The following is a 57,671-nucleotide window of genomic DNA, read 5'->3' as shown; positions in this document are numbered from 1 at the left end:
ACGGTAGATGATCCTGCACTCACAGCGCCGACCGTTATTGCTATAAATACCAATAACGGTATCAATCTGCCCTTAAATGGCGTGATTGATCTGCAATTTAGTGAACCCCTTGATCCTGCGACAGTGAGCAGTTCTACTTTTGTGCTGTACGATACCAGCAATGCCTATGCGCAAGTGCCTGTTACTGTATCAGCATTGAAAGGTAATTTGGTGGTTAGAATGACACCAAACAGTTTGTTGCAGGCCGGTCATGTATATAACTACGGCATACTTAGCGGTGTAAAAGATGCCAGCGAAGTGGCTGCAACTTATAATAATGGTACTATTTGGGGCTTTACCGCAGCGCAAACCGCTGATGGCATTACGCCACAAGTGTTGGCGTTGAGTCCGACTGATGGCTTGACAAATGTGGGTATCAATAGTCGGGTTGATATGCGTTTCAACGAAGCTATCGATCCTATTAGTATGTTGCCTGAGAATGCCGATATACCTTTGGCTCAGGTAACTAGTGGTAACGATGCACGTACTTACTCGCTAAGCTTTAGTAATGGTAATACTCAGGTAAGTTATTTGCCGAATGAGCCGTGGCCAGCCAATAGTGCAGTGACTCTAACCGTTGCCAATGCACAGGATTATGCGGGACAAACTGTGCAAAGTCTCAGTCATACATTCCATACCATGAATGGACCGGACTTTAGTCAGCCATCGGTGAGTAAATGGAGTTTTACTGCCAATGCCAGCAATGTGCCAGTCAATACCACATTCCAGGTGCAAACCAGTAAGCCGATTGATCCGGTGACAGTTTCAGCGGGTACTTTCTATTTACATGATAATGCCACTAACCAAAATGTGCCTGCCAGTGTCACTGTTAGTGGCGATAACCGCACTTTAACGCTAGTACCCACTCAGTCGTTGGCTGCAAGTCGTCAATATTATTTACAACTTTATGGAATCTATGATTTGAGCGGCAATAGCATAGGTTCCCCGTATCAGTATTTCACTACTGGGGCAGCTAGCGATACCACCGCTCCACAAATAACGGCTTATAACTTCAGTCAAGGTCAAAGTGGGGTTCCTACTAACATTCAGTTACAGGTACAGTTTAGTAAAGCACTTAATGGTCTAAGTTTATCCGGTGTGCGTGTGTTGCAAAATGGAATTGTAGTGCCAACAACTTCGCAATTGAGTGCGGATCGTACCTTGTTGAGTGTGTCGTTAACGACACCGTTGCAAGCTAATACCGGCTATACCTTGCAGGTTGCAGGTGTGCAGGATACTGTTGGCAATGTATTGGCTAGCACAGCTAGCCGCAGCTTTACCACCGGTGGTGGAGCCACAATTGCATACGATAATCTAGTGTCCTATAGTCCGTTAAATAATAGTAGTGGCGTGTCATTAAACTCGTCAATTGTGATGACGTTCAATAATCTTTTAAATCCTTTGTCTATCAATGGTGGCGGAGTTTGGTTAAGAGATAACAGTAATTATCAATTGATACCGGTAACTAACAGTTTTAGTGCCGATGGTAAAACGCTAACGTTAACACCCGTAAGTGCATTAACGGCTAATCGGAATTATGAAGTGATTGTTAATAACTATAATTATGCCTACTTATTTACCGATTTGGCCGGAAATCAGGCTGTTAATACCTATTGGAATTTTACCACTGGGGCAAACTAGTTATAAGCCATGTGCTAGAAATCTATACGTAGCATCGGTTAAGTTCTTACGTGGAAAGTAAAGGGGTAGGCTGGGCATGCTATGCTAACGCCTATTTACGTGTACCGAAATGCTGATGCAGGGCATTTAACTGAAGCTAATCTGGAACTTTTTGCCCGGTTTAACATCAACGTTAAAAGGGGTGTGATCACTTTATAAGCTGTTAGTGATGTTGCTTTCGCAACTAGCAATACAACGGAACTTAAAGTGTTAATAATTTAAGGAGAATGACTACTATGTCTAAAATACAAATTGTGTTAATCCCTATCGCACTAGGAATGTTAATAACTGCCTGTTCAGATCAGAAAAGTCCTGAAAATAAACAGAATCAGAGTAATGCCAGCCAAGTTCCAGCAACTCAGACAGCAAAAGTCATTGCTCCGGCTAATAATGCCACTGTTTCGGAAAGCCTAATACAGGAAAATCGTACTCCCAGTCGTAATGAGATGAAAGTGCTGACTGAACAGGCAAAAGATGATGAAGATAAAATTCAAAATGTGATTGAGCAGGTTAACGAAAATTTGTCTGATCGGGAATCTCGCAAACAGGCTGAAGCAAAGTTAAAATCAATATTGCCCGAATACAAAGAGAAAATGCTACTTATTGCTAAAGCTAAATTAAAAGAAGAACAAAAACAGTAATACTAATAATCAATGACTTAACTGAGGGGCGTTTGGCATTCTCTGTTGGCGATTATGCTGCCAGCAGGAGAGGTATCAATCAAGATAGATGCGCTACACTTTGTGCAGCGCATCGTATAGAACATTGATTTTATAATTATCAAACTCAGGTTGAATAGTTTATAAGTTATCTGGCGTCATTTTCCAAAGCCGCAATACGTTCTTCCAAGGGCGGGTGACTCATAAACAGACGGCGAGTTGAGCCGCCGCTAATGCCAAATGCGGCCAGTTGGCCTGGAAGCTCTTCCGGTGTTTGTGCGCGTTGTAGCGCTCTTAAGGCAGAAATCATTTTTTGACGACCTGCAAGTTGCGCACCGCCGTGATCAGCACGGAACTCACGGTAACGTGAGAACCACATCACCAGCATAGAAGCCAGAATAGACAGCACGATTTGAGCAACTAACTGAGTGATATAATAAGCGGGTCCATAGCCGCGTTCAGTTTTGAAAACGAGTCTGTCAACCAGATAACCGATAATAGTGGCGAAAAAATACACAAAGGTGTTAATTACACCCTGCATCAGAGACATGGTGACCATATCGCCATTTGCAACGTGGCTAATTTCGTGTCCAAGCACGGCTTCAACCTCGTCAGCACTCATATTATGCAGTAAGCCGGTACTGACGGCCACCAGCGCATTATTACGATTGGCGCCCGTGGCAAACGCATTCGGTTCGGGGGTATCAAACACGCCCACTTCAGGCATGCCAATACCTGCTTTTCTGGCAAGATTGGCAACCACCTCTACTAACCATTGTTCGGTCTGATTTTGCGGGTGTTCAATGACTTGTACTCCCATTGCATTTTTAGCAGACCATTTCGACATAAACAAAGAAATGATGGATCCAGTCATACCAATGACAGCTGACATGACCAATAGTGAATTTAAATCGAGATTAATGCCTTGTGCATCCAAGCTACCTTTTAGACCAAAAACACTAAAAATAATGCTAATGGCAATCATAATGGCCACGTTAGTGGCCAAAAATAGTAATATTCTTAACATAATAAATACCTGTGCTTAATAGAGTTTATGTGTACCCAATGCATTAATTGGGGAGGGAGAGCTTAAAATCAAGTGATTAGAGTGCTAATATGTAGTTAAGTTTAAGTCGGGATACTAAAAAATGAAAGTCGCCAGATTTCTTATACTGTCTATACTAATTGTAACTACTTTACAGAGTTGGGCGGCCAAACCAGAGCAGTTGGCAATGCTCAAACAATTACAATTACCTGCGGGCTTTAAAATATCCATTTTTGCCGATCATTTACCTACAGCGCGCAGTTTGGCTCTGGGGGATAATGGTATTGTTTATGTCGGTAGTCGAGATGGTAATGTCTGGGCATTACAGGATAACGACGGTGATGGTTTAGCTGAACAGCAGTATATACTGGCCAAAGATTTATATATGCCAAATGGTGTTGCCTATAAAGAAGGTAGCTTGTATGTGGCCGAAGTACATAGAATTATCCGATTTGACGCTATTGGTGCGCATTTAAGTCAGCCACCGCAACCAGTGGTCGTGTTTAATAAGTTTCCTACTGATAAACGGCATGGGTGGAAGTATTTACGCTTCGGACCTGATGGTAAGTTATATACGGCAATCGGCATGCCTTGTAATATCTGTAAACCGGAAAATGAGCTATTTGGTACGCTAGTTAGACTCAATGCCGATGGCAGTGAATTTGAGATTTTGGCAAAAGGTATACGTAATTCAGTCGGTTTCACCTGGGAACCCACCAGCGGGCAATTATATTTCAACGATAATGGTCGTGATTATTTAGGTGACAATCTACCCCCAGAAGAATTGAATCTGTGGAGCCAGCCTGGTCAACATTTTGGTTTTCCGTATTGTCATGCCGGTATAGTTAGCGATCCTGAATTTGGTGGCGAAAAAAAATGTGCTGAATTTAGTGGGCCAGTTTGGACCTATAAAGCGCATATCGCTCCCTTAGGGATGCATTTTTATACGGGTACACAGTTTCCGGCTAAATACCGGCAACAATTACTGGTTGCTCAACATGGTTCATGGAATCGAACTGAACCACAGGGTTACCAAATTGCCATGATCAATTTTAAAAACGGTAAACCACAGGCTGAGCAAGTATTTATTAATGGTTGGCTAACAACGAGTGGCGAAGTTCTAGGTAGACCTGTCGACATTTTACAAACTCAAGAGGGGAGTTTATTAATCAGCGATGACAAATTGGGTGTTATTTATAAAGTTGAGTATAAACCGTGACTAAAGAGTTTAAAATAATAGCCCAAGAGCGTATTTACCATGGTTTTTTCAGTTTAGACCGCTATACTATAACTCATACCCTGTTTAAAGGAGGGTGGAGTGAACCCGTTAACCGTGAATTATTCCGGCGTAATAACTGTGTCGCTGTGCTTCTTTATGATCCACAGCGTGATGAGGTAGTGTTGCTGGAACAGTTTAGGGTGGGTGCCATTGGGCATCCGCAACGTGCTTGGCTGCTGGAAATTGTGGCGGGTGCGATAGAAGAAGGAGAAGAAGCTCCACAAGTAGCATACAGGGAAGCGTTTGAAGAAGCGGGTTGTGAAATCAGTGAATTACAGGAAATTATGCAATTCTATACCACACCTGGAGGGTGTTCAGAACGTATAACGCTTTATTACGGACGTGTGGATAGCAGTAAACTAGGTGGCGTGCATGGTTTACAGTGTGAAGGCGAAGATATTTTGGTGAGTGTCGTAAAAGCCGAAACAGCATTCCAAATGCTGGAAAATGGACAGATCGATTCTGCAATACCGATTCTGGCTATACAATGGCTTTATATTCATCGTAACCGTATTCGTCAGTCCTCTCCGTAGTGTTAATAAGTATAGTTAGTTTGTAGTTGTTTAAATTTTGGCTAAAATTGAAATTATAAATAATTACTTAAATCAAAAAAACTTGTTAGGATAATAAAAGAAATTTGTTATCCTGCTAGTTGTTAGTGGAAAATAATATAAAAACGGTAATCTGTGGCTAATATCCTGATTTTTTCAAATAATCCCCGTGTTTCTGCACATTGGACACATGCCTTGATTGCAAAGAATACTGTCAATATGTTGACTAATATTCGCGCGGAATTTACAGCTGACATTGTACTTATTGATGCTAAAAAGCTGGATGAAGATGATAAGTTGTTAGACATTTTTATCAGACAAGAAAGTCACTTTCTTATTGTGGGAGTTAATTGGTCGGAACAGCGGCAGATAGAAGCAATGGTGAAAGGGGCATCGGGTTACTGTGAAGCTTTCGAATCTGCTGAAATTGTTAATAGAGCTGTTGAATGTATTTTGGCTGGTGATATATGGATACAGCGCTGTTTGGTACCTAAAATTATTTCTGCGTTGACACAAACACGTCGCTCACATGGGGCGGTAGCCAAAACGGTCAATGTAGAAGAGCTCATGAAAATGTTTCTGTCTTTATCAACCAGAGAGATTGAAGTTGCAAATCTGATACAAATTGGTGAATGCAATAAGAATATCGCTTTGGCATTAGATATCTCAGAACGCACCGTTAAAGCGCATCTGTCATCCATTTTTAGAAAGCTAGAAGTCGTAGATCGCTTGCAATTAGCTATCTTTTTAAAAGAAATAGAGCAGTATCGACATCAGGCAAAAATGACTTAGTTGTCAAAATAATAATAGTTTTGCTAGTTGGTGTATTTTTTTCTTGCCAAAGCTGCTATAAAAGTGTTACAAATAACCTGCACAAATTTTTTGTGTTTTTCAACCTATTTATGGTTTTAACTGGCAAACTTTAATTTATTATTTGCCCGTTTCGTGTTTATTACATTGGATTCATTAGATTACTTGGGAAGCAGATAAAAGCGAGTCGTTTGTCTGCGTTAATAATGTGATTTTTTAAATTTATGAAAGGAGTCTAGTGTGAAAACAAGAGATAAAGTGTTTAAACTTATTGTGTTTATTACGGCTTTTTGTGGTGTTTCTGTTGCGTATGCTGAGCAAAAATCAGTATCGGAAGCTAGTAATTTGTCTCACTTAAGTACACGTAGTTCATCTGTATCCCATTCATCAAAACCACAGAAAGAAAAAGGTCAGTTTAAACCTCAACAAATTGAAAAGCAAACTGATGCCATAGCCTTTATTAATCAAAGTCCAGTTGCTACTGCAATATTGCCAGTTAAAAGTCAACTAACAATGTTTAATACTTTGGTCGATGGTTTTTCGTTTTCTACTGTTAAGCAAGTACAGTTTAGTTTTTTTAGGGATATTAATTTTAAATCGGTATTACCTGTATTTGTTTGGCTTTTTTTATCGGCTTTGCTAGTCGGGTTACATGCTAAGAAAGGTAAATCGTTAACCTTATCTGCTTAGCAAAAACCTGTAAGGTGTGCAGTTATTTTTGTTATCTTCGCTTTCCCTCATAGGTTAGGTGAGGGAAAGCTTCTGATAGAAGATTAAAAATCAGTTAGCAAATCGAATGGTTATCAATCAGAGATTATCGCTTCCTCATCAGTCAGTTTTTTGGGTGTGGTTGACAGCATACCGTAAAGCCCCAGTTTATGCCGTAGCACATTTCGGCTGATATCCAGTAATTTGGCTGTTTGTACTTGATTCTCTTCGCAAAAATCAAATGCCGTGCGGATAACTGTTTCTTCGATTATCTCGAATAATTTAGGTGGTGCTTGTTCGCAAAGCCGTTGTAAAGCACTTTCTAAAGAGGTAGTTGATACTGCAGGATTTGACTCCAGAGTTCTAACTCCAGATAGCTTAAAATCTTCTGGACGTAATCGATTGCCGGGGCAAACTAACAGCGCACGATGTATCGCATTTTCAAGTTCGCGGATATTGCCGGGCCAATCGTAATTTAACAAAGCCAGCTCTGTGGCGGGTGATAGTTTTATTTCGCCATAGCCTAGACGATCACCATAGATTTTTAAAAAATGTTGCGTTAAGGGTAATATGTCGCCAGGTCTATCACGTAATGGCGACAGATGCAGGGTTGCTACATTGAAGCGGTAATAGAGATCGGCACGAAAATGCGAAGCAGCGACAGCCTCTTCCAGATTGACATTGGTGGCTGCGATAATTCTCACATCCACAGGTACTGGTTGTCGAGAGCCGACTTTTACCACTTCCCGTTCCTGCAAAACCCGTAATAATTTGGCCTGTAAACCCAAGGGTAAATCACCCACCTCATCGAGAAACAGGCTGCCTTTGTTTGCTGTTTCAAACCAACCGTCTTTAGTTGATTGGGCCCCCGTAAATGCGCCTTTTTCATGTCCAAATAATTCGCTTTCAATTAAGTTTTCGCTTAATGCCGCACAATTTAAAGCGCCAAAAGTTTTTTGACTGCGTTTGCTCAGTGCATGTACATGTCTGGCTACTAATTCTTTACCAGTACCCGTTTCACCGATAATCAATACTGTAGCATCACTTGGCGCAATCCGCTCAATCTGATCTAGCAGACGTCTTGAGACGGGATCTTCAAAGACTAGAGCTGTGGCACGTACGGAATGTGATAATGAACGTGATTGCAGTTCGTCAAAGGCTAATAATGTCATGGTGTTCCTTGTTTTGCTGTATCTAGCGGTGTTGCTACCGAAAAAAATATAAATTTCGGTCATTGGTAAAAATTTTAGTTTAGTCCTTTGGTGTTTACCGGCTTAACGTCAAGGCAAAAAAAAACCAGTAGCCCTAATTAAAAGGCATACTGGCTTCCGGTGATCCGGTCAGCTTTTGCTTATTGATTCCAGGCCATGGTATCTGAATAAGCGTCAGATGGCTAAAGCTATGTACGGCGCAAATTTTTCAGGTAAATAGCTACACTCGAAAAAAACCCGCTGTTATAAAAACAACAGCACAATTGATGCCATGTTCCAATTGTAGCGATTTCAGACTGTTGGTCAACAAGTTCGTATAAAATTGTTGATATACCAGCAGATACTGCTGATCGACTGTTGAAATATCAACAGTTGTCAGTATGGTTTATTTGTCATTTATTTGTCATTTTTCTGTCGTATGCTCTGATGCCAGTGTCAGGCCAAACAGGATCAACATGAGTTATACAGCCAGTATAAAAGGTAAAAGCTTCACTTTTCGCGATTTACGCCAGTTAATGGCTAAGGCATCACCACGCCGCTCAGCAGATGAATTGGCCGGTTTGGCCGCTGAATCAGAGTTGGAGCGGGCAGTAGCACAACTGATATTGGCTGACGTACCCTTGCAACAGTTTATTGAGCAACCTTTATTGGCACCAGAGGTGGATGAAGTCTCGCGACTGATATTAGAGCAACAGGATGCTGTCGCTTTTTCACCTGTACACAGTTTTAGTGTAGGTGAGTTTCGCGATTGGCTGTTAACGGACAACAGTGATTTATCTGCTATTAGTCCTGGATTAACACCAGAAATGGTCGCCGCAGTATGCAAGATAATGCGTAATCAGGATTTGATAGCCGTGGCAAAACGCTGCCGAGTGGTAAGTCGTTTTCGCTCGACAATTGGCTTACCGGGTCGGTTGTCCAGTCGTTTGCAGCCTAATCATCCCACGGATGATCCGCGCGGAATTGCTGCCAGTATTTTAGATGGTTTGTTATATGGAAGTGGTGATGCTGTGATTGGTATTAACCCTGCCACAGATAATCTGGATAATGTGTATCATTTGCTCAAGTTGCTGGATGACATCATTCATCAGCATCAAATACCTACACAAGCTTGTGTACTTGCACATGTGACTACCTCTATGCAGTTAATGCAACGTGGCGCACCCATTGATCTGGTGTTTCAATCTATAGCCGGAACTCAAGCCGCTAATCGTAGTTTTGGTATTGACTTAAATATATTAAGAGAAGCCAAAGCAATGGCAACTTCTTTAGGACGTAATCCCCATACTGAGCAACTCATGTATTTTGAAACCGGGCAGGGAAGTGCTTTATCTGCAAATGCACATCATGGTATGGATGCACAAACTTGCGAAGCCAGAGCTTACGCTGTGGCGCGTGAATTTTCGCCATTTCTGGTGAATAGTGTGGTTGGTTTTATTGGGCCGGAATATCTTTATGATGGCAAGCAGATTATCCGTGCGGGTCTCGAAGATCATTTTTGTGGAAAATTGCTAGGTTTGCCTATGGGGTGTGATATCTGTTATACCAATCATGCCGAGGCAGACCAGCATGATATGGATAATTTGTTAACTTTGTTAGGTGTGGCGGGTTGTCATTTTATAATGGGCATTCCGGGTGCTGATGATGTGATGCTGGCGTACCAGAGTACTTCATTTCATGATTGTCTCTATTTGCGACAGGTGCTGGGGCTTAAGCCCGCGCCTGAGTTTGAGGATTGGCTGGATAAGATGGGTATTTTTAATGGACAGAACAGCTTAGCTGAAACGCGGTTTAAAACACCTTTGCTCAATAATTTTACTATCGGTAATAAATGATGCATGATCCCTGGTTTAATTTACGTGATTTTACACAGGCCAGAATTGCACAAGGCCGGGTGGGGAGTGGTATACCAAGCCAAGCCTTGCTGGATTTTCAAATAGCCCATGCGGCTGCAAGAGATGCGGTACATCAAGCTTGGGATATGGATGATTTTGCCAGGCAGGTAAAAAGCCTGAATTTACATCCGTTGTGTTTAAGAACATCTGTCAATAATAGGGTAGAATATTTACAACGACCTGATAAAGGACGCTGTTTGCATGCGGAGAGTCGCCAAGTGTTGTTAGCTTCTGCTCACCCTGAAGTGGATGTATTGTTAATTTTTAGTAATGGTTTATCCTCTACAGCTATACACAGCCACGGCTTTGCTTTATTAAAGGCTATCTATACGGTATTTCAAGAAAGCGCTTTCAGTTTGGGGCCTATTTGTTTATTGCCAGATGCCAGAGTCGCTGTAGCAGATGAAATCGGAGCGCTACTTAATGCGCGTCTAACTATTATGATTATTGGCGAGCGTCCCGGTTTAAGTGCGGCAGATAGTTTGGGTGCTTATCTAACTTTAAAGCCTAGGGTGGGAAATACCGATGCCGAGCGGAATTGTTTATCCAATATCCGTCCGCCAGAAGGTTTAAGTTACACTCTAGCGGCTAGTAAATTATGCTATCTGGCAAATGCTGCATTGCAATGTGGCTATTCAGGCGTCGCTCTAAAAGATGGTATGCACATACCCATTATGCATTCATTCACGTTAGAATAAAAACAGTATTGGGTAAAACTGATACTTTTAGGCCATTACCTGTAAGAATTTTCTGTGTAAAAAGAGAAAGAGCTGGACAGTTAATCGTGATGAATCCGTATAAACTATAGTGTTTTGTGCTGTAATTTACCTAATAAGGTTGATTAAATGATATTGTAAGCTTCCACTAAAAAAATTATAAACTTACAGTCTATACAGGAAAAATGATGAAATTATTTTTAAAGCTTGGTTCTATCCTATTGTGTAGCTTGGTGGCAAACACCGCGTTTGCATATGGTAGTACTTCCAGTTCTGCACATTGTGATCGCCCACTATTCACAGCTTTTCAACCCGCACCCAATAAATATACGCAATCTTTCAATGAGTTTTCTATTATTGCTTCAGCAAACACTACGCCAAGTTCAGTCGTGGTACATGTAAGTGTTGGTGAGAATAAGTTTGAATTTACGGCAAAAGATTTGACAATAGTGCCATTAAAGAATGGACATTTGGAAATTAAAGGTAAAATGAATCGGCCGGTAGAAAATGGCTTTGCCCGTATCAGTGTTACGGCACATAGCAAACCCGGATGTGAAAGAACCGATGGAGTGTTGATAAGAATATACTAGTAAGCTTAAGCATAGGGTTAGCGTATGTGTTTATGCTCAACGCAAACGAATTATAGGGTACTACCGTTTACACTGCGCCGATCAAGGTAGGGTTTTAAAGTCTTTATTCTTTTTTTCAGATAAATATTGATGAACAAATACGATTTTGACCAAATACATGAACGAAGAGGTACCGATAGTTTAAAGTGGCAAGCTTATGGAAGCGGGGTATTGCCATTATGGGTTGCCGATATGGATTTTCAAGCACCCCCTGAGGTTTTACGTGCCTTACATGCTCGAATCAACCATGGGGTATTTGGCTATGGTGGTGTAAAGGCAGAGCTAGCTAAAACCATCTGCAACCGTCTTTGGCAGAATTACCGCTGGGAAGTCACCCCAGATCAGCTGGTATTTCTGCCAGGTTTAGTTAGCGGGCTTAATGTTGTTGCAAAAGCAGTTTGCACGCCCAATAGTGGTGTTTTAGTGCAAACACCCGTTTATCCACCTTTTTTAAGCGCCGCAGCCAATCAGGGTTTAAAACTGGATATAGCGGAGTTAGATGTGATAGCCAGCGGGCCCATATTGCATTACCGGATCGACTTCAATGCATTAGTGAGTGCTATTCAACCGCATACGCGCTTGTTTATGCTGTGTAATCCGCATAATCCTGTAGGCCGCAGTTATGATCGCGATGAACTGCAGCGAATTGCCGAAATTTGTTTGCGACACGATCTGGTTATCTGTTCGGATGAAATACATTGTGAACTTCAACTGGATGATACTGAACATATTCCGATAGCCAGCCTGTCTCCTGAACTGGCTGAATGTTGTATTACACTCATGGCACCCAGCAAAACCTTTAATATTGCCGGCCTCTATTCCGGCTTTGCCATTATTCAAAATCCCAGTTTACGTAAGCAAGTTCACGCGGTTATGGCTGGACTGGTTCCAGAGATAAATTTATTGGGTTTGACAGCGGCTTTAGCCGCCTATAACGAATGTGAGCAATGGCGTACTGAATTGTTGGCTTATTTAAAAGGTAACCGAGATTTTGTTGTGTCTTATATCGCAGAACATTTGCCAATGTTGCGTACAACTATTCCAGAAAGTACATATTTAGCTTGGATCGATTGCCAGGAAGCGGGTTTTACCGGCAATCCACATACTTTTTTTGTTCAACAGGCGGGTGTAGCGCTGAACGATGGAGAGCCATTCGGTCCCGGAGGAAGTGGTTTTGTACGACTCAATTTTGGTTGTCCGCGTAGTACCTTGACACAAGCGCTGGAACAGATGCGCACCGCGTTAAAGTAAAACGCCATAACAACTGAAGCAACATTGAAAACCCAGGTTTTCAGATGGCACATTGGCTGACTTAATCGTCCTCCATCAGGCAAGTTACATGACTCGCTACACACTCAGCCAAAGCGTTCAGATCATATCCCCCTTCTAGCACGGAAATAACCCGTCCCTGACAACAGTCATTGGCTATTGCTATCAGCTGTTGAGTTAGCCACTGAAAATCGGTTTTGTCGAGATGTAAATTAGCTAGTGGGTCTGCATAATGGGCGTCGAATCCGGCCGAGATTAACAGTAGTTGCGGATTAAAGTGTTTTAAGGCTGGCAAAATATGCTGTAAATATCGCTGTCTGAATTCGCTACCCGTTGTACCTGCAGGCAAGGGTACATTAAGAATATTTCCCATTCCTGATTCAGAAGCCGCCCCAGTGCCCGGATAATGTGGCCACTCATGGCTGGAGTGTTGGCGCTAGTTGAAAATTGATCATTTATAGAGTGTTGTGCTAATCGAAAATTGACCAGGCAATTCACGTATCCTGCTGATGTTTTAGGCAGGAGCAAAACGAGAGTGCATTACATGTCAATGTTCGCAAAAGTTCGACGGTTGTTTCATCGCGACCACCTGTCCATCAGTGAAATTCAGCGGCTGACCAGTCTGTCGCGGAACACCATTAAGGCATGGCTTAAAGAAAGCAACCCAGATGACTACAAGTATCCCAAACGATCCCGAGTTAATAGCAAGCTGACAGCTTATATTCCCGCATTGTTGCTGGCATTAAACGTTGATGCCCAACGCGCTAAACGGGATCGTCGTACCGGATTGATGTTGTTTCAAATGATCAAAAAAGAAGGTTATACCGGCAGTTATTCCCTTCTTACCGCTTATATCCGCCATTGGCAAAACGATTCGATCACCGCAGGTAAATCCGCTTATGTGCCGCTCAAATTCGAGCTAGGCGAAGCGTTTCAATTTGATTGGAGCGAAGAATGGCAGATAATCGGCGGTATCCATCGTAAAATTCAAGTGGCGCATACCAAGCTGTGCGCCAGTCGCGCGTTTTTTTTGTCTGCCTATCCCACGCAAACCCAGGAAATGCTCTACGACGCGCATACCCGAGCCTTCATTGCACTGGGTGGCATACCCAAGCGCGGTATTTACGATAATATGAAAACGGCGGTCGACAAAGTCATCAAAAAAAGTAATGGTCGCATCATCAATTCACGTTTTTACGCCATGACGGCACATTATTTGTTTGAACCGGACTTCTGTAATGTGGCTTCCGGCTGGGAAAAAGGCATTATCGAGAAGAATGTCCAGGATGCCAGGCGTCGAGTTTGGATAGAGGCCAAAACACAGTGCTTTAGTAGCTTTGAAGAGCTGAATACCTGGCTTGATCTGAAATGCCGCGCCCTCTGGACCGAAATTGAACATCCCCATTATGCGGGTATTACGGTAGCCGATGCGCTCGAGCAAGAGCAAATTTATCTTATGCCCATGCCAACACCTTTCGATGGCTACATCGAGATCTTGGCTCGGGTATCGAGTACCTGTCTGGTCACCGTGGAGCGCAACCAATACTCAGTACCCTGTCATCTCGCTAATCGCAAAGCCACCATTCATCTTTATGCCGATAAGGTCGACATCTGTACCGAAAGTGACGTCGTTGCTCGCCATACGCGTCTGTTGGCTCGTGATCAAGTCAGCTATGATTGGCAGCACTATATTCCGCTGATTGAAAAAAACCGGGGGCATTGCGTAACGGTGCGCCTTTTGAAGATATGCCGTTGCTGTTTGCGCAACTGCGAACAGCGTTACGCCACCGGGAACGGCAACAAGGTGATCGGATTATGGCTAAAGTGCTAGCCGCTGTTCCGGTTCATGGCTTAGAAACCGTATTGAGTGCTGTTAAACAATTATTAGATGCAGGGGTGACGAGTCTCGAACAGGTGGTTAACGTCCTGTCCCGACTGAATGATTTACCTATTCCAGCACAGGTGGAAACAAGTTTAAAGCTGACTGAAGAGCCACTGGCTGACACGGCTCGATATGACAGCCTAAGTGATCAAGAGGTGACTCATGTCTGACATCATTAGCCAACTTAAAGCCCTAAAATTGTATGGCATGGCGGCATGTTACGCCGAATTACAAACGCAAAACTTAGCAGGCACGGTTGAATTGATCCATTCGACACAATGGCTGCTCGACCAATTGTTACAGGCAGAATCAATTGATAGGGGCATCCGCACCATCCGCTATCAGATGAGTTCAGCCAAATTTCCGATCCACCGGGATTTGCTAGGCTTTGATTTCAGCCAATCTAAAGTAGACCCGTCACTGATCCAGACACTGGCAACCTTGACATTTACCGATGCTGCACAGAATCTGGTATTAGTGGGTGGCACTGGAACCGGAAAATCCCATTTGGCCACAGCACTGGGCGTTTGCGGTATCCAGCAGCACAGCAAACGGGTGCGCTTTTTCTCCACCGTTGAGTTAGTTAACACACTGGAGCAGGAAAAAGCAGCTGGTAAACAAGGACGACTGGCGCTGATGCTCATGCAGGTGGACTTGGTCATCTTGGACGAGCTGGGTTATTTGCCCTTTTCACAGGCGGGTGGTGCACTCCTGTTCCATCTGCTTTCCAAACTTTATGAACGTACCAGCGTCATCATTACAACCAATTTGACTTTCTCAGAATGGAGTAGCGTGTTTATTGACGCCAAACTGACAACAGCACTGCTGGATCGCCTCACGCATCATTGCCATATCATTGAAACCGGCAATGAATCCTTTCGGTTTAAGGAAAGTAGCGCTATAGCAAAAGAACGGATTAAATCCAGGGAATTGTCCAAACGGTCATTGCCAATAGCAGAATCAATAGCGGCAAACACGGATGACTAGTATGAAATCATCAGTATTCGAAAATAACACATTTAAAAAAAGGGGGCAAAACTCACTCAGTCTGGTCGACTAATTCGGCGCAGTATAGTAATCTGCCTAACATAATCCCTGGTCAATTTTCGATTAGCACGGGTGGTCAATTTTCAATTAGCGCCAACAGGCTGGAGGCATAAAATAGGTGTGGATTATCAATAAACGCGGCTTGGGTACCATTGCCATGATGTACGTCAAAATCAACTATCGCAACTCTGTCTAGTTTATAGTGGTTTAAGGCATAAGCTGCAGCAATCGCAATATTATTAAACAGACAAAAACCCATAGCTTGTTGTGGTTCTGCATGATGCCCTGGGGGGCGCACTGCGCAAAAAGCCCGCTTTGCTTTACTCTGGCAAATGTGATCAACCGCAGCACAGACCGCGCTCACCGCTAACAATGCAGCCTGTTTTGAACCGGTGGAAACTAGGGTATCAGCATCTAAACTGGCGAAACCTTGTTCAGGGATACTATTTAGCACCTTGTCTATCATGGCTGGTGTGTGTATCAAACGCAACTTATTAATAATATCAGCATCCATCTGCGGTTGTATCCGTATTAATGCCGCAAATTCGGGTTTAGATAAAGCCTGTTCAATGACTTTAAGTCGGTTGGCACTCTCAGGATGATGAGGGCCAGTATTGTGTTCAAGAAATGCAGGGTGGTAATAATATAAAGTTTTCATGAGGGGGCATTTAAGTTAACCAGGTAAAAAAATTGAGAGTTGGTTTGCATTTATTTTGGCATTGAGAACATTAAATGTGGGCATTCTCACAAATAAAGTGCATTAAAAGGCTATTAACCCAATAAAGTGATTATGTTCACATTAAAAGCGGATTTTTTTTTGTATTCTAAACCCGTAGTAAAAAATAAGTTAATTTATCAATATCAATTTATTTTTTGCAAAAAAATTTTAACGATGATTGAGAAATGAGATAACCGATATGAAAAAATCCAATAATTTATATAGAGATATTATCACCGGCGTATTTTTTACCGTGGGGCTATTTGGATTTCTGTCCGGTGCGTTTGTTTGGTCAACCTTGTTATTTGGCGCTGCTTCAGTCTCCAGTAACCTGGATTTACTTCCCGTTAGTCAACAAAGTGCTTAAGGAGTTAAAAAATGAATAATTCAAAAGTATTGTATAGAGATATAGCGACTGGAACGTTTTTTTTAGTCGGAATATTTAGTTTTATGTCGGGTGCATTTGTGTTATCAACCTTATTGTTTGGTATGGCATTTCTATCCAGTAATATCAGTTTTTTAGCGGTTACAAAGTAAAGAATTAACCTTAAAAAGTTCAACGGGTTAGTTTTTATTCTTTACTTGATGTTAATTTAGATAATTAAAATATGAAGTTAGTCATTAATGTTTTGGTATTATTCCAAGTTTAAGTTGTAATTACTATTCTTGGAATAATTACCAAAGTTACGCTACATCAAACTTCTGCACGAGTAGATACTATGTGCTATAGAATAAGCCTTATTGTGTTTTAATTAATGAGGTGGATAATTGTTTACGACGAATAACCCAGCCTAAGAATGGCAAACCTAATAACATCATTGCCCACTCACCAGCTTCTGGAACAGAACTAACTAGATTTGCGTGGCCTGAAACGGAATTAAATGTACCAATGGTACCGTTTGAATCGGTGAATGTACCTTGAAACGAACCATCAGAATTAATAGCAACAATCTCTTTAGCCCAATAAGTTGAATTGTTGTATTTGATTAAATCACTAAAACTATTGCCATTTACCGTACCTGTAATATTCCAAGTTACCGATGGATCAGGAACGTAGAAGCCATTACCGCTAAAATCACCAGTCTGAAGATTTTCTGAAACTATGTTCCAATCATGAACATAAATCGTTCCGTTTGCAAAAGTATTAGTTTGATAAACACCTACTAAATCCCAAATGTTATTGGCGGAAACATTAAAAGAAATTAAAGTCAAAATTATAGTCGTTAATGAAAAAGTGCGTAAACTCATAAATAAAACCTCTTTTGTTTATAAAATAATCGTCAGATGCGAATTAAGATTGTTTACGACGAACGAACCAACCCACTAAAGGCAAACCCAATAACATCATTATCCATTCTTCGGCTTCTGGCACAGCGGTAATTGACCAACTATTATTTGGTAAATTACCGGAGCCACCATCATATACATATTTTGCACCGATAATTGAACCTTGGGAAGCACCAACAAAATTAGTGGGATTGTAAGCAGTACAACTACCTTGATTTGAATCTACGCAAATAGTAAGAGGCGTAGTTTCACTATAGAAATAACCACCACCTACCGTAGATATGGGGGGCGTAGTGTTTGATGTGTTCACAAAATAGAAATTGTTTTGTAAGTCGTTGAATGAAGCTACAGCCCCAGTAAAAAAAAGACCAAAACTTGAGCCATTATAACTCCAAGCAAATCCGGCCTGCGCACCACTAATCAAAGTATTTCCATCCAAAGAAACACTTATATCTGTCAGATTTGTAATTAAGTTTCCGTTAGGTGTACCCTTAAAAGATCCCGTTACAATATCACCTGAATTGAATTTGTAACTGAAATCATACAGTGTATCGGCTTGCGCAATTACATTTGACGACAAAAACAAAGTGGCAGATAAAAAGGCCCGTAAATTCATAGCTTATCCTCTTTAATGATTGATTAAAAATCCACTTAAATTGATGGATGAAAACTTGATCTCTTCATACTTTTAGGTCATAGGGCGTAATACATTGAATTTAAGGGAGGCAAGACAGTAATCGTGTATTATACAAACCCCAAAAACTTCTGTGACTACTCTAAATTCTATCTTCAGCTTTTATTGCGGAACCGACTCTAACAGAAAAGAATAGTTTACACAAATATCTTAATGTTTAAAATTTGTTATAAGTCTTCTTGAAATAGTATTTATAACCAGGGAGTGTGTACACTATAGCTCTTACACCCAATAGAATACGCCTTATCGAATTATTACGCCCTACGGCTCTGTCCAAAAAATTTTAACCATCTCTAACACCTTGATAATCATGATATAATAAATCATGAAAACCACTTTACTTCAAATGACCCTCCTCATGCTTTGCGGCGCAGTGTGGCGGATAGTGTCACCTAACAAACTAACTGCAGAGCAAACTCGCCATGTTTTGACTAGCGTTGTTTATTATTTCCTTCTACCCGCTATGGTGTTGCAAGTATTATGGTGTGCGGATATCGGCTGGTCTTCGTTACAGTTCAGTTTTCTGGGGTGTGCCAGTATCTTGTTGTGTATAGGCTTAAGTTGGGTCTGTGCACGTTTGTTGCGTATTAGTCCAGCCAAAAGCGGGGCTTTAATTTTGGCGGCTGCATACCCCAATGTAACCTATCTGGGCTTGCCGGTATTGGAACAAACCCTGGGAGCTTGGTCGCGCTCAGTGGTTATACAACTGGATTTGTTTGCAGCGGCACCACTGGTGTTTACTGTCGGTATTATGTTGGCACGCCATTTTGGCGAGGCTGAGGCAGAACACAAGCCTAAATTCTTTTTGGCGTTTTTAAATGCACCGCCGTTTTGGGCAGCTTTTTTGGCTGTGCTGCTAAATATCAATCATATCCCCATTCCTGACTGGCTGGATGGCTTATTAGAAAAATGTGCAGCCGCTGTTGCACCGTTAATGATTTTCTCGTTGGGTTTGGCCTTAAGCTGGCGTAGCTTGCGTTGGCGTAATTTGCCGTATATGTTGCCGGTTGTTGTGATTAAATTAGCTTTTATGCCCTGGGCGGCTATGACTATGTTGATGTTTATGGGCATGACTGAGCAAAATAAAGCCGCCGCGGTGTTAGATTTAGCCATGCCCAGTATGGTGTTGGGTATAGTGTTGTGCGACCGTTACAAATTAGACAGCTCCCTGTATGCCAGCGCAGTAATGGTCACCACAGGGTTGAGTTTACTGACTTTACCTTTCTGGCATCAAATGATTTTATGACAGTGATTGCCGAAATTTTTTCGCAAGGCGAAGAAGTGGTGTGCGGTCAAATTGCCGACACCAATGCCGCATGGCTGTCTCAACAACTAACCGATTTGGGTTTTAGCGTAGCCCGGCACACTGCGGTTGGTGATAATCTAAGCGCCTTGATTGCACTAGTACAAGAGATTGCCGTACGTGCTGATTGTTGCATCTGCACGGGGGGCTTAGGGCCAACCAGTGATGATTTAACCAGCGAAGCTGTCGGTCTGGCTACTGGGCTGGCGCTAGAATTAGATGCAGAAGCCTTAGCAGATATTGAGTCCTACTATCAACAACGCCAGCGTAGCATGCCTGCGGCAAATCGTAAACAAGCTTATTTGCCAGTCGGCGCGCAACGCATCAACAACCCCATCGGTACCGCACCGGGTTTTGTTATCCACTATCAACGCTGTTGTTTTGTATTTTTACCGGGAGTACCCCGCGAAATGCAGGCGATGTTTAATCGCACTATCCAGCCGCAGCTACAGCAATTATTTAACTTACAAACTGCCAGTCTGGTGACATTGCACAGCATTGGCATTGGTGAATCAGTCATTCAGCAATGTTTGCAATCCCTGGTCTTGCCAGAGCAGGTTCAGCTAGGTTATCGGGTAACAGTAGATGACGTGCAAACTAAACTTAAATTTCCACCGCAATTTGCAGAGTCTGCCAAACATGCTTGTGTTGCGCAAGCCGCCGCATTGATGGGTGACTATGTATACGCTATTGATGGCATTGGCACTGCACAAGGCGATTTATTAAGCGTAATCAATCAGCTACTAGTCGCAAAAAACTACAGCCTTGCTATTTTAGAAACCGCCAGTCAGGGTTTAATGTCTGCAAAATGTGCCGGTAGAGCATGGTTAAAAAGTGTAGACGTGTATGTTAATCAGCAACAAATTTTTGATAAAACACAGGTAAAGGTTACGAGTGACGCGCTAAACACTTGCGTGGCATCGCTGGCAAAAGCCCTTAAAACCCAACAACAAACTGATTTAGCCCTGGTACAGTTGTATCATTCTGATGCAGGTGACAAGGATAATGCTGCCAGCTATGACCTTGCAGTCAGCCATGACCCAAAAATACCGATAGTCCTTTATAATGCACTGATCACGACAGACAATACCGTGCACCTCAGTCAACATCAGGTGTTGGGTACCCAACAACACAAACAAAACCAGGCTGCTATTTTAAGCCTGGACTTACTCAGACGTTATTTACAAAACAAATGCCATTAATTCGCTTAACCAATGTTTCTATCGCCTTCGGCACGCACGCTTTACTGGACAACGCCGCCTTTCAACTTGATCCGGGTGAACGGGTAGGGCTGCTGGGCCGGAATGGCGAAGGTAAATCTACGCTGATGAAAATTATCGCCGGTGATATTCATGCTGATCATGGTGACATTTGGCAACAACCCGAATTACGCATTGCCTGGCTGGAACAATCGCCCAATCTCAACCCTGAGGATAATATCTACCAAGCCGTGGCGGGTGGTTTGGGTAACTTGGGACAAATCATTGTCGAATATCACAGCCTATTGCAGCATATGGATGGCAGCGAGCAGTCTTTACAAGCCCTGGGTGATGTGCAACACAAATTGGAAGCGCTAAATGGCTGGCATTTTCAGCAACGCGTTGAAGCAGTACTCAGCAAATTACAACTTCCCGCTGATGTATTGGTTGGCAGTTTGTCAGGCGGTTGGAAGCGCAGAGTGGCATTAGCAAAAGCATTGGTGATAGAACCCGAAGTACTACTGCTGGACGAACCTACCAACCATTTAGATTTCGAAAGCATTGCCTGGTTGGAAGAACAGGTACTCGCCTTTTCGGGTGCCGTATTGTTTGTTACCCATGACCGTGCTTTTCTGCAAAAACTGGCCACACGCATATTAGATCTGGACAGAGGCCAGCTTACCTCCTGGGCATGCGATTATCCCAACTATTTACTGCGTAAAGCTGCCGTATTAGAAGACGAAGCCAATCAAAATGCCGAATTTGATAAAAAACTAGCCAAAGAAGAAGTTTGGATACGACAAGGTGTTAAAGCTCGTCGTACCCGTAATGAAGGCCGGGTAAGGGCCTTAAAGCGTTTGCGCGACGAACGTGCAGAGCGTCGCAATACGCAGGGTACTGCCAAATTATCGCTGGCAACGGGCGAAAGTTCCGGTAAAAAAGTGATTGAGGCTAAAGATATCAGTTTCCAATATCAGGATACCGTTATCATCCGCAATTTTTCAGCCCGTATTGATCGTGGCGACAAAATCGGCTTAATCGGTGCCAATGGCGCTGGCAAATCCACCTTGTTAAAATTACTGCTGGGACAATTACTACCCACTGAAGGTAGTATTGAACAAGGCACCAATCTGCAAATTGCCTACTTCGACCAACTGCGCGAACAACTAGATCCCGAAGTGTCAGTAGTCGATACGGTGGCAGATGGTGGCGAGTTTGTGGATACCCCAGAAGGCAAACGACATGTTATGTCCTATTTGGGTGATTTTTTATTCGCGCCGGCCCGCGCCCGTTCGCCCGTAAAAAGCTTATCCGGTGGTGAAAAAAACCGATTATTGCTAGCCAGATTATTTACCAAACCAGCCAATCTGATTGTAATGGACGAACCTACCAACGATCTGGATTTGGAAACGCTGGAAATTTTAGAAGAAAAATTAGTCGACTATCAAGGTACCTTATTACTGGTAAGCCATGATAGAGCGTTTCTGGATAATGTGGTTACCAGTGTTTTGGTTTTTGAAGGCGAGGGAGTAGTCAACGAATACATTGGCGGCTACGCAGACTGGTTTCAGTTGGCTGAACAAAACAAAAAACGTGAAGCCGAACAACAAGCCTTAGAAGCCGTAAAAAAAGAAAAACCCAAAAACACCAGTCCCACCCGAAAACTCAGCTTTAAAGAACAACGCGAACTGGAATTGCTACCTGGCAAGATAGAAGAACTCGATAGCTGTATAGCGGAGTTAAATGCCAAAATTAATGCGGCTGACTTTTACAAACAAAATAATGCACAGCAGGTAGCGGCAGCACTGGAGCAACTGCAACGCAGTGAAGCCGAACTGGTACAGGCGTATGCTCGTTGGGATGAGCTGGAAGCGGTTAAATAAAAAAACATCATGGAGTATGCGCCAACAGAGCAATTGACTGTAGGCGCTGGTCGATATTGAATGGCGGCAGCTTAGGCCGATAATAGTATGATTACATTAATAAGTAATCGTTAAACCCACAAAAGCCGATCTGCCCAGGCTAGGAACTGGGCGATTATTAGGAAATCGGGTCGAATTTAACATCATGGTGTAATAGTCGCCAATATAAGACCCTCCCAACGGATAATAATATTGCTTATCCAGCAAGTTATCCACGCCAACATCAATGCTGATATTTTGCCATTGATAGCCTGTTTTAGCATTCAACACTATATAAGAAGGCGTTTGCAGCTCGTTTCTAATGGCTTGCACCTCTTGTTTAGCATCCACAAATTGCATTTCAAATGTGTTTTTCCAGTCTGCCAATTTATGATCCAGACTCAGTTTTAAATTGAAAGGCATCATATGATAAAGGTTACCGCCATCCATGCGTTGACCGCGCACGTAACTCATACTGGAGTGTGTGCTAAATTGCCCCACGGTGTCATCTTTAAACAGCTCCGCGTTACTGGCAACATCAACCCCCCATAAACGGGCATTGTGGTTGGCTATTTGCAAATAGGAGTAACCATTGACGGGTTGAAAACAAAAAGTTAATTTACAGCGATCAGCATCAATGAAGTTTTCAACATAGCTCAAATACGGTGTTATTTTAATAGACCAGTCATTTGCCTTGGGGTCATAGTACTCAGCTGTAAAACTGATGTTGTGGGCAGTTTCCGGTTTTAAATGTAAATTGCCAACATAACCATTCCCATCGCCAAACCAGCCTATCATCGTCGTGGCCATCGACCAAGAGCTCCAGGTATACGACTCATAGAGTGAGGGCGCGCGGTTTTTACGGGCATACCCCAGTTCATATTGACTCCAATCATTAGCCGTTAGCTTCATCAATGCTGTTACGTCAAAAGTATCATAATTTTTTTGATGGCTTTGCGCATTAAAAGCATTGGCATCGTTAGCATAAAAGGGAAAGTTGTTGTAACCATGTACATTTCCAGCGTCCATCATGGTATGGTCATATCTCAACCCTAATAAACTTTTCCAGCTTGTTGACCAGTTTGCATTCCACTCAGCATAGGTTCCCACTCGATATCGAGTGGCATTGTTAAGATTGATAAAAGCATTGGGTCCCATGTCGAAGCATGCGGTACAAACGCCGGGCCAAAAATCGTTGAGCTTTTGGCTGTGAAACTCATTGCCAAACTTGATATTGTCTTGTTGGTTAAGCTGTAGCTCGGCTTGTACCTTATAGCCAAAATTGATGGCACGCGTGTCCATCGGCATGTTGGGGCCAACCGCCGCACCTAACTGATCGGGACCTGCATCCATAGAATGGCTGATATTTTCTAGATACAAGCGGCTGTCCAGACTACCCCAAGAGAAGTTGCCCAAGTGATGAATGTTACCGAAAATACTATCATTTCCTAGCATTTCCATACGCGCATTTGGGTAACCTTGGAACGGTACATGCTGTTGTCCGCCTTTAAATTCAACTAAATGATTATCGAAATTAAATGCTAGTCCAACAGCATGGTTTTGGTTTATATAGCTACTGGATTTAATCACATCCCCCCGTCCATCCCTATAATCTCGGCTTTCACTATCCGAACCGGTATAATCCAGTCTGACAAATTGATTGGCAATACCGGCAGCTATATTGCCGCCATAGGCAACCCCATTACTACGATAAAATGCCGACGTTTTTCCGTTAATCAAGAAGTCTTTACCGGCTTCTGCAAATATCGGCGTAGGAGATTGCACGATGATGGTGCCACCAATACTGTCACCCCCCATACTCACTGGGGTAACGCCCTTTAATACACTGATATTGCCAATATTCGTGCGATCAATATACGAAAGCGAAGGATTCATGTGATTGGGGCATGCGGACGGTGTTAGCATCCCATCTACCTCAATTTTAATACGATCATCGTTTAAACCATGAATAATGGGCAAAGAAGTGGTTCCACCATTACTTTGTAAACTCACTCCAGGTATGTCCTCAAGTAATTTGGCGGTATCAGAAACTTGTGCTTGTTTGGAAGCGATTTCTGCCTGAGTAATCTCGTTCTTTACCGATGTCTCAGGCACAACGATTTTATTTCCGGTAACAACGACTTTTTCAAGAATAGTGATGTCTTCATCCGTTGCAATTGAGGGTTCCTCTTCAGCTTTTGCCATTGGGCAGCTCAAAAACGTCATTAATATGAAACTGCGAGTAAATTTATTGACCATGGTAGTGTGCTTGAATATTGGCTGCTGGGCTTTAACCCAACATCGAAGCTTGTCATGCTTAGAATTACCTATACCCGCTATACTGTTGGTTTAATTGTTTAACTAAATCTTGTGGGTAATCAGATAAAAATTTAAATTTTAAACATCAGTCGCTTATTAACCGAGTAGCGGGACAGATAACGTTATGCTATCAATTCAGTTTAACTTGAGAGCCTAGTTTTGGCTCCCAAGTTATTATTAACAGTTATCGTTGTTAACAGCTGGTTAATAGGTTTTTCCGTTGTTTGCCAACAAACAATAACCCTAGCAAACTGGTCAGAAAAGACCAGGCAGCGGGTGGTAGTGGAACTGCAGAAGTCATCGTTACCACTTCGGAGATTGGATATCCTCCCATAGAGCCAGCATTACCTGCTGCTCCCCAACCCGTCATACACATAGGTCCCATCATTCCGCCTGGCGTACAGTCGCCGTAGAACAAGTTTCCGAAATTAGAGGTGGCTAATGAGATTGCAGTTCCATTTAATTGATCGGCGCTAACATCTATGGTGATGTAAGCATTGGCCAAACTTGCATCCTTCATTGCTGCGGTAGAATTGTATGTTCCACCCATGCTATAGATAGCAGTGGTATTCAACAAAAATGCAGAAGCTTTAATACCGCCGCTGCCATCGCTGCTAGAAGACACAGGATCGAAGCTTAGGTTTAGCAGAGTTTGCTTTCCGCCGTTCATCATCCCGGTCATTGCTTCCGATAACGTACCTGTCAGGTTGGTAATCTGCTGGGTACTGGAATCATAAGTAAATGATCCATTGAAAATCGTATTTTCAGAGCCTGCATATGCGGGTTCGAAGAAGGTTTCTTGAACGGTATAATTGGTTAAACTTGCCTGTGCAATGGGTACGCAAGTAACAGATAAGACTATGGTTGCCATTGCTAACTTTAAAGTTGAGTTCATTTGTTTTTCCTGATTTAGTGAGTTAAAGGCGGCGTGTTTTATGACCGCATTTATGACAAGTTGGCTGAAACTTTTTGGGCTTCATAAGCTAAATAGCAATAGCTGTGCCAGTATTTAAGTTACTGAAATTGTTATTTATTTTATATTTATTTTGCTAAAACCTATAAATAGTAAGTGATATCACACAAAAAAATTGTGTGATATAACATAGTTTAATTGGATGCCTCTGAAGAACGACATATGCAATTCTGTATTGGAAAGTAAAAACACAGGCGGTATTTTCAAAATAATCAGGCCGTTACCGGTCTATACTTGAAAAGGTTTAAATGGAGATGTTAAGTAATCCTGAGTGTTGGGCCATAGCAAGCCATTGGCTAAGCTAATGCATTAGTTACTATTCACCGTAAAGTAAACCTGAATAGGATGTGCCGACGTCAGGAGGCGCATCAATCGCGACAGATGCGCTTCACGTTGTTCAGCACATCCTATAGTCCATTGATTTTAATTGAAAAAAAACCAAACTGAATAGTTATAAGCATTAAATCTAAAAAAGGGTGTTGTGATGGTATTGGGCTTATAAGCCACTGACAAAAACGCAGTATGCACTACATCGGCCAGTCCGTTCTTGGTGAGCCTAGTCGAACCATGAACGGACTGGCCGATCCGACGTAAAAAATACATGCTGATTTATTGCTAAGTGCTTATTTAATCAAACACATCACCCCAGTCAGGTGCTGGATTGGGTTTGGTTTCTTCGTCCTGATTTTCTGCGGCTTCAATAGGCTCTTCTGTAAGTAGTGTCTCGACGCTTTCTGCATCAGCAACCTCACTTAGTTCTTCTGCAGGTGATTGAGGTATTTCTGGATGCACTGCACTCACAGGGATAGAACCCAGATACACATCTAACAATTCGCACAGATTTTCGTAAAAGCCTTCTACTGAGTTTTGCATCTGTTTATCAACAAACTGTATCAAAAATTGTTTTTCGGCACCGTATAACAGCGCTGACAATTCCAGAGCAATGGGTTGTTCCAATTCATAGTGACTGCTTAAACAACTGACAATCTGTTGTCCACGCTGGTTGCGGTTGTTATTAATATCATCGACAAAACGTTCCAAATCATTCTGGCGACGCGTTTTATTTCGCCAGTTTAAAAATTGCAGAACACCTAAGCCAATCACTAAAATCACCAGCACTTCTATAATGACAAACATAATAGTTTCCTGCATGCCCGTAGCTCCTATTCTTCCACATTGGATCTGATTTGATGTTCTGCATCATGGAAGATTTGCAACATCTTTTTACTACTGTTCTCCAGTTCTAAAGCCGACTGATTGCCACTAAAAACCCGCGTGTATTCACCGGTGATATCGTCTATCGTTTGCATGGCTGTATCAAGTTGTTTTGTGAGTTGCAGGTTAATACGTTCTAAGCCGGCAATTTTTAACTGAGAGGCAGATTCAGGAAGTGAAGATGGTTTGCTAGAGCCGATGCCGCTGTGTGACTCTGCCAATAACTTTTGATAAGGATCGGATAGATTAACAATCAATTGATCAATTTCGTTTAACAAGTTGGGATTGCGTTGTAAAAACATGAGGATAATGTGTTTTAACAATGCTGATTCATTAGTGGTTATCTGTTCAATAATCGTGGCCGCTTTTTCAGAGTCGATGCCACATTCATATAATAAAATGCTTTCCAGGGTTTGTTGTTTTACATCGCTTTCTTGCTTTACATGAGAGACAAATTTGTCGATGACTGTCATTTCTTTGGCTTGACGGTTACGGCCGGTAAAAAACATCAACAAAACTAAAATGAGTAGGGTTACAAAACCTTCTGATATTAAGATAAACATCGTAGAGTTTAATTCCATCATGACAAGCGCTCCAAAATTGCTGTTTGTCTGGCGAGGGTGGCTTTTTTTACCGCCCGGAAGATTAAATAGCCACCCACCAAGAATAGTATATTCACTAAGGCTACAATGCCGCCCACTTCAAGCCAGTCCGTTGGTTCGGCATTGGTTTTTTCATCGCTGGTTGTTTCTGAGTTGGCTAAGTCTGTGTCGTCATGTTCGGCACTGCCTTCTGCTTGAGTGTCATGATCACCCGGTTTTTTGGCTTCCTTATCAGTTTCATCAGTCGTAGCGTTTGTGGTGGTAGAAAAAAAGCTGTCGTTAATACGCACAGGTTTAAGCAGTGGCGACAGTGCCTTGCCATCCAACCCCTTGGCTTGAATATCAAAATTGACCAGGGTTTCAGTACCTAGAGGAAATTTATCAATGGTTATAGACCATTTTCCCTGATTTTCAGGCATTATGACGGTTTGTGCCGGGGTTTCAGTACGGGAGATGGTCGTCGAAATAACCAAGGAACTGCTATCCAACATTGCCAAATCTGGTAACACATTAAAAGTAACACTACGTTTGTCGGTATCGATCTCGGTTTCTAGTTTGACCGCTTCAGAGACCACTGAAAACTCTCTGATAATTTCTCGTTTGAAGGTTTTACCATCCGCTTGAATAATGACTTGATGGTTGCCTGCCGTTAACTGCGTAAACTGCATGGTAAAATAACCGGGTTGTTTTTTATCAATCGCAATAGTAACTGGGGGTTGTTTATCAAGGTTGGCAATGAGTGTTAACAGCCCCAGAAAATCGGCATGATTGATCAGTTTATCTTGCTCTGTGAAAGACAGTTTTAGCGGCAGCGCTTCAGTCTGTGCGATAAAGGTAGGTACTTCGGCAATTTGCATTTTTAAATCGGTCATGATCATCACCTGATTATCAGGGTCAGCATCGGCATCAAGTCGCCATTCGCCCTCAGCAGGTTGTTTAACGGTGATCAAGTCATAAGTGGCTGTTTCCAACCAGGATACATTACTTAAAGCGGTGTGCTTATCAATAATTTTTTGGTCTGGGCTAAAGAGTTTGCTGGGAGCAGAATCAGGCTTTTTAAATGCAAGGATAGAAAATTCTTTAATATTCTTATCCACTACAAAGCGATTACCCACCAGTGGCAAATTATCTTTAGGTGCCGCTTTCAGTAACATTTTTAGAAATACACGTTGTAACTGTTCTGCCGAAACGGCGCTTTCTGTCCAACCGCCAGTGTCGTAGGCTAATTGGTACAACAATTCTTTATCCGCCTGATCCGACAAAGCAATCGTATCCACCTTAATGTTTTTTTGCTGTAATTTCGGTATCCATTCACTCAATACGCGTTCTCTGGAATCGGCGCTGACCATAATGTCTTTGGAAATATCCACAATACCATCGGTTAACAGAATAAGGTGTTTTTTACCATTGCCCGTAAAACCATCACTTAACGCCGTTTCGATGGCATTTTCTATATGGGTAAAAAGCCCTTTGGAATGAATGTTGGCGGTTTCTTTAATAGCCTGTTTTTTCCAGTTAGCATCCACTGCATCGCTATGCAACAACAGGCTAGATTTTTCCGCAAATAACCAAAGCGAAACTTTCGAGTTATCGGGTAATAAATTAATAAATAATTTACTGGCCTCTATCCGTTGATTTTGTGGGTCGTTTTGTTTCATACTGCCAGAAACATCAATCAACAATTGAATCTCATCTGATGCACTAGTGTCTGGCACGGCCGGTGCTGTTGCAGAATAAGCTAACTGACTATATATCAGTAGCAATAGGCTGCATAAGATGAGGTTTTTCAGTTTCATAATAAGCCAGTAAGCAATTAACGCAGAAAGATAGTTATAGTCTAGCAGTCAGAACCCAGACAACCAGTTAAATAACAGAGTTTTTAGATAATTTCTGTATAGTTACTTAGCAAAAATAATAATTTTATACAGATTTGGTGAGATTACTCACCCAGCTGGCTTTTGTTACAGACATTAGAAGGATGTGGTGGGGCACGAACCGCATTACTCGCGACGGATGCGCATCACTTCGTTCAGCACATCCGACAGCTCATTGATTAAATTATAAAAATACAGCCAGCATATGCTGGGTAGAGGCGATAACCGAAACCCAGCAGGACAATAGAATGAGCAAACTGAAGCACATATGTTACGACAGATGTGCTTTCTGGTATCGGTAAATCCTATGCAGACTTACCTTTATGATGAATAGCGACGAGTGATCAACCTAACTGATTAGCCGTTAAGTTTTTGGGCCATCCATAAGGGCTAGTTTAATACGAAGAAACAGCAAATAGGCTAACACGAAGATTTGAAACAATGCGGCCACTAATGCAGTACTTTCCGAATTGGCCCAGAGCGGAAAAAACAGCGTAGCCAGCCAGGAAATTCCGGTAAAACTTAAAATACCGGGAATAATTGCATACAACATCGCCAAAATAAGTAAGGTGCGATTAACCGCATGGCGAGAATTTTGTTCCAGATTAAAATATAAGAATAAACTACAGTCGCGCAATAATAATAACAGTATGGGTAAAGGGTAAAAATGAAACAACGAGGTGAGGGCAGTTAAGGGTTGTGTCGATAAACTTAAATGCAGTGCAGTAGGAATGCTTAAAACAAAACTTATACACCATAAAGGCATTTCTTCGGCAAAGCGTTGCCAGGCTTTTAATTTTGCGTAACGAAACAAATTCTGCGTTTGGCGAGCAATGTCCGGTTCAGTAATTAAGCTGAGATAAGTCAGTACCACCGTAACCAAAAAGGCCGTTAAGGTAATACTATACTCAGACGAGAAATAGCCCGCCAGATAGATCATTAAACAAAAATTAAACGCTATCCATGCCCAGGGTAGGCTGCGAATACCTAATTCTTGCGCCATAAACCGATAGTTACCCACGCAACTCCAAAATAAAGCTAATAACAGGCTGAAGTGATAAAATAAGTGGCTATCAAAACTCATCCCATACCAGATAATACGCTGATTATCAGAAAATAAATCATTACCCGCCTCTGAAAAAGCCGTAATACTCGAAAACTTGGAAGCAATGTAAAAAAAGCCGATGATGATGGGCAAAAATAAAGCCCCGGCTTTAATCTGTCCGCGCTGTGCTGCCAATTGTCCTATCAACAGGCTAATACTTTGCACTGTTAAACCTGTGCCGAGACAATAAAACCAAACAATGGGCAAATGGCTGCCATCTGGCGTAGCCAGGCTATAGATAATCAGGCATAGTAATCCGCCATACCAAACCATCATGTTACTACCTAACAATTTACCCCACACTAAAGTCCAGGGTTCTATTGCCGATAAGCGTTGAATATCCCAGGTACGCTCTCGAAACTCTTCCATAATGCTGTTCATACTTTGCCTCGCACCCCAAATTAAAGTGATGATTAGAAACAAAGTAAAAGCGGTACGCGCACTGGCGCTACCCAGCTGATAACCATCTATGTAATAACACAAAGTAAACAGCAACCACAAAGCCAGCGGAATACCGATCAGTCTGGCTGGCGAATATTCCAGATAAAATTGACGTTGTAATTCGGGATTTAGATTCATGGTTTTAGTTGCAGTGTTTGTAAGTAAGTGTCTTGTAAATGGCTGGCCGCTGGTGCAAATTCGCATACCGGCAAATTCTGGGCTAACAAGGTTTTTAACAAGTCATGTTGCGCACTGGCTTGATCGGATATTTGCAATATGGCCAAGCGCTGGTCTTCAATTTTAATAACGCTGACAGTTTCTATCGATTGTAAAATGGATGCCAGCGAGGCAACTGGCCAAGCCAGTAATAATTTATAAAACTGCTGTTGATGGTTACGGGTTTTAACCATGGCATGTTCTACAATTTTTCCTTGGCGTAATACCAGCATATCGGTGGAATACGCTTCCAGCTCTGCCAGAATATGCGACGACACCAAAAGTGTCATACCTTGTTTTTGTAACGCTACAAATAAGTCTGCCAAATGCTGCCGCGCTCCCGGGTCTAAACCAGAGGCTGGTTCGTCAAGCAGCAAAAAACGCGGTTGATGAATAATGGCCTGTGCAATTGCCACGCGCTGCTTTTGGCCGCGTGATAATTCTGTAGGCATTTTTTCTAAGCGATCTTCAATTTGCAGGCACTGGCTAACCCGGCTAATGGCCGCCGCACAATCCTGCTGAGCAATGCCTTGCGCACGTGCCACAAAATGCAAGCTTTGCCGAACGCTTAATTGCTGGTATAGACCAAAAAAGTCTGATAAATAACCAATTAAACGATGGCAACTACGCGGTTGTTGTAATACATCTATCTCATCTATCAAGATACGGCCGCTTTGCGGCTGTGCCAACGCCGCCATACTCCGCAATAAAGTAGTTTTGCCAGCGCCATTAGGCCCAACCAAGGCGGTAATGCTGCCTCGAGCAATGGTGAAAGAGACATTATCCAAGGCACGCAGGCCAGGGTATTCGAAAATAAGTTTATCGACTGTTATCATGACGTAAAATGGTTAAAGCATTGGTTTAATATTGTACGCTGGTATGGGCATGTTAGGGCTAGCGATTTTTTGCACCAAAACGAATAGAGCTGCCAGTTTTTGGTGCAATTTAAAAACCATTATAGGCTAGACAGCGTAGCGAATTCGCCAAGCTATAATCGGTATGTATCTTGCTTATGCATCCTTAATGGTGCAATATTTCCAGCGATTGCGCAGAAACGGTAATCTGAATTAATTAAGCGTTAGGTGGGTATGAAAATGCCCAGGCTTAGAGTATTAGATGATTTACCTTAGTGGTTTAGCGTTCGTGGTGAACCTGTGGAACCATAAACGCTACATTGCATGCGATAACCGCCCAGTTTGCAGACTTCGCATCCTTCATGCTTTGATAAGCTTAGGTTTAAGGCTGCGAAATGATAATGATTTTAACGCCATACAGCCGCTGTGTGGCGCTGTTTGTAAATGAACGAATTTTTTCAAACCCTCAGGAGAGAGTGAATGCACAACGTCACATTAATTAAAGGTGATGGTATCGGCCCTTCGATTATGGATGCCGCCGTCGCGGTAATCAACGCATCGGGGGCAAAAATAAACTGGATAGAAGCTGAAGCGGGTATGTCTGCTTTTGAAAAAACCGGCACACCATTACCCGATGCCACCATGCAATCCATCGCAGAAACCCGGCTAGCTTTTAAAGGCCCGTTAACCACTATGGTGGGCGAAGGTTTTCGTAGTATTAATGTAGAACTACGTAAACAATACGATTTATATGCCAACGTAAGACCCGCCAAAAGCTGGAACGGCGTAAAAACCCGTTTTGAAGATGTAGATATTGTCATCGTTAGAGAAAATACCGAAGGCTTATATGTTGGTTTAGAGCATTATTTAACCCCGCAAAAAGACATTGCCGAAAGCTTAGCGGTAGTCACTTATGCCGGTTCTAAACGTATTGTGGAATATGCTTTTAAATACGCCATTGATAATAATCGTAAAAAAGTAACCGTTTGCCACAAAGCCAATATTCTAAAATATACCCAGGGGTTGTTTTTAAGAGCCGCCAGAGAAGTCGCAGCCAAGTTTCCTAATATCGAATTCGACGAAAAAATCATCGATGCCGCCTGTATGCATATGGTAATGAAACCCGAACAATTTGATGTGGTGGTTACCACTAATATGTTTGGCGATATTTTGTCCGATCTTACCGCCGGTTTGGTAGGGGGCTTAGGCTTAATACCCGGTGCCAACATCGGCGAAACCGCAGCCTTGTTCGAAGCCGTACACGGCAGTGCGCCCGATATTGCCGGTAAAAACATCGCTAATCCCACCGCGGTTATGATGGCAGGCGTGATGATGCTTAATCATATCGGTGAACACGAAGCCGCCACACGTATGCAAAATGCCATTGAAAAAGTTGTTAAAGAAGGCATTTATGTAACCCCAGACCTTAACCCCGCCAGTAAAACAGGCACATACGAAATGGGTCAGGCCATTATTGCTGCCATGGCATAACTGCGTTTACTGGGACTAAGTATTGACAAGTTGGGGTGGGATTCTTATAATGAGAATTCACCCTTGCTTGTACAAGCAAACTTTAGCCGAGGTGGTGAAATTGGTAGACGCGCTAGCTTCAGGTGCTAGTAGAGGTAACTCTGTGGAGGTTCAAGTCCTCTCCTCGGCACCATAAAATCAAGTAGTTATATAAACTATCAACGGTTTTGATATTTTCCTTTAAGCTCGTAAAAGGGAAAGCTATTATACAATTTGTGACAGGCTGTGACAACGTTGTGACTGACTACAAGCCAAAAATATCTGCATTAAACCCACTATACAATACATCTTCCTTGGCAATAATTAAGCTGCAAGTCCTATTTGGTTAAGCTCAATAATCGCAACGCAAAACCACTGCTAAACGCTTAATCTCATAAGCGCATCATTGTTGCTATGTATTGCATTCAATCATGCTGTAACTTATCAATCATTGACATTGTTACTAGAACCTGTTAAAGCTAGAGTAAATTTACACAGAGAATAGAAACAATGATCAATTCTAAAAGGATAGCAATAACAGGCTTACTGTTAGTTGGGCTAGCAATTACTAATAGCTCACAAGCCAGTTTAATAGCGGAAACCGTGCAGGGTATTAGTGTCGTTTATGATGATGTTACAAATGTTACTTGGACTGCTGATGCTAATCTGTTAGGTGCAATGGAAGCAAATGCTATTGCTCAATATGGGAATGACAACGGCTTAATTCAGGCTATTATTAATGCAAATAACGGTGTTGTTTATGATGTTCTTGGTATGTATGACACTGGTGAGGTTTTTATTAATAATAATGCCGTAGGTGTTTATAATTTGCATAGCTATGATTTTTTTCCTGGTGGTGCAGTAAGCTGGTATGGTGCGGAAGCATTTATTGGTTATTTGAATAGTATTAATTATGCCAATTCAAGTGCTTGGGCTTTACCTTTATGGAATGATGGCACTCATTCACAAGGCCAATTCGGTGAATTATTTTATAACGAATTGAATGGTATTTCTGGTTTCAATATTCCAAGTAATTCGTTTTTTAATAATATCAATCCGCCACAACATGGAGCTTATTGGGCTTCAGAAGATGTATATGGTACTGCATACAGATTTGGATTGGGTACAGGAAACCAGCAACCTGATATAAAGATTACACCTTATTTTGGTGTTTGGGCTGTAAGCTCAGGTAATATTGCGGCTGTCCCGATTCAAAGTACATTTTATTTATTTGGTAGTGTTTTTTTATACTGGGTATTTGTCCGCAATAGAAACGCTATGCTTATAAATTTTATTCCAAAACATAAGTCACAAATATAACATATACGTTTTTATGAAAATAATATTGCTGTTCATAATTACATCCTTCTTATTTAATCCAGTGTACTCTGCTTCATTTAGTAGCCTTTCAAGTAATAAAGATAAATTGAAGGGCTTCTATATTTTAGAGACCGGAAATATAGAAGAAGTTCCGAAAGAAATTAATTATAATAGTGGTTTTATGATTAATAATATTAATGATATAGTTTATAAAATTAATGACAGCTGTTTTAAGTCAAATGATTATATAGGTTATATTGGCTCTAGAGATAATGCGTCATTGTTGCTAAAGAATGCTAAGCAAGAGGTTTATCTTGCATTGCTTAAAGATTCAATTTCAGATTTAGATATTAAGTTAGAATCAGTTACACTTGTTGAGTGTCATAATCATAATATTAGTTATCAACGTCAGATTAATGAGTGTAAGACCTCTTCATGTATTAATAAGATTACAGAGCAGATAAAATCCAACATGTTGAAACGTAGTAAAGAATTTGAAATTCAAACAGAAAAGCTATTGCAGCTCCAAAGGGAACTGGAGAGTGAGTTAAATTCGGGGCAAAATAACATCAACTCTAACTAACATTAATCACGGTTTGAATTGTTGATGTTTTGCATTAATGTGAATTTTTCAAAAAGTGTCAAAATTGACAAAATTGTCATAGTTGAGGGGAGGGTTTTGGGAGAATTTATGCATCATCATAGCTCACACTATGACAACCTCACACTGTATTATGATAGGCACTATTGTATAGGTAGCCATTAGTATGCTGCTTTAGAGGTATGTGACGCGTAGTGTTATTTTGGGGGGTGTATCTAATTTTAAATATAAATAATACTTCCTACCCACCCACTAGTGTACTACTAAGTAGTAGTGTAGTGATAGATACTAATACTTAGCTGTATACTAGTATGCTAATACCCATTGATGTGGTGGTATTGATGTGGTATGGGTGGGTGTACATTATTGCGTAGTGGGATACTAGTTCTTATTAGGGGGTACGCTGCACGTAAAAATACCCCCCTTTTTTCCCCTTTCCCTTTTCCCCCCCCCTCGACTGTCAAAATTGACAATTTTGACACTTTTTCACTTTTTTACACTATGCAGTACCACTGTATGTGGTTATGTGCACTTATTTAGTTTCTATTCAGTAACTTATCTATACGCTTAAAGGTCATATTATTAGCAAACTTTTCATACGATCTGACATTACTATCATTAGGCGTGACACTATCAAACAGCACTATGTACGCCATATCCATAATGGCAACATAACTATAAGCAAAGGTATCAATATCGATCAATCCATTAGCATAATCATTCTCAATAGTTAATATACTTGATGTTATTATGCGTGCTGTTTTATCTGTTTGTGTACTCATCTTATTCACCTTCACACTAATGTGTATCTTATTGTGCAGCTAACTCCTATCATCATTATATAAGTCTTATTATGTTGAATGATAATTATTCGTATTACTATGTTTATTCTTATTTGATGGGGGAGGGGTAGGAGCCTTTTTAGCAGGCATGGTCAGGTGGTTTCCTTAATACCTCCACTGAATTTTCTAAAATTATTTTTGTGCTTCTTAAAATATTATTAATATTGCTTATTTTATTTGAGCATAAAAAAGCCATAAGTTGCAATAACCTAGAGCTTTTGTGATAGGCTGCACTTATACACTGCGTGCAATTTATATTTAATTAACTGTATGTAATATATTTACTCATGTGCAGTTATAATTTAGCGATTAAAGTGACCGGGTTTATATGTGTATAACGCTTGAGCATACTTAAATCTTTATGGCCTGAAATAGAACTTACTTCTATCATGTTTAAGCCTTTCTCGAACAACTTGGAAACGCCTTCATGCCTTAGATCGTGTAACCTAAAATTATCAACACCAATAGCCTTGCAATGAGTAATAAACTTTTCTGTTAGCCATTCTTTCTTGTAATTTAATAGCTTTGCAGTTTTGGCATGTTCAACTAGGTAATGCAGTGAAGTTAAAGCCCTATTACTAATCGGAATAATTCTATCATCACCGTTTTTGGTATCACTTAGCGTTATTAACCTTAATTTAAGATCAATATCATTAAGGGTAATAGCGGCTAGTTCCCCGCGCCTCATTGCTGTTTCGATTAGCAGTATAACGACATGCTGCAAATATTCATCTGTGCTGGCTAGTAGCCGCTTAATTTCATCATCATTTAACCTTCTGGTTCTGGCTTGTCCTTTCAGTGATGGCGAAGCTAAAAAAGGTACGCTGTTAACATAACCCCATTCTATACCTTTTTTCATGGCGCGGCGAATAACGCCAAGTTCATGCTTTACGGTTTGGTTAGCTGCAACTGTTAGTCTATCATCACGGTATTTAACTAATAAGCTGCTGGTGATCTTATCAAGGGTAAGATGCCCTATTTCCCTGCTTATCATAGCAACTTTGTACTTTTCGACTTTATAGCTTTTAAGATTTGCTAAAACTACCTGTTCCCATTTGGTAAGCAGGAATGAAAGCGTGACTAGTTCTTTTTTTGATGTGTAGCTGCCTTGCTCAATACTAACTTCCTGTTCTTTACTCCATTTGATAGCATCGGACTTGTTAGTAAATGTTTTGCTGATATTGTTACCATCTTTACGGACTTGTACTTGATATTTTCCGTTTCTTTTTCTCATAGAGGACATGGGTTTAACTCCTCACTGTGACTACAGTGTGACAAGGAGCTTGCAGGTAAATATTAAGCCGTGTTAAAATTTTACTAAGTTATTGATTTATAGCTATCTTGCTTGTACAAGCAAACCTAAGCCGAGGTGGTGAAATTGGTAGACGCGCTAGCTTCAGGTGCTAGTAGAGGTAACTCTGTGGAGGTTCAAGTCCTCTCCTCGGCACCATTATTCTATATAAATCAATAACATATAGGGTATTGAAACAAAAAAAGCACACTGAAGTTTAGACAGAATTTTTTTCGCGTCGGCTTTCCGCCCAATCTTTTATATCTTGTGGCCTCCATCTTGGCTGGCTATTGTCGAGAAGTCTTATCGGTTTAGGGAAATTTGGTTGATCCTTGATGCGGTAGGCAACTGTCGATCTTACGTTAAAATAAGTCTGCAGATCTTCAATTGACCATAACCTATCTGGCATAGTTAACTGTTGTAGTGCCAAGGCTATTTGTTTTAATACATCAATCGCTTTCAAATTCCCCCCCTACCAAATTAGTTCTTTGCTGATTCATGGGATTGATGAGATTTTTGTGATTTTTTCATCCAAAATTCAGTTAGGTTCTGCAAACACAGCAAACATAATACTGCTGTTCGTTAATTAATAATTTCGCACTACGACAATGATCACACCGCACTAATTTAAGCGTCCCATTTGTCAACCATTTTGAAATTAACCATGCTTCCGAAAAATCTAAAACCGGCTCAGAGCTGGAAACAGATTTAATATATGAAGAGTAGCGTCGATATGAAGTAATTGTTCGCTGACAAAACTCGTCTACGTGTTGGCGCTAGTTGAAAATTGATCATTTATAGAGTGTTGTGCTAATCGAAAATTGACCAGGCAATTCACGTATCCTGCTGATGTTTTAGGCAGGAGCAAAACGAGAGTGCATTACATGTCAATGTTCGCAAAAGTTCGACGGTTGTTTCATCGCGACCACCTGTCCATCAGTGAAATTCAGCGGCTGACCAGTCTGTCGCGGAACACCATTAAGGCATGGCTTAAAGAAAGCAACCCAGATGACTACAAGTATCCCAAACGATCCCGAGTTAATAGCAAGCTGACAGCTTATATTCCCGCATTGTTGCTGGCATTAAACGTTGATGCCCAACGCGCTAAACGGGATCGTCGTACCGGATTGATGTTGTTTCAAATGATCAAAAAAGAAGGTTATACCGGCAGTTATTCCCTTCTTACCGCTTATATCCGCCATTGGCAAAACGATTCGATCACCGCAGGTAAATCCGCTTATGTGCCGCTCAAATTCGAGCTAGGCGAAGCGTTTCAATTTGATTGGAGCGAAGAATGGCAGATAATCGGCGGTATCCATCGTAAAATTCAAGTGGCGCATACCAAGCTGTGCGCCAGTCGCGCGTTTTTTTTGTCTGCCTATCCCACGCAAACCCAGGAAATGCTCTACGACGCGCATACCCGAGCCTTCATTGCACTGGGTGGCATACCCAAGCGCGGTATTTACGATAATATGAAAACGGCGGTCGACAAAGTCATCAAAAAAAGTAATGGTCGCATCATCAATTCACGTTTTTACGCCATGACGGCACATTATTTGTTTGAACCGGACTTCTGTAATGTGGCTTCCGGCTGGGAAAAAGGCATTATCGAGAAGAATGTCCAGGATGCCAGGCGTCGAGTTTGGATAGAGGCCAAAACACAGTGCTTTAGTAGCTTTGAAGAGCTGAATACCTGGCTTGATCTGAAATGCCGCGCCCTCTGGACCGAAATTGAACATCCCCATTATGCGGGTATTACGGTAGCCGATGCGCTCGAGCAAGAGCAAATTTATCTTATGCCCATGCCAACACCTTTCGATGGCTACATCGAGATCTTGGCTCGGGTATCGAGTACCTGTCTGGTCACCGTGGAGCGCAACCAATACTCAGTACCCTGTCATCTCGCTAATCGCAAAGCCACCATTCATCTTTATGCCGATAAGGTCGACATCTGTACCGAAAGTGACGTCGTTGCTCGCCATACGCGTCTGTTGGCTCGTGATCAAGTCAGCTATGATTGGCAGCACTATATTCCGCTGATTGAAAAAAACCGGGGGCATTGCGTAACGGTGCGCCTTTTGAAGATATGCCGTTGCTGTTTGCGCAACTGCGAACAGCGTTACGCCACCGGGAACGGCAACAAGGTGATCGGATTATGGCTAAAGTGCTAGCCGCTGTTCCGGTTCATGGCTTAGAAACCGTATTGAGTGCTGTTAAACAATTATTAGATGCAGGGGTGACGAGTCTCGAACAGGTGGTTAACGTCCTGTCCCGACTGAATGATTTACCTATTCCAGCACAGGTGGAAACAAGTTTAAAGCTGACTGAAGAGCCACTGGCTGACACGGCTCGATATGACAGCCTAAGTGATCAAGAGGTGACTCATGTCTGACATCATTAGCCAACTTAAAGCCCTAAAATTGTATGGCATGGCGGCATGTTACGCCGAATTACAAACGCAAAACTTAGCAGGCACGGTTGAATTGATCCATTCGACACAATGGCTGCTCGACCAATTGTTACAGGCAGAATCAATTGATAGGGGCATCCGCACCATCCGCTATCAGATGAGTTCAGCCAAATTTCCGATCCACCGGGATTTGCTAGGCTTTGATTTCAGCCAATCTAAGTAGACCCGTCACTGATCCAGACACTGGCAACCTTGACATTTACCGATGCTGCACAGAATCTGGTATTAGTGGGTGGCACTGGAACCGGAAAATCCCATTTGGCCACAGCACTGGGCGTTTGCGGTATCCAGCAGCACAGCAAACGGGTGCGCTTTTTCTCCACCGTTGAGTTAGTTAACACACTGGAGCAGGAAAAAGCAGCTGGTAAACAAGGACGACTGGCGCTGATGCTCATGCAGGTGGACTTGGTCATCTTGGACGAGCTGGGTTATTTGCCCTTTTCACAGGCGGGTGGTGCACTCCTGTTCCATCTGCTTTCCAAACTTTATGAACGTACCAGCGTCATCATTACAACCAATTTGACTTTCTCAGAATGGAGTAGCGTGTTTATTGACGCCAAACTGACAACAGCACTGCTGGATCGCCTCACGCATCATTGCCATATCATTGAAACCGGCAATGAATCCTTTCGGTTTAAGGAAAGTAGCGCTATAGCAAAAGAACGGATTAAATCCAGGGAATTGTCCAAACGGTCATTGCCAATAGCAGAATCAATAGCGGCAAACACGGATGACTAGTATGAAATCATCAGTATTCGAAAATAACACATTTAAAAAAAGGGGGCAAAACTCACTCAGTCTGGTCGACTAATTCGGCGCAGTATAGTAATCTGCCTAACATAATCCCTGGTCAATTTTCGATTAGCACGGGTGGTCAATTTTCAATTAGCGCCAACAACTTTCTACTTTCTAGATGCAGCAGCACGAGAGGTGAGGCAGAGCCAGGGCTAGGTGTGGAGGACGATGAAAAATGGCGTACCTATTTCGAGATTAAGCTTGTACCTAACCCACGATTATCGGCATCTCAAAAAAAGGCAATTGAGCATGACTATGCAATGCAAGATGGTCATGTTGTACTACCTGTACGGTATGCACTACTGTACTATTTTGATAAACGCCTCAGATATGACCTATTGCCTCAATATTCAACAAATTCGCTGGGAGACCCAAGGGAGATACCTATCGTTGTGGCAAATCAAGCTGAATACGTAGCGGCATTAGCGACCGTAGGCGTTCAATTTCACATTAACACTTAAACTGGAGCTTTACGCCGGAATTTGCTATTTTTAGAGTTCGCAGGATGTGCGTCTGACCCCTTGCTTGTCTATGCAGTTTGGCTTACCACCACGGATGATACCAAGGAAAAACGCAATATAGGCGAGCTTTGAGCGACCAAAATTGAAGGCAAAGGCTTATTTCTTATGGCCGAGCTTAAGAACACCAAAGCGCACGGACTCGCCGAGCAGATTTCGGCATTGCTAGGTTGAAAATTTTTCTGTTGTTTTACCAGCTTTGCGGCTTGGTTAACCAATGGACGTCAAAGCCGTTTAATTGGGTAATGTCACTTTTACAAAATTGCCACACTGCAGTACACAGAATGCAGGTGGCGGTGGCATTCGATACATTAGTTGAAAAATCCAAAATGAAGATTGTATGACATTTTAATAATATTATGACTATAATTATGATCATAATCAGGCTGTATGACTAATATAGCGGTCAATCACTAGAAAAACTTCAATGTCAAAAATCCGAACTTATTCAAAGTATGCTCAAGATGCCGCTACTTTGCTTGGCAAGCAAATTAAGCTGGGCCGAAAACAGCGCAACTGGTCGGAGCAAAATTTGGCTGAACGCGCGGGTATCTCCAGGGCCACCTTGCAAAAGATTGAAAACGGCGATATGAGCTGTGCGATGGGTTTGGTTTTCGAGGTCGCTGTGTTGGTGGGTGTCAAACTGTTTGAGCCTGATAAACTGCCATTATCGAAACATATCGAGCAAACTAGCGATAAGATCGCCTTGCTACCAAAACGCATCCTGGAAAAAAACATAGAGGTCGATGATGACTTCTAACAACATCAGCCAGGAGGCGTTTGTCTGGATATGGTTGCCAGGAATTACCGAGCCGGTGGTGGCCGGAAAACTGCAAGCCTACAATGGCAATATCTTGTTTAATTATGGTAAAAGCTATCTTGAGCGTGTGTTCGATACCGCCATGCCGGCCATAGCCATTTATGAACCGGAACTGCCGCTACAGTCTGGCGTTTTGCCCTTGCTTGATGGGCTATCTATACCCGGCTGTATTCGGGATGCCGCGCCTGATGCTTGGGGGCGGCGAGTCATTATCAATAAAATGCTGGCGTTGAAGGGTTCAAACACAGATACCACGATACTGGACGAACTGACCTATCTGTTGGAATCCGGTTCGGATCGAATAGGCGCACTGGATTTTCAGCGTTCGGCTAGCGAATATGTGCCGCGCTTTTCCTCCAAAGTTACCTTAGAGGAATTACTTGTCTCTGCCGAGCGTGTAGAAAAAGGCGTACTGCTCACGCCTGAGCTGGATCAAGCACTGTTTCATGGCAGCTCGATTGGCGGCGCCCGGCCAAAAGCCTTGATAGAGGACGAAAACAAAAAATATGTGGCCAAATTTTCTTCGAGTACCGATCTATACAGCGTTGTGAAAGTTGAATTTATTGCAATGAGGCTGGCGGCGCTTGCAGGACTAAGGGTTGCCCCCGTTAAGCTAGCGACAGCGGCAAACAAGGATGTGTTGCTGATTGAACGTTTTGATCGTGAAAAAGTTCCGCAAGGCTGGACACGTAAGGCGATGGTTTCAGCGCTGACACTGTTTGGCCTTGATGACATGATGGCGCGTTACGCCAGCTATGAAATCTTTGCGGAAATTATCCGCCACCGTTTCAGCGATCCTAAAAATACCCTGAAAGAGCTATTTTCCAGGTTGGTTTTTAACATTCTTTGCGGAAATACAGACGATCATGCCCGTAACCATGCCGCTTTTTGGAATGGGAAAGAATTAAGCCTAACGCCAGCCTATGATATATGCCCGCAAGGCCGTACCGGTAACGAAGCCTCGCAAGCCATGCTGATTGCCGGGAACAACAACCTTAGCCAAATCAAGACTTGCCTTGAAACCGCACATCACTTTTTCCTGTCCGAAGAGGATGCTCTGGCCATTTTTGAAAAACAAAAACAGGTGATCGAAACCCACTGGGATTCTGTCTGCGATGAAGCGCACCTGCGCGAAGTTGATAAGAAAATGCTGTGGGGACGGCAATTTTTAAATCCCTTTTCCATTGAATCCAACTAGCCGGTTTATCATCTCCAAACTGACCACCAGAAAACCCGCCCTAAAATACGAATTACATTTGCATTGAACAATTCGTCCGGCCATTCAGCGCTGTTGTAGCTCCGTAGCCGAACTTCACCAAGTGGTAGTTCATACAAGCAGCCAACCCGTAACAACCCAGAATGGTCTATCACATAGATGTCTCCGTCCTGAATACAGGTGAGGCTTGAGTCTATCACAAGGACTGATCCTTTAGGCAATACGGGTTCCATATTATTACTGGTAATCGTGATGCAAAAAGCGTTTTGTTCTACAACCGCGGCTCTGTTCAGTATAGATTTGGCAAGGCGCAATTTCTGATCATGGCATTTTGAAATTCGTGTTCCACCATTACCGTCAGAAGCCTCAATACCCTTAAGAAAAGGGATTGCTACGTCGAGTTCTGCAACTTTTCGATGGGGAGTCAGATCATTCCAGGCTTCGAAGGCTCCAATGGAATCCGGGATGGCATGAGGCACGAAACAGGAACTACTTTCTTGATGGCTGGCCCTATCGTCATGCATACCATCCATCCAGCCTTTGGGTTTTTGGAAGGATAACTCTATCTTACGAGCAAACGCGTCCCCAATTTCACGTTTAGACCGCGAACCCAAAATTTGGCTGATATACGACGGTGCAGTATCAATCCTCTCGGCAAACTTGGTTTTACTTAGGCCGGATTGTCTGAGCAAATCGCTGAGATTGATTTTTCGAATTTCTTTTACCGTCAAGTTCACGTAATTCATGCTGAAACAATTAAGCGCAAGTCAAATGGATATACAACATTTTCGAATGATAATAACATGGTAATTATGCAAATTGCTAAAGTCTATAAGCTTCCCTAAGCTCTGGTTACAGACTGAGTATTGGAATAGCGATCAAATGGGACTTACAATAAGAATTGATTGCAGATACACGCACCGCTCTGTCCAATGCCATAACAACGTCAAATGTCTGAAAAACTATCCAAGCTTAACAAAATTAGTCCCTATAAAGCTGAGCCCGAAGCATTAATCCGGAAGTTTTTGCTAAATCAATCAGTAGAATTTCTGGTTGAACAGTTAATAAACCAGATAGAACGCGATGACATACTGTTCCGGAATTTATATTTGAAAGCGGAACGGGCAAATGGTGTTTTGGAAGACGTGGCATCGTTCCACAAAGCCATAGATCATGCCGCTCGGATAGATGATTTCATTGGGTGGAGAGAAGCCGGCGATTTCTCGTCCGGTTTACACGAAATCGTCAATTCCCTGGAAGAGCTGATGACCCCGGCGTCCGTAGGAGACTTGGTTGACCTTGCCGAATACTTTATTGTTAGGTTGGATAAGTCATTGGAGAGTGTTGATGATTCTAATGGTGAAGTGGGCGAAGTCCTTCGGAGATTGGAGAGTCTGCATCTTGATGCCTGCATATTGGCAAAACCTGAGCCTTTGGAATTGGCGGAACGCTTGTTTCATTACGAGATGACTTTGTCTTTTGATTCATTCTATGACAGTTTGAACAAATACCAGGATGTGTTTGGTGAAAACGGCTGCGCCCATTATCGTGTTCTGGCGGAAAAACAGTGGGAGCAAATAAAGCCTGTTAATGCGGACGATAAAAACCGCACTACTGATAATGGCAGACGGTTTCGCATTACGAAAATCATGGAAACATTGGCTAATATGTCCGGTGACATCAACGCTCTGGTCGCCATAAAGTCTCGTGATTTGTCTATGCCTTACCACTATTTGAGTATTGCTGAGATTTTCCAGAAAGCAGGCAAAATTGAACATGCCCTGGAATGGGCGGAAAAAGGGCTCAAAGAATTTCCCGGTCGCCAAGATAATCGTGTTCGGGATTTTCTGGCCTCTGAATATATAAAGTGTGAACGCACAGCAGAGGCCGAACAATTAGTCTGGGTCCAGTTCGAGGAAAAGCCGGAACTAGCACAATTTTGCAAATTACACGACTTGGGCAAAAATCTTGGCAATTGGACAGCATTGCGCGAACGGGCGCTTTCAAGCCTTGAAAATACCGTTGTCATAAAAGCCAATACGATTACTCAGTGGCATCCACAACCTACACAGCCCGATTGGTCGCAACGGATAGAGATTGCAATCTGGGAAAATGATCTTGAAACAGCTTGGCAATTTAGCCATATGGGTAATTGTAGCCGAAGAACTCTGTTGTCCTTAGCTGAAAAATTGGAAAAACATCAGCCCAATAATGCCGCCAGCCTCTATTACAAAATTATCCCATCTATTGTGGACGAGACTAACAATCAGGCTTACCGGGAGGCTGTGCGTTATTTGGAAAAACTTGGCGGTATTTCTTGTTCTTTGGATAAAACCGAGGAACTTGCCAAGTTTGTTGAAAGCTTGAGAATCCGATTCAAGGCGAAACGCAACTTCATAAAGCTGTTGGATGAATTTTCGCGGGGGCTTTGATTCGTTGAAAAGTTTTTACAGATTTTAAAGAGCATGCGCTGGATTGAAAATAAGCAAGCCATGAACTTATTAGATTAAAGACAACGACAAAAATTTAAACTCAAATGCAAAACCGAAAAGAATCATCATTTGTTACGGGGTACAAACAGTTGAATACCCAAAATTCCTAAAAGATTTTGTACGTCTGAAGTTGAGGCATTCAATAAATTTCCTGCTTCAATTTCTTCGATAGCCATCAAATCACAGCCAGTCAAATTCGCTAGCTTTAGCAAGCTCATCGACTGCGACTCTCTGGTGAACTTAATAGCCGAACCTATATTTGGAAAGAAATTCCCCGCAGGATTCTGTTCGGGTTTTGGTAACAACCGCTTATCGGCTTTAAACGGTTTTGGTGGTGCTTCATGCTTGTCCAACCATTCCCAGAGTTTTGAAATGGCCAGCCAATATTTATACGCTGTGGCATCCGATAACTCACGATGGGATTTCCAAAAGCCTATGACATGGTTTTTGCCCAACCCATGCAGCGCACGAACGTTGTCTACTGATTCGGCCCAATCAAGGAATTCAATCATGCGCGCAACCTGTTTTTTTCGATTGTCCTTGCCGCCGCCGCGCACATAATCCCTAAAATATTTCTCTGCGGATTTAGCCAGTGTATACACGCGTTATTCCTGGCCGTTTGTTCCCTAATTCAAGCGATATCTGTAATCGGGCATCGTGATCGATTTGTTTGGCTTTGTTTTCATCAATATTCAACAAAGCCGCCAAATTCAAAATCCGTTCTCGACGCGTCCATCCGGCATTGATAGGGGCAGGTGCTCCAGTGATTTCCGTATAGCGGGATTGCGCGTAAAAATGGCGTTCGCAGTGGAAGCCGGCGATCCCGGCAATGGCTGCCGCCTGGTAGCATTCTTTACGGAAATCGGCGTAGCTCATTGTCTTTGGAATCATCGATCTACCGTCCTGTATCAAAATCGCTTTTTCAAGCGCAGCAATGCCACAAGGACGACAGGGAATGCTGCGGCGTTTTCCGCCTTTGGTGCCGGCTTTTAGGGTAATACGGCCATGTTTCAAGGCTTCGCGTAGTGCGAGCTTCGGATTTAACAGACAGGATTCTTTAAAACGCAGACCAAAGGCTCTTTGTAATGCCATCATCGCTGCAATTCGCTCCCCAATGAGGCGTTGAACGGTTTGATGAGTCGCTTCCGGCATGGCCTTGGTTTCGGTCGGCAGATACTTTCTGGGTTGAATCCCACAATCTTTTCCTGGCCTGACTGGAGCCCATTGATGATCGGTCGCCAGGCGCATCACAGTATTGACCGCGCTGACATAATTCTTTGGGGCCGATGAGGTTTTACGCTCACCGGCGTCCAATTCGCATTGCAGCGATTGTCCGTATTGGATCACCAATTCCGTGGTGATGTTCTCCATTTTTTTTACACCCCGTTCTGCCGCGAATTTTGAGAAAAATCCCCAGCGTTGCGCAATATCCGCCTTGGACTGATCGCTACCATGAAATCGGCGTTCGACGATCATTCGGCCGGCGAACGCCATATCGCGCGAACCGATGCCGAAATTACGGGACATAGGTTGAGTTCAGGTTTTTAAGCATTTCCTGCATAAAGTCTCCAACGTTCTAAACAATTAAATGCGACTCCACGCCAAAGTCGCCGTCATTGCAGCAACTTTGGGGTGGAGCCAGGTCTGTCCGAGAAAAAAATCGCCGTGAGCGAGGTAAACCCTGGCTCCAAAAAACCTCAACTACAACGGACACAAACTCACGACGGTGAAAGGTATGCGCTGGTCTGAATACCAGGCGGATTTGTGTAGTGTGGTTTTTTCTCCTTGCGCGATTTGGGTTCCCGATGCGCGGTCGGGTGGGTATTCTCATCAGGATGAACAATGTTTTTCATTTTCTCTGTCCACGACATTCAATTGATTACCAGTGAAATCATGCTGAACGCTGTTCTTATCGGTTAACAGCAATAGTTTTGCAAAGGGTTTATTAGCCCCCGCACTCCCTAGCCAATTTGGCCGTTTTAAACGAATCTTTTATGTATATCCCTGCCTGGAATACGATAGCGCAAAGTGCCATCAGTCTTCAAAGCATCTTTCATATTTTGATCTAAATGCTTGCACTTTTCAGCGAACATCCAATGCCCAAAACTTTGATCATGTCGAATAATGGCGGATTTACCATTTTGCCAAACAATCTTCGTAGCTTTTCTATGCTAAATTGCAAAATAGGTTTAATTTATTTCCACGATTTTTTTTGTTTTTTTCCAAGAAAAATACTTTAATAAACAATTTGGCAGAAAACGGGGAGTGGTTTGAAGTATTTTATAATCGGGAGCGATTAACATCCGCCAATGGTAATTGGCTCTTGTCGAGTACGTATAGCTGTTGGCGCTAGTTGAAAATTGATCATTTATAGAGTGTTGTGCTAATCGAAAATTGACCAGGCAATTCACGTATCCTGCTGATGTTTTAGGCAGGAGCAAAACGAGAGTGCATTACATGTCAATGTTCGCAAAAGTTCGACGGTTGTTTCATCGCGACCACCTGTCCATCAGTGAAATTCAGCGGCTGACCAGTCTGTCGCGGAACACCATTAAGGCATGGCTTAAAGAAAGCAACCCAGATGACTACAAGTATCCCAAACGATCCCGAGTTAATAGCAAGCTGACAGCTTATATTCCCGCATTGTTGCTGGCATTAAACGTTGATGCCCAACGCGCTAAACGGGATCGTCGTACCGGATTGATGTTGTTTCAAATGATCAAAAAAGAAGGTTATACCGGCAGTTATTCCCTTCTTACCGCTTATATCCGCCATTGGCAAAACGATTCGATCACCGCAGGTAAATCCGCTTATGTGCCGCTCAAATTCGAGCTAGGCGAAGCGTTTCAATTTGATTGGAGCGAAGAATGGCAGATAATCGGCGGTATCCATCGTAAAATTCAAGTGGCGCATACCAAGCTGTGCGCCAGTCGCGCGTTTTTTTTGTCTGCCTATCCCACGCAAACCCAGGAAATGCTCTACGACGCGCATACCCGAGCCTTCATTGCACTGGGTGGCATACCCAAGCGCGGTATTTACGATAATATGAAAACGGCGGTCGACAAAGTCATCAAAAAAAGTAATGGTCGCATCATCAATTCACGTTTTTACGCCATGACGGCACATTATTTGTTTGAACCGGACTTCTGTAATGTGGCTTCCGGCTGGGAAAAAGGCATTATCGAGAAGAATGTCCAGGATGCCAGGCGTCGAGTTTGGATAGAGGCCAAAACACAGTGCTTTAGTAGCTTTGAAGAGCTGAATACCTGGCTTGATCTGAAATGCCGCGCCCTCTGGACCGAAATTGAACATCCCCATTATGCGGGTATTACGGTAGCCGATGCGCTCGAGCAAGAGCAAATTTATCTTATGCCCATGCCAACACCTTTCGATGGCTACATCGAGATCTTGGCTCGGGTATCGAGTACCTGTCTGGTCACCGTGGAGCGCAACCAATACTCAGTACCCTGTCATCTCGCTAATCGCAAAGCCACCATTCATCTTTATGCCGATAAGGTCGACATCTGTACCGAAAGTGACGTCGTTGCTCGCCATACGCGTCTGTTGGCTCGTGATCAAGTCAGCTATGATTGGCAGCACTATATTCCGCTGATTGAAAAAAACCGGGGGCATTGCGTAACGGTGCGCCTTTTGAAGATATGCCGTTGCTGTTTGCGCAACTGCGAACAGCGTTACGCCACCGGGAACGGCAACAAGGTGATCGGATTATGGCTAAAGTGCTAGCCGCTGTTCCGGTTCATGGCTTAGAAACCGTATTGAGTGCTGTTAAACAATTATTAGATGCAGGGGTGACGAGTCTCGAACAGGTGGTTAACGTCCTGTCCCGACTGAATGATTTACCTATTCCAGCACAGGTGGAAACAAGTTTAAAGCTGACTGAAGAGCCACTGGCTGACACGGCTCGATATGACAGCCTAAGTGATCAAGAGGTGACTCATGTCTGACATCATTAGCCAACTTAAAGCCCTAAAATTGTATGGCATGGCGGCATGTTACGCCGAATTACAAACGCAAAACTTAGCAGGCACGGTTGAATTGATCCATTCGACACAATGGCTGCTCGACCAATTGTTACAGGCAGAATCAATTGATAGGGGCATCCGCACCATCCGCTATCAGATGAGTTCAGCCAAATTTCCGATCCACCGGGATTTGCTAGGCTTTGATTTCAGCCAATCTAAGTAGACCCGTCACTGATCCAGACACTGGCAACCTTGACATTTACCGATGCTGCACAGAATCTGGTATTAGTGGGTGGCACTGGAACCGGAAAATCCCATTTGGCCACAGCACTGGGCGTTTGCGGTATCCAGCAGCACAGCAAACGGGTGCGCTTTTTCTCCACCGTTGAGTTAGTTAACACACTGGAGCAGGAAAAAGCAGCTGGTAAACAAGGACGACTGGCGCTGATGCTCATGCAGGTGGACTTGGTCATCTTGGACGAGCTGGGTTATTTGCCCTTTTCACAGGCGGGTGGTGCACTCCTGTTCCATCTGCTTTCCAAACTTTATGAACGTACCAGCGTCATCATTACAACCAATTTGACTTTCTCAGAATGGAGTAGCGTGTTTATTGACGCCAAACTGACAACAGCACTGCTGGATCGCCTCACGCATCATTGCCATATCATTGAAACCGGCAATGAATCCTTTCGGTTTAAGGAAAGTAGCGCTATAGCAAAAGAACGGATTAAATCCAGGGAATTGTCCAAACGGTCATTGCCAATAGCAGAATCAATAGCGGCAAACACGGATGACTAGTATGAAATCATCAGTATTCGAAAATAACACATTTAAAAAAAGGGGGCAAAACTCACTCAGTCTGGTCGACTAATTCGGCGCAGTATAGTAATCTGCCTAACATAATCCCTGGTCAATTTTCGATTAGCACGGGTGGTCAATTTTCAATTAGCGCCAACAAACAATCTATAGAAATTTCATTACGACATTAAAAAATTGTCCAGTTTGGCGCTTCGCCATCGTTATAGGTATTTGAGCACATTTATTTAAATTTACCTCTATACGGAGCCTAACAAATGAAAGGAAAACTAAAACCCCATTTTGGCAAATTATCACTATTGACCTTACTCATTTTAAGTCAAAATAATTCTGCGCAGGGCGTTGAAAAAACAACCATTGCTGTTGACCTACCAAAACAAGCCTTATCAAGCAGCCTAGTTCAACTTGCTGAATCGACACACACAAAACTCATATTTGCTGATCCATTGTTAAATGGCTTAAATGCCGATCCCATAAAAGGTAACTTCACTATTGAGCAAGTACTTGACCAGTTATTACGCAAACATGGCTTGGAATACCAATTAACCAGTAATGGTGTTTTCGCAATTAAAAAGACTCAGCCCCATTATGAAGACAATTCTGTTTTTGAATTGGGAGAAGTCGTAGTTACAAACCAAAAAGGAAGTGGCAAATTAAATAGTCGTGATATTGTTACTTCGGTTGATATTATGTATGCCGACAAAATCGAAAATCAGAATGTTTTAACCGCTTACGATTTATTTCATCGTATGCCGGGGGTGCAGGTTACTCAGTTCGGTCAAGGTATCACAACTGGCAAAATGTCGTTTCGTGGCTTCAATGGCGAGGGGCGAGTCAATGCAGTAAAGCTTTTGATTGATGGCATTCCTAGCAATACCAACAGTGGTGACACTTATTTCATTGATTCCTTGTTTCCATTGGACATAGAATCAATTGAAGTAGTGCGCGGTACTAACGATCCGCGTTACGGTCTGCACGCTTTCGCAGGCAATGTGGGTATCAATACGTCAACAGGCGGTAATTACACCAAAGGCCGCGTTAGTTACGGCAGCTTTAACACTTACGATATTCAATCGGGTCTGGGTTATGAGAAAGACGGATTCTCCCAAAATTATGCCATTTCTTACCGCGCGAGTGATGGTTACCGCGAACATAGTCAATCGGATAAAAATAGTTTTTCGGGAAAATGGACATTTACCCCGGATAATGAAAAATATAAATTAGGCTTAAACGCCCGCTGGAGTGAAGCAGACGCACAGGAGCCCGGCTATCTTACTTATCAGGAACAACTACAAAGCACCACCCAATCTATGGCCAGAAATAATACTGACGGCGGGAAGCGTCAGTTAGGGCAATTCAGCAGTTTTTTTGACGCTAAATTAAACGATAAATTATTTTGGTCTAATAAAGTGTATACCAATACCTTTAAAGATCAGCGTTTTGTTTTATTTGATCCCTGTTGTGCTCAAGTAGAACGTGATCGTGACGAACTTCAATATGGTGCTATTACAGCGTTAACCTATCATCCAGTCATTAACTGGCTCAATGACTTCTCCTTAGAAACAGGGATGGACTTTCAACAGCAACAGAATTCATATCAACAATATCGAACAACGAAAGCCATACAAAGAACGCCAGCCAATGCCACAAATGTACGCAACGATGAAAAATGGGACTTTTTAAACTATGGTGGTTATGTACAAGCCGTAATCAAACCCACCCAATGGTTAAAAATCACCCCTGGCTATCGTGCAGATCGTATAGATGCAGGAAACTTTCTTAACTTTAGACCCGGCAGTAATGGCAGTTATCCAGTCAACAATTATGGCATCATTTCACAACCTAAAATTGGCGCGGTTATTACGCCTTTAGATGGTTATAGCCTCTATGGAAACTGGGGAAAAACCTTCCAAGTGGGTGTGGGTAGTGCTACGTTTAGAAGTCCAACGGCGGCTAATGTCGCTCCCTCTATTAATGATGGTTGGGAAGTAGGGTTTAAAGTAAAACCCTGGGATTGGACCGAAGGGCGTATTGCCTATTGGCAACAAAACGCTAGCAATGAAATGAGCCGAAACTTATCAAGTAACGCCGCCATTTATCTTGGCTCCACCGCCCGTCAAGGTGTGGATATTGAGTTGAAAATCTACCCAACCGATAATATCAGTTTATGGTCTTCTTATTCTCTGCAAGAAGCCAAAATAAAAACGGCGGGTACTTATGTGCTCTATAGTTACGAATACAAAGCGGGAAACAGTATAGTTAATACACCCGACTATTTATTTTCGGCCGGCCTTGATTATCAAATAACAAAGGACTTACGTTCATCATTTTGGACAACTGGTCAAGGTAATTACTTTGTTGACCAAGCCAATCAACTGGGTAAATACGGCGGATATTCACTCCTAAATCTTGATTTAGGTTATCAAGTTAATAAAAACGTAGATTTACAATTTCAAGCAAAGAATTTAGCTAATGTACATCGCGAGTATGTCTGGTTCGATGAAACCTATGGCTCTGTTCGACAACCACTCTTTTCACCCGGTGATGGCATCGCTTTCTATGGAGCTGTATCAGTAAAATATAGCCTATAAGTGAACCAATAATGACAGCCAAATCCCCCCGGCTTTGTCCTAAGTGGCGAGCCATTCATCACTATACAGGACTGATACTGGGTATAGTATTCGCTATAATTGGCCTAACAGGCAGTATCTTAGTTTACTATCTAGAAATAGATGAATGGCTAAACGCCGCAAAGAGTGTTTCAAGCACTGATAAGACGTACGCGTCTTATCAGTCGATTTGGGATGCCATACAAGCATCAGAACCAAACCGCCAACACGCTTGGCGGCTTGAAATCCCTGAAACGCCTGAGCAAACTATAACAGCCAGATACTATAAACCAGCAGAATCAACCCATCAAAGTTTTGCGCCTTTAATGTTAAGCATTAATCCGTATACGTCAGAAATTATCAGTAAACGCCTATGGGGGCACTATCTGCTAACATGGATATATGATTTGCATTACACCTTATTATTAGATGCTACTGGCAAATTAGTCATGGCAATAGTTGGCCTATTGCTGGCTGTGGTTTTAATGACTGGGGTGTATTTATGGTGGCCTAGTCTTAGTAAAATAGTGTCTGCTTTATCGGTAAAAAAAACCCGTAACCCACAGCGATTGATTTACGATCTACACAAAATCAGCGGGATTTACCCCTTTATTATCTTACAAATTGTTACCTTTACCGGAATTGCCCTAGAAATACCCCAATACATCAATCCCTTAATTCATTACATATCGCCGCTTGAAGAACAAAACACCAAACCTTTATCAACTCTAAATAGCCAAAATCACCCAATCACGATAGACCAAGCGGTGACAATTGCAGAGCGATTATTCCCAAATGCCAAGCTTTGTTGGATTGAAACCCCCGATGGCGAATTGGGTACATATCGCATCAATTTACGGCAATCTTTTGAACCCAATAGGCGTTTTCCCAAAACGAATATCTGGATAGATCAATACAGTGGCGAGGTTTTACAGATGAATGATCCTGCGCATCAATCTGCTGGAAACACACTGCTAAATTGGCTACACCCCTTGCATAATGGCGAAGCCTTTGGAAGCATAGGGCGTGGCCTTGTATTTGTATCGGGATTTGCTTGTCCGATATTATTTGTAACGGGTATATTACGCTCACACCATAAAAAACAAGCAAAGCGACTGAAACAAACCCGCAGTTTGTCAGCACCCAACTGAATGCAGATTTTTGCCAATTACTATAGGCACGCTTGGTAGGGCTTGTCTGAGGGCAATTGGTTTACAAAATCAAAATCTAAATCTTTACTATTGAAGGAAGTGGCATGAAACAACTACCCAATATTCACCCTGGCGAAGTGCTGCGCGAGGAATTTAATTACCCAATACCGTTTTGTGTTAACCCCTTTTAAGTGACCACTTTTGTGTTCAGCGTTAATTTATCATCAAATTAGCTCAAGTTGCCGATTGGCTTCAAACTTTCCGGGATTTGCGAAGCATAACAGTTAAGCCAGATAATGCCGTACCGAACAATACTAGAGGTGACGGTAGCGGAACGACAGTTGTTACGTTAGCATCATCAAATCCCTGCGCCTTAATGCGGAAGTCATTGCCGTTACGGCCACGTCTTTTTTGATTATCGAGGCCTTCTGCCTGGCGCTGTTCAGGCGTCAATGTCAGTTCCGGCGGCAGTTGATTCTCTGCAACTAACGTTATTGGCGGATTTGTCGTTGAAGAGGGTGGTGTTGGCTGAACTTGTGTTGGTATGCTGGTCGGCAATGCTTGATTAAAGCCGATGTTATCAATTGAAAAGTCCCATAGACTACCAGCGTCCGATGTGACCGTAATTACAGAACCGGCTGCAGCGAAACCTATCTGACTAGTGCCGCTATTCAGATTAGGCGCCAGTAAAAAAGAACTGGAATGTCCATTATTGTCAGATACAGTGTAAGTGACATTGAAAACTTGGCCATTGTAGACATCCATAAAAAAGTTTGAAATCGGATTTGCAAACGTCAATACGATGGAATTTGAGTAGGCATGTCCGGGGGCGGGGAATGTCGTGCCAAAAAACGCCGTTCCATAGAGTGAACTACTGTTTGCCGGTAAAAAGGTTTCATTGGTAAGCACGGTGCCGCCGGTAATGCTTACGCTAGGCGCATTGATATCTCCAGTGGCGATAGTCAAATCTATTGTAGCGCCTGCAGCTGCGTATGTTCCAGGGCCAGACAGTGGAATTGAATCGAAATCGATCAACGAGGCGTTCGCAGTTCCAACGGTCAAAACAGCGCATAACACAGTAAGAGTGTGATTAAAATTATATGTATGCATGGATATTTCCGGTAGTTGATTAAAGGCAAATGTGCTTAATTTCTTAATTCCGGGAAAACCCTAAAAGGTTCAAATTGATTTAATTTATTTACACTGGATGGTTGAATGTCTGATATTTTAGAGCGGAGAGCTATTTAGAGTATGAAGGTTAGACTAATGTTTATTGACAGTTTTACCAAAGGAGTTACTTTATTGTTATAAAAGTAACCTGGCCACTTTTGTGGATCCCTTTTGTGATTTTTGTGTGTGAATGCCTTAAGAGTTCGTCTCCAAATGGCTTGACGGGTTTTCGCGATCGCTACGAAAACCCGACCGGCGCAACGCCTGCGGACTAAAAATCATCGCTTCGCTGTCGTTTAGCTTCTATGATTTTCAGCGCTTGGTCACAACCCCATCTTGACGCTTAGACAGCGGTTACCGGTTGATTGACCCGCCGGAAAAGCCATCAAACATGTTTGTCAACGTTGTTGCCCAAATTGGACTGATTGGTATTTGAACTTTCAGTGGTCGAAACATTCGGGTGCTTCGAGGCATAGATGGATTTTTCCTGGGGTGAAACTACACCATCCTGGTTAGTGTCTGCGGCATCATAGGTTTTGTTTGTGCTTGAACTACTCGTGCCAGCCGCTCCACCCGCTCCACCCGCTCCACCTGGCGCGCCAGAACCACCTGGGCCACCAGAGCCACCGGGAGCGCCAGATCCACCCGATGGGGGTTTCAGGTTGCCATTCTTAATGGCGGTTTCTATGTCCGATTTGGTAATGCTGCCAGTTCCTTTTGTATCGATCGAGCTGAACATCTTGGTTGCGTCAGTCGACGAAACGCCCTTGGCCGTTAAAGCCGACACGAATTGGTCTTTGCTTACTTTGCCTGTGTTGTTGGGATCGAGGTCGCTCATCATCTTTGTGGCCATCGTGGAGGCCATTTTTGATGGATCAAAGCCCGTCATTGCAGAACTGCTGCTAGTTATACTGTTAATGCTCATTAGTTTATCCTCATTTTGGTTATCATTGCCGGATGCTTTTTGGCTGTCCGATATTGGCTATCTAATAACAGAACCACATAAGTTCTAATATGTTATATCGACCATTAAGTGATTAAAAATAGGGACAACTATGTAAAGTTAAGTAAAGAAATATTAAGAATTTTCGCTCAATGTAAAATTAGGGCTAGTGGTCTATTATGCTAAAGTTTAGAGCTATTTAGAGCGTGATGGTTAGGTTAAAGTTTATTGATAATATTGCCAAAAAACTTACTTTGTTGTGATAAAGTAAATTGACCAATTTTTGTGTGCCCACCAATGCTCCAAGACAAAAACAACCAAGTTTTAGTATCCAGATTTTAGTATTCTGTCTATGTCACGATTACCGTGTAAGACGCGGATGACCTCTATGCCTGTTTGTGATGGTCGGTAGAAAATTAAATATGAATCGACGGGGAATTTATACAGGTTGCAGTATTCTGCCCGTTGGATGCCAAGTTGGGGGGAGTTGGCTAATAATTCGCATTTTTGCTTAAGTATTGCCATGTATTTGGATGCAACGCCGGGTTTATCCAGTGAAATGAAATCCCGTATTTCTTTTAAATCATTCCTGGCTAGCGGCGTAAACTTTACGGTTGCCATAATGATGATAGGCTGAAAAAGAGTGGCTTTAAATGAGCCCGTTAAAAGCGATTTCGCAATCTACTAATTGATTTTCGTCGGCTTGGCGGATGCCTGCGTTTAAGTCGTTTTGTAAAGCTTGCAATTTTAACTGTTGATAAGCTGCATATTCACTTTCCGATATCATGACCGCAACGGGGCGGCCTTCTTCCTCTATGGTAACCGGGTTGTGCTGCGCCATATCGAGCAAAGCAGCAAAATGGGTTTTGGCTTCGGTTGAAGGCATACTGACCATTGTATTTGCTCCATAATGGGTAATTGATTATTTTCATCATTATGGCTATCGCGGGAAGTTTTGCAAGTGTCTTTTTCATATCAAAAGGTCAGATACGATTGATTTCAAA

46 protein-coding genes, 2 tRNA genes and 6 pseudogenes (1 of these 54 running past the window's edge) are annotated in these 57,671 nt (G+C 42.6%); 31 read left to right on the top strand and 23 right to left on the bottom strand.

Annotated features, from left to right (window positions below):
* Both ABH008_RS16500 and ABH008_RS16495 read left to right on the top strand, forming a co-directional pair.
* A protein-coding gene (locus ABH008_RS16500; protein WP_347986704.1) for an Ig-like domain-containing protein crosses the window boundary here: on the top strand, positions 1-1,680 show its end. It extends 13,971 nt beyond the left edge of the window; only the last 1,680 of its 15,651 coding nucleotides appear in the window; its start codon lies off the left edge, out of view; it ends in the stop codon at positions 1,678-1,680.
* 275 nt (positions 1,681-1,955) lie between these two features.
* Complete coding sequence (locus ABH008_RS16495) at positions 1,956-2,360, top strand: hypothetical protein (protein ID WP_347986703.1); 405 nt, start codon at positions 1,956-1,958, stop codon at positions 2,358-2,360.
* A 166-nt stretch (positions 2,361-2,526) separates the two neighbouring features.
* Here ABH008_RS16495 and htpX read toward each other — a convergent pair whose 3' ends face one another.
* On the bottom strand, positions 2,527-3,405 hold the full coding sequence (gene htpX / locus ABH008_RS16490; RefSeq protein WP_347986702.1) for a protease HtpX: 879 nt from the start codon (positions 3,403-3,405) through the stop codon (positions 2,527-2,529).
* A gap of 121 nt (positions 3,406-3,526) precedes the next feature.
* Here htpX and ABH008_RS16485 point away from each other — a divergent pair, with 121 nt between their 5' ends.
* From ABH008_RS16485 to ABH008_RS16470, 4 genes are all read left to right on the top strand, one after another.
* Positions 3,527-4,642 carry a PQQ-dependent sugar dehydrogenase gene (locus tag ABH008_RS16485; protein WP_347986701.1) on the top strand — a complete coding sequence of 372 codons (1,116 nt, stop codon included), beginning with the start codon at positions 3,527-3,529 and terminating at the stop codon, positions 4,640-4,642.
* Complete coding sequence (locus ABH008_RS16480; protein WP_347986700.1) at positions 4,639-5,235, top strand: NUDIX domain-containing protein; 597 nt, start codon at positions 4,639-4,641, stop codon at positions 5,233-5,235. Before ABH008_RS16485 ends, ABH008_RS16480 begins: the two co-directional genes overlap by 4 nt.
* 237 nt (positions 5,236-5,472) lie before the next feature.
* On the top strand, positions 5,473-6,045 hold the full coding sequence (locus ABH008_RS16475; RefSeq protein WP_347986699.1) for a response regulator transcription factor: 573 nt from the start codon (positions 5,473-5,475) through the stop codon (positions 6,043-6,045).
* Between the two features lie 258 nt (positions 6,046-6,303).
* Positions 6,304-6,753: a hypothetical protein gene (locus tag ABH008_RS16470; protein WP_347986698.1), complete on the top strand. Its 450-nt coding sequence runs from the start codon at positions 6,304-6,306 to the stop codon at positions 6,751-6,753.
* A gap of 113 nt (positions 6,754-6,866) precedes the next feature.
* On the opposite strand, the gene ABH008_RS16465 is transcribed toward ABH008_RS16470, so the two are convergent.
* Complete coding sequence (locus ABH008_RS16465) at positions 6,867-7,943, bottom strand: sigma-54 dependent transcriptional regulator (RefSeq protein ID WP_347986697.1); 1,077 nt, start codon at positions 7,941-7,943, stop codon at positions 6,867-6,869.
* A 494-nt stretch (positions 7,944-8,437) separates the two neighbouring features.
* Between ABH008_RS16465 and ABH008_RS16460 the strand changes: the two genes are divergently transcribed.
* From ABH008_RS16460 to ABH008_RS16445, 4 genes are all read left to right on the top strand, one after another.
* Positions 8,438-9,817: an ethanolamine ammonia-lyase subunit EutB gene (locus tag ABH008_RS16460; RefSeq protein ID WP_347986696.1), complete on the top strand. Its 1,380-nt coding sequence runs from the start codon at positions 8,438-8,440 to the stop codon at positions 9,815-9,817.
* Positions 9,814-10,575, top strand: coding sequence for an ethanolamine ammonia-lyase subunit EutC (eutC, locus tag ABH008_RS16455; RefSeq protein ID WP_347986695.1), 762 nt, complete (start codon positions 9,814-9,816; stop codon positions 10,573-10,575). Before ABH008_RS16460 ends, eutC begins: the two co-directional genes overlap by 4 nt.
* A gap of 203 nt (positions 10,576-10,778) precedes the next feature.
* Positions 10,779-11,183: a hypothetical protein gene (locus ABH008_RS16450; protein WP_347986694.1), complete on the top strand. Its 405-nt coding sequence runs from the start codon at positions 10,779-10,781 to the stop codon at positions 11,181-11,183.
* A gap of 129 nt (positions 11,184-11,312) precedes the next feature.
* The gene (locus tag ABH008_RS16445) at positions 11,313-12,473 is read left to right on the top strand and encodes a PatB family C-S lyase (protein ID WP_347986693.1); all 1,161 of its coding nucleotides are present in this window, start codon (positions 11,313-11,315) and stop codon (positions 12,471-12,473) included.
* Positions 12,474-12,534: 61 nt separating this feature from the next.
* On the opposite strand, the pseudogene ABH008_RS16440 reads toward ABH008_RS16445, so the two are convergent.
* Positions 12,535-12,906 (bottom strand): annotated as a pseudogene (locus ABH008_RS16440) (histone deacetylase family protein); the annotation flags it as partial.
* A 129-nt stretch (positions 12,907-13,035) separates the two neighbouring features.
* On the opposite strand from ABH008_RS16440, the pseudogene istA (ABH008_RS16435) reads away from it, so the two are divergent.
* Both istA (ABH008_RS16435) and istB (ABH008_RS16430) read left to right on the top strand, forming a co-directional pair.
* Positions 13,036-14,543 (top strand): annotated as a pseudogene (gene istA, locus ABH008_RS16435) (IS21 family transposase).
* Positions 14,536-15,360: an IS21-like element helper ATPase IstB gene (istB, locus tag ABH008_RS16430; protein WP_347986692.1), complete on the top strand. Its 825-nt coding sequence runs from the start codon at positions 14,536-14,538 to the stop codon at positions 15,358-15,360. Before istA (ABH008_RS16435) ends, istB (ABH008_RS16430) begins: the two are co-directional and overlap by 8 nt.
* A 136-nt stretch (positions 15,361-15,496) precedes the next feature.
* Here istB (ABH008_RS16430) and ABH008_RS16425 read toward each other — a convergent pair whose 3' ends face one another.
* Complete coding sequence (locus ABH008_RS16425; RefSeq protein ID WP_347986691.1) at positions 15,497-16,078, bottom strand: hypothetical protein; 582 nt, start codon at positions 16,076-16,078, stop codon at positions 15,497-15,499.
* A 259-nt stretch (positions 16,079-16,337) separates the two neighbouring features.
* Between ABH008_RS16425 and ABH008_RS16420 the strand changes: the two genes are divergently transcribed.
* Positions 16,338-16,505 (top strand): hypothetical protein, encoded by a 168-nt coding sequence (locus ABH008_RS16420; RefSeq protein ID WP_347986690.1) that lies wholly within the window; start codon positions 16,338-16,340, stop codon positions 16,503-16,505.
* Between the two features lie 11 nt (positions 16,506-16,516).
* A complete protein-coding gene (locus ABH008_RS16415; protein WP_347986689.1) occupies positions 16,517-16,675 on the top strand; it encodes a hypothetical protein in 159 nt (52 codons plus the stop codon).
* A 201-nt stretch (positions 16,676-16,876) separates the two neighbouring features.
* Here the strand turns inward: ABH008_RS16415 and ABH008_RS16410 are convergent, their stop codons facing one another.
* Together ABH008_RS16410 and ABH008_RS16405 are read right to left on the bottom strand one after the other, a co-directional pair.
* Entirely contained in the window at positions 16,877-17,386 is a 510-nt protein-coding gene (locus tag ABH008_RS16410; RefSeq protein ID WP_347986688.1) for a hypothetical protein, read from the bottom strand.
* 43 nt (positions 17,387-17,429) lie between these two features.
* Positions 17,430-18,041, bottom strand: a complete 612-nt coding sequence (locus tag ABH008_RS16405) for a hypothetical protein (RefSeq protein ID WP_347986687.1) — start codon at positions 18,039-18,041, stop codon at positions 17,430-17,432.
* A gap of 403 nt (positions 18,042-18,444) precedes the next feature.
* Here ABH008_RS16405 and ABH008_RS16400 point away from each other — a divergent pair, with 403 nt between their 5' ends.
* From ABH008_RS16400 to ABH008_RS16390, 3 genes are read left to right on the top strand one after another with little or no spacing between them, the layout of a single operon-like run.
* Positions 18,445-19,365: an AEC family transporter gene (locus tag ABH008_RS16400; RefSeq protein ID WP_347986686.1), complete on the top strand. Its 921-nt coding sequence runs from the start codon at positions 18,445-18,447 to the stop codon at positions 19,363-19,365.
* Complete coding sequence (locus ABH008_RS16395) at positions 19,362-20,624, top strand: molybdopterin-binding protein (RefSeq protein ID WP_347986685.1); 1,263 nt, start codon at positions 19,362-19,364, stop codon at positions 20,622-20,624. The genes ABH008_RS16400 and ABH008_RS16395 overlap by 4 nt, the downstream gene beginning before the upstream one ends.
* A complete protein-coding gene (locus tag ABH008_RS16390; RefSeq protein WP_347986684.1) occupies positions 20,615-22,504 on the top strand; it encodes an ATP-binding cassette domain-containing protein in 1,890 nt (629 codons plus the stop codon). The genes ABH008_RS16395 and ABH008_RS16390 overlap by 10 nt, the downstream gene beginning before the upstream one ends.
* Positions 22,505-22,600: 96 nt before the next feature.
* Here the strand turns inward: ABH008_RS16390 and ABH008_RS16385 are convergent, their stop codons facing one another.
* The 7 genes from ABH008_RS16385 to ABH008_RS16355 form a co-directional block, all read right to left on the bottom strand.
* Entirely contained in the window at positions 22,601-24,727 is a 2,127-nt protein-coding gene (locus tag ABH008_RS16385; protein WP_347986683.1) for a TonB-dependent receptor, read from the bottom strand.
* 307 nt (positions 24,728-25,034) lie between these two features.
* The gene (locus ABH008_RS16380; protein ID WP_347986682.1) at positions 25,035-25,736 is read right to left on the bottom strand and encodes a hypothetical protein; all 702 of its coding nucleotides are present in this window, start codon (positions 25,734-25,736) and stop codon (positions 25,035-25,037) included.
* A 705-nt stretch (positions 25,737-26,441) separates the two neighbouring features.
* A complete protein-coding gene (locus ABH008_RS16375) occupies positions 26,442-26,966 on the bottom strand; it encodes a hypothetical protein (RefSeq protein ID WP_347986681.1) in 525 nt (174 codons plus the stop codon).
* 11 nt (positions 26,967-26,977) lie between these two features.
* Positions 26,978-27,613, bottom strand: coding sequence for a hypothetical protein (locus ABH008_RS16370; protein WP_347986680.1), 636 nt, complete (start codon positions 27,611-27,613; stop codon positions 26,978-26,980).
* Positions 27,610-29,427, bottom strand: coding sequence for a vWA domain-containing protein (locus ABH008_RS16365; RefSeq protein WP_347986679.1), 1,818 nt, complete (start codon positions 29,425-29,427; stop codon positions 27,610-27,612). The genes ABH008_RS16370 and ABH008_RS16365 overlap by 4 nt, the downstream gene beginning before the upstream one ends.
* Before the next feature lie 442 nt (positions 29,428-29,869).
* Entirely contained in the window at positions 29,870-31,189 is a 1,320-nt protein-coding gene (locus ABH008_RS16360) for an ABC transporter permease (RefSeq protein WP_347986678.1), read from the bottom strand.
* Positions 31,186-32,103, bottom strand: a complete 918-nt coding sequence (locus tag ABH008_RS16355; protein ID WP_347986677.1) for an ABC transporter ATP-binding protein — start codon at positions 32,101-32,103, stop codon at positions 31,186-31,188. The genes ABH008_RS16360 and ABH008_RS16355 overlap by 4 nt, the downstream gene beginning before the upstream one ends.
* 498 nt (positions 32,104-32,601) lie before the next feature.
* Between ABH008_RS16355 and ABH008_RS16350 the strand changes: the two genes are divergently transcribed.
* The 4 genes from ABH008_RS16350 (at position 32,602) to ABH008_RS16335 (ending at position 35,533) form a co-directional block, all read left to right on the top strand.
* Positions 32,602-33,612, top strand: a complete 1,011-nt coding sequence (locus tag ABH008_RS16350; RefSeq protein ID WP_347986676.1) for an isocitrate/isopropylmalate family dehydrogenase — start codon at positions 32,602-32,604, stop codon at positions 33,610-33,612.
* Positions 33,613-33,697: 85 nt separating this feature from the next.
* Positions 33,698-33,784: transfer RNA gene (locus ABH008_RS16345), tRNA-Leu, on the top strand.
* Between the two features lie 356 nt (positions 33,785-34,140).
* Complete coding sequence (locus ABH008_RS16340; protein WP_347986675.1) at positions 34,141-34,950, top strand: hypothetical protein; 810 nt, start codon at positions 34,141-34,143, stop codon at positions 34,948-34,950.
* Positions 34,951-34,963: 13 nt separating this feature from the next.
* A complete protein-coding gene (locus tag ABH008_RS16335) occupies positions 34,964-35,533 on the top strand; it encodes a hypothetical protein (RefSeq protein WP_347986674.1) in 570 nt (189 codons plus the stop codon).
* A 554-nt stretch (positions 35,534-36,087) separates the two neighbouring features.
* Here the strand turns inward: ABH008_RS16335 and ABH008_RS16330 are convergent.
* Positions 36,088-36,333, bottom strand: coding sequence for a hypothetical protein (locus ABH008_RS16330; protein ID WP_347986673.1), 246 nt, complete (start codon positions 36,331-36,333; stop codon positions 36,088-36,090).
* A 355-nt stretch (positions 36,334-36,688) separates the two neighbouring features.
* The gene (locus ABH008_RS16325) at positions 36,689-37,636 is read right to left on the bottom strand and encodes a site-specific integrase (protein ID WP_347986672.1); all 948 of its coding nucleotides are present in this window, start codon (positions 37,634-37,636) and stop codon (positions 36,689-36,691) included.
* Between the two features lie 120 nt (positions 37,637-37,756).
* On the opposite strand from ABH008_RS16325, the gene ABH008_RS16320 reads away from it, so the two are divergent.
* A tRNA-Leu gene (locus tag ABH008_RS16320) sits at positions 37,757-37,843 on the top strand.
* A gap of 58 nt (positions 37,844-37,901) precedes the next feature.
* Here ABH008_RS16320 and ABH008_RS16315 read toward each other — a convergent pair.
* On the bottom strand, positions 37,902-38,147 hold the full coding sequence (locus ABH008_RS16315) for a hypothetical protein (RefSeq protein ID WP_347986671.1): 246 nt from the start codon (positions 38,145-38,147) through the stop codon (positions 37,902-37,904).
* Positions 38,148-38,568: 421 nt separating this feature from the next.
* Between ABH008_RS16315 and istA (ABH008_RS16310) the strand changes: the two are divergent.
* The 4 genes and pseudogenes from istA (ABH008_RS16310) to ABH008_RS16295 all read left to right on the top strand — a co-directional run bounded on the left by istA (ABH008_RS16310) (position 38,569) and on the right by ABH008_RS16295 (position 43,485).
* Positions 38,569-40,076: pseudogene (gene istA / locus ABH008_RS16310) on the top strand (IS21 family transposase).
* A pseudogene (gene istB / locus ABH008_RS16305) lies at positions 40,069-40,892 on the top strand (IS21-like element helper ATPase IstB). The pseudogenes istA (ABH008_RS16310) and istB (ABH008_RS16305) overlap by 8 nt, the downstream one beginning before the upstream one ends.
* Before the next feature lie 1,002 nt (positions 40,893-41,894).
* Positions 41,895-42,227, top strand: coding sequence for a helix-turn-helix transcriptional regulator (locus tag ABH008_RS16300; RefSeq protein ID WP_347986670.1), 333 nt, complete (start codon positions 41,895-41,897; stop codon positions 42,225-42,227).
* A complete protein-coding gene (locus ABH008_RS16295; RefSeq protein WP_347986669.1) occupies positions 42,214-43,485 on the top strand; it encodes a HipA domain-containing protein in 1,272 nt (423 codons plus the stop codon). Before ABH008_RS16300 ends, ABH008_RS16295 begins: the two co-directional genes overlap by 14 nt.
* 8 nt (positions 43,486-43,493) lie before the next feature.
* Here ABH008_RS16295 and ABH008_RS16290 read toward each other — a convergent pair whose 3' ends face one another.
* Positions 43,494-44,249, bottom strand: coding sequence for a S24 family peptidase (locus ABH008_RS16290; RefSeq protein WP_347986668.1), 756 nt, complete (start codon positions 44,247-44,249; stop codon positions 43,494-43,496).
* 204 nt (positions 44,250-44,453) lie between these two features.
* On the opposite strand from ABH008_RS16290, the gene ABH008_RS16285 reads away from it, so the two are divergent.
* Positions 44,454-45,935 carry a DUF6880 family protein gene (locus ABH008_RS16285; protein WP_347986667.1) on the top strand — a complete coding sequence of 494 codons (1,482 nt, stop codon included), beginning with the start codon at positions 44,454-44,456 and terminating at the stop codon, positions 45,933-45,935.
* Between the two features lie 125 nt (positions 45,936-46,060).
* On the opposite strand, the gene ABH008_RS16280 is transcribed toward ABH008_RS16285, so the two are convergent.
* Both ABH008_RS16280 and ABH008_RS16275 read right to left on the bottom strand, forming a co-directional pair.
* Positions 46,061-46,597, bottom strand: coding sequence for a helix-turn-helix domain-containing protein (locus ABH008_RS16280; RefSeq protein WP_347986666.1), 537 nt, complete (start codon positions 46,595-46,597; stop codon positions 46,061-46,063).
* Complete coding sequence (locus ABH008_RS16275; protein ID WP_347986665.1) at positions 46,581-47,522, bottom strand: integrase domain-containing protein; 942 nt, start codon at positions 47,520-47,522, stop codon at positions 46,581-46,583. Before ABH008_RS16275 ends, ABH008_RS16280 begins: the two co-directional genes overlap by 17 nt.
* A gap of 930 nt (positions 47,523-48,452) precedes the next feature.
* Between ABH008_RS16275 and istA (ABH008_RS16270) the strand changes: the two are divergent.
* The 4 genes and pseudogenes from istA (ABH008_RS16270) to ABH008_RS16255 all read left to right on the top strand — a co-directional run bounded on the left by istA (ABH008_RS16270) (position 48,453) and on the right by ABH008_RS16255 (position 54,554).
* Positions 48,453-49,960 (top strand): annotated as a pseudogene (gene istA / locus ABH008_RS16270) (IS21 family transposase).
* A pseudogene (gene istB, locus ABH008_RS16265) lies at positions 49,953-50,776 on the top strand (IS21-like element helper ATPase IstB). The pseudogenes istA (ABH008_RS16270) and istB (ABH008_RS16265) overlap by 8 nt, the downstream one beginning before the upstream one ends.
* 275 nt (positions 50,777-51,051) lie before the next feature.
* Positions 51,052-53,385 (top strand): TonB-dependent receptor, encoded by a 2,334-nt coding sequence (locus tag ABH008_RS16260; protein WP_347986664.1) that lies wholly within the window; start codon positions 51,052-51,054, stop codon positions 53,383-53,385.
* A gap of 11 nt (positions 53,386-53,396) precedes the next feature.
* Positions 53,397-54,554 carry a PepSY-associated TM helix domain-containing protein gene (locus tag ABH008_RS16255; protein ID WP_347986663.1) on the top strand — a complete coding sequence of 386 codons (1,158 nt, stop codon included), beginning with the start codon at positions 53,397-53,399 and terminating at the stop codon, positions 54,552-54,554.
* Positions 54,555-54,806: 252 nt separating this feature from the next.
* On the opposite strand, the gene ABH008_RS16250 is transcribed toward ABH008_RS16255, so the two are convergent.
* From ABH008_RS16250 to ABH008_RS16235, 4 genes are all read right to left on the bottom strand, one after another.
* On the bottom strand, positions 54,807-55,664 hold the full coding sequence (locus ABH008_RS16250; protein WP_347986662.1) for a hypothetical protein: 858 nt from the start codon (positions 55,662-55,664) through the stop codon (positions 54,807-54,809).
* Between the two features lie 445 nt (positions 55,665-56,109).
* The gene (locus ABH008_RS16245; protein ID WP_347986661.1) at positions 56,110-56,565 is read right to left on the bottom strand and encodes an EF-hand domain-containing protein; all 456 of its coding nucleotides are present in this window, start codon (positions 56,563-56,565) and stop codon (positions 56,110-56,112) included.
* Between the two features lie 426 nt (positions 56,566-56,991).
* Positions 56,992-57,288, bottom strand: coding sequence for a type II toxin-antitoxin system RelE/ParE family toxin (locus tag ABH008_RS16240; RefSeq protein WP_347986660.1), 297 nt, complete (start codon positions 57,286-57,288; stop codon positions 56,992-56,994).
* Positions 57,289-57,316: 28 nt separating this feature from the next.
* Positions 57,317-57,562: a type II toxin-antitoxin system Phd/YefM family antitoxin gene (locus ABH008_RS16235; RefSeq protein ID WP_347986659.1), complete on the bottom strand. Its 246-nt coding sequence runs from the start codon at positions 57,560-57,562 to the stop codon at positions 57,317-57,319.
* Positions 57,563-57,671: the final 109 nt, after the last annotated feature.

Source organism: Methylomonas sp. AM2-LC (genome assembly GCF_039904985.1).
GTDB lineage: Bacteria > Pseudomonadota > Gammaproteobacteria > Methylococcales > Methylomonadaceae > Methylomonas.
Note: the sequence above shows the minus strand (reverse complement) of the source record. Positions and strands in the feature narration are given on the sequence as shown.

Bases quoted from the DNA above. Each gene is read 5' to 3' on its own strand.
- istB (WP_347986692.1), top strand. From the start codon at position 14,536: ATGTCTGACATCATTAGCCAACTTAAAGCCCTAAAATTGTATGGCATG.
- ABH008_RS16240 (WP_347986660.1), bottom strand. From the start codon at position 57,288: ATGGCAACCGTAAAGTTTACGCCGCTAGCCAGGAATGATTTAAAAGAA.
- ABH008_RS16235 (WP_347986659.1), bottom strand. From the start codon at position 57,562: ATGGTCAGTATGCCTTCAACCGAAGCCAAAACCCATTTTGCTGCTTTG.
- ABH008_RS16485 (WP_347986701.1), top strand. From the start codon at position 3,527: ATGAAAGTCGCCAGATTTCTTATACTGTCTATACTAATTGTAACTACT.
- ABH008_RS16475 (WP_347986699.1), top strand. From the start codon at position 5,473: ATGTTGACTAATATTCGCGCGGAATTTACAGCTGACATTGTACTTATT.
- ABH008_RS16295 (WP_347986669.1), top strand. From the start codon at position 42,214: ATGATGACTTCTAACAACATCAGCCAGGAGGCGTTTGTCTGGATATGG.
- ABH008_RS16450 (WP_347986694.1), top strand. From the start codon at position 10,779: ATGATGAAATTATTTTTAAAGCTTGGTTCTATCCTATTGTGTAGCTTG.
- ABH008_RS16445 (WP_347986693.1), top strand. From the start codon at position 11,313: ATGAACAAATACGATTTTGACCAAATACATGAACGAAGAGGTACCGAT.
- ABH008_RS16245 (WP_347986661.1), bottom strand. From the start codon at position 56,565: ATGATGAGCGACCTCGATCCCAACAACACAGGCAAAGTAAGCAAAGAC.
- ABH008_RS16260 (WP_347986664.1), top strand. From the start codon at position 51,052: ATGAAAGGAAAACTAAAACCCCATTTTGGCAAATTATCACTATTGACC.
- ABH008_RS16390 (WP_347986684.1), top strand. From the start codon at position 20,615: ATGCCATTAATTCGCTTAACCAATGTTTCTATCGCCTTCGGCACGCAC.
- ABH008_RS16275 (WP_347986665.1), bottom strand. From the start codon at position 47,522: ATGTCCCGTAATTTCGGCATCGGTTCGCGCGATATGGCGTTCGCCGGC.
- ABH008_RS16400 (WP_347986686.1), top strand. From the start codon at position 18,445: ATGAAAACCACTTTACTTCAAATGACCCTCCTCATGCTTTGCGGCGCA.
- ABH008_RS16340 (WP_347986675.1), top strand. From the start codon at position 34,141: ATGATCAATTCTAAAAGGATAGCAATAACAGGCTTACTGTTAGTTGGG.
- ABH008_RS16365 (WP_347986679.1), bottom strand. From the start codon at position 29,427: ATGAAACTGAAAAACCTCATCTTATGCAGCCTATTGCTACTGATATAT.
- ABH008_RS16410 (WP_347986688.1), bottom strand. From the start codon at position 17,386: ATGAGTTTACGCACTTTTTCATTAACGACTATAATTTTGACTTTAATT.
- ABH008_RS16415 (WP_347986689.1), top strand. From the start codon at position 16,517: ATGAATAATTCAAAAGTATTGTATAGAGATATAGCGACTGGAACGTTT.
- ABH008_RS16465 (WP_347986697.1), bottom strand. From the start codon at position 7,943: ATGACATTATTAGCCTTTGACGAACTGCAATCACGTTCATTATCACAT.
- ABH008_RS16405 (WP_347986687.1), bottom strand. From the start codon at position 18,041: ATGAATTTACGGGCCTTTTTATCTGCCACTTTGTTTTTGTCGTCAAAT.
- ABH008_RS16370 (WP_347986680.1), bottom strand. From the start codon at position 27,613: ATGATGGAATTAAACTCTACGATGTTTATCTTAATATCAGAAGGTTTT.
- ABH008_RS16360 (WP_347986678.1), bottom strand. From the start codon at position 31,189: ATGAATCTAAATCCCGAATTACAACGTCAATTTTATCTGGAATATTCG.
- ABH008_RS16420 (WP_347986690.1), top strand. From the start codon at position 16,338: ATGAAAAAATCCAATAATTTATATAGAGATATTATCACCGGCGTATTT.
- ABH008_RS16330 (WP_347986673.1), bottom strand. From the start codon at position 36,333: ATGAGTACACAAACAGATAAAACAGCACGCATAATAACATCAAGTATA.
- ABH008_RS16380 (WP_347986682.1), bottom strand. From the start codon at position 25,736: ATGAACTCAACTTTAAAGTTAGCAATGGCAACCATAGTCTTATCTGTT.
- ABH008_RS16495 (WP_347986703.1), top strand. From the start codon at position 1,956: ATGTCTAAAATACAAATTGTGTTAATCCCTATCGCACTAGGAATGTTA.
- ABH008_RS16250 (WP_347986662.1), bottom strand. From the start codon at position 55,664: ATGCATACATATAATTTTAATCACACTCTTACTGTGTTATGCGCTGTT.
- ABH008_RS16285 (WP_347986667.1), top strand. From the start codon at position 44,454: ATGTCTGAAAAACTATCCAAGCTTAACAAAATTAGTCCCTATAAAGCT.
- ABH008_RS16335 (WP_347986674.1), top strand. From the start codon at position 34,964: ATGAAAATAATATTGCTGTTCATAATTACATCCTTCTTATTTAATCCA.
- ABH008_RS16385 (WP_347986683.1), bottom strand. From the start codon at position 24,727: ATGGCAAAAGCTGAAGAGGAACCCTCAATTGCAACGGATGAAGACATC.
- ABH008_RS16355 (WP_347986677.1), bottom strand. From the start codon at position 32,103: ATGATAACAGTCGATAAACTTATTTTCGAATACCCTGGCCTGCGTGCC.
- ABH008_RS16255 (WP_347986663.1), top strand. From the start codon at position 53,397: ATGACAGCCAAATCCCCCCGGCTTTGTCCTAAGTGGCGAGCCATTCAT.
- ABH008_RS16395 (WP_347986685.1), top strand. From the start codon at position 19,362: ATGACAGTGATTGCCGAAATTTTTTCGCAAGGCGAAGAAGTGGTGTGC.
- ABH008_RS16375 (WP_347986681.1), bottom strand. From the start codon at position 26,966: ATGCAGGAAACTATTATGTTTGTCATTATAGAAGTGCTGGTGATTTTA.
- eutC (WP_347986695.1), top strand. From the start codon at position 9,814: ATGATGCATGATCCCTGGTTTAATTTACGTGATTTTACACAGGCCAGA.
- ABH008_RS16460 (WP_347986696.1), top strand. From the start codon at position 8,438: ATGAGTTATACAGCCAGTATAAAAGGTAAAAGCTTCACTTTTCGCGAT.
- ABH008_RS16300 (WP_347986670.1), top strand. From the start codon at position 41,895: ATGTCAAAAATCCGAACTTATTCAAAGTATGCTCAAGATGCCGCTACT.
- ABH008_RS16425 (WP_347986691.1), bottom strand. From the start codon at position 16,078: ATGAAAACTTTATATTATTACCACCCTGCATTTCTTGAACACAATACT.
- ABH008_RS16290 (WP_347986668.1), bottom strand. From the start codon at position 44,249: ATGAATTACGTGAACTTGACGGTAAAAGAAATTCGAAAAATCAATCTC.
- ABH008_RS16350 (WP_347986676.1), top strand. From the start codon at position 32,602: ATGCACAACGTCACATTAATTAAAGGTGATGGTATCGGCCCTTCGATT.
- htpX (WP_347986702.1), bottom strand. From the start codon at position 3,405: ATGTTAAGAATATTACTATTTTTGGCCACTAACGTGGCCATTATGATT.
- ABH008_RS16325 (WP_347986672.1), bottom strand. From the start codon at position 37,636: ATGTCCTCTATGAGAAAAAGAAACGGAAAATATCAAGTACAAGTCCGT.